Annotated in this window: 58 protein-coding genes and 1 pseudogene (1 of these 59 running past the window's edge); 41 read left to right on the forward strand and 18 right to left on the reverse strand. The window is 71.9% G+C overall.

All coding sequences use genetic code 11. The features are described from left to right. Positions 1 to 8: 8 nt before the first annotated feature. The 3 genes from ABZ783_RS12540 to ABZ783_RS12550 form a co-directional block, all read right to left on the reverse strand. Entirely contained in the window at positions 9 to 737 is a 729-nt protein-coding gene (locus ABZ783_RS12540; protein ID WP_357436716.1) for an RICIN domain-containing protein, read from the reverse strand. Positions 738 to 794: 57 nt separating this feature from the next. Then, on the reverse strand, positions 795 to 1,079 hold the full coding sequence (locus tag ABZ783_RS12545) for a DUF427 domain-containing protein (protein WP_357436717.1): 285 nt from the start codon (positions 1,077 to 1,079) through the stop codon (positions 795 to 797). Between the two features lie 89 nt (positions 1,080 to 1,168). Further along, positions 1,169 to 1,639: a YbaK/EbsC family protein gene (locus ABZ783_RS12550; protein WP_357436719.1), complete on the reverse strand. Its 471-nt coding sequence runs from the start codon at positions 1,637 to 1,639 to the stop codon at positions 1,169 to 1,171. Between the two features lie 93 nt (positions 1,640 to 1,732). On the opposite strand from ABZ783_RS12550, the gene ABZ783_RS12555 reads away from it, so the two are divergent. The 6 genes from ABZ783_RS12555 to ABZ783_RS12580 all read left to right on the forward strand — a co-directional run bounded on the left by ABZ783_RS12555 (position 1,733) and on the right by ABZ783_RS12580 (position 7,569). Further along, positions 1,733 to 3,133, forward strand: a complete 1,401-nt coding sequence (locus tag ABZ783_RS12555; RefSeq protein WP_357436721.1) for an FAD-binding oxidoreductase — start codon at positions 1,733 to 1,735, stop codon at positions 3,131 to 3,133. Then, positions 3,130 to 4,473, forward strand: a complete 1,344-nt coding sequence (locus ABZ783_RS12560; RefSeq protein ID WP_357436723.1) for a class I SAM-dependent methyltransferase — start codon at positions 3,130 to 3,132, stop codon at positions 4,471 to 4,473. The genes ABZ783_RS12555 and ABZ783_RS12560 overlap by 4 nt, the downstream gene beginning before the upstream one ends. A gap of 134 nt (positions 4,474 to 4,607) precedes the next feature. Further along, positions 4,608 to 5,129 (forward strand): SigE family RNA polymerase sigma factor, encoded by a 522-nt coding sequence (locus ABZ783_RS12565; protein WP_357436726.1) that lies wholly within the window; start codon positions 4,608 to 4,610, stop codon positions 5,127 to 5,129. Next, positions 5,126 to 6,076, forward strand: coding sequence for a hypothetical protein (locus tag ABZ783_RS12570; protein WP_357436728.1), 951 nt, complete (start codon positions 5,126 to 5,128; stop codon positions 6,074 to 6,076). Before ABZ783_RS12565 ends, ABZ783_RS12570 begins: the two co-directional genes overlap by 4 nt. Positions 6,077 to 6,155: 79 nt before the next feature. Then, positions 6,156 to 6,716 carry a helix-turn-helix domain-containing protein gene (locus ABZ783_RS12575; protein WP_357436731.1) on the forward strand — a complete coding sequence of 187 codons (561 nt, stop codon included), beginning with the start codon at positions 6,156 to 6,158 and terminating at the stop codon, positions 6,714 to 6,716. Continuing rightward, positions 6,709 to 7,569 carry an SRPBCC family protein gene (locus tag ABZ783_RS12580; protein ID WP_357436734.1) on the forward strand — a complete coding sequence of 287 codons (861 nt, stop codon included), beginning with the start codon at positions 6,709 to 6,711 and terminating at the stop codon, positions 7,567 to 7,569. Before ABZ783_RS12575 ends, ABZ783_RS12580 begins: the two co-directional genes overlap by 8 nt. A 69-nt stretch (positions 7,570 to 7,638) precedes the next feature. Here ABZ783_RS12580 and ABZ783_RS12585 read toward each other — a convergent pair whose 3' ends face one another. From ABZ783_RS12585 to ABZ783_RS12595, 3 genes are all read right to left on the reverse strand, one after another. Continuing rightward, the gene (locus ABZ783_RS12585; protein WP_357436736.1) at positions 7,639 to 9,033 is read right to left on the reverse strand and encodes a hypothetical protein; all 1,395 of its coding nucleotides are present in this window, start codon (positions 9,031 to 9,033) and stop codon (positions 7,639 to 7,641) included. A gap of 156 nt (positions 9,034 to 9,189) precedes the next feature. Beyond that, on the reverse strand, positions 9,190 to 9,849 hold the full coding sequence (locus ABZ783_RS12590; protein ID WP_357436739.1) for a response regulator transcription factor: 660 nt from the start codon (positions 9,847 to 9,849) through the stop codon (positions 9,190 to 9,192). A gap of 10 nt (positions 9,850 to 9,859) precedes the next feature. Further along, entirely contained in the window at positions 9,860 to 11,008 is a 1,149-nt protein-coding gene (locus ABZ783_RS12595) for a histidine kinase (RefSeq protein ID WP_357436742.1), read from the reverse strand. Positions 11,009 to 11,226: 218 nt separating this feature from the next. Between ABZ783_RS12595 and ABZ783_RS12600 the strand changes: the two genes are divergently transcribed. The 4 genes from ABZ783_RS12600 (at position 11,227) to ABZ783_RS12615 (ending at position 14,889) form a co-directional block, all read left to right on the forward strand. Further along, complete coding sequence (locus tag ABZ783_RS12600) at positions 11,227 to 11,931, forward strand: hypothetical protein (RefSeq protein ID WP_357436744.1); 705 nt, start codon at positions 11,227 to 11,229, stop codon at positions 11,929 to 11,931. Positions 11,932 to 12,120: 189 nt separating this feature from the next. Further along, complete coding sequence (locus ABZ783_RS12605; RefSeq protein ID WP_357436747.1) at positions 12,121 to 13,326, forward strand: esterase-like activity of phytase family protein; 1,206 nt, start codon at positions 12,121 to 12,123, stop codon at positions 13,324 to 13,326. A gap of 181 nt (positions 13,327 to 13,507) precedes the next feature. Next, positions 13,508 to 13,918 (forward strand): hypothetical protein, encoded by a 411-nt coding sequence (locus ABZ783_RS12610; protein ID WP_357436750.1) that lies wholly within the window; start codon positions 13,508 to 13,510, stop codon positions 13,916 to 13,918. Continuing rightward, positions 13,915 to 14,889 carry a trypsin-like peptidase domain-containing protein gene (locus ABZ783_RS12615; RefSeq protein ID WP_357436753.1) on the forward strand — a complete coding sequence of 325 codons (975 nt, stop codon included), beginning with the start codon at positions 13,915 to 13,917 and terminating at the stop codon, positions 14,887 to 14,889. Before ABZ783_RS12610 ends, ABZ783_RS12615 begins: the two co-directional genes overlap by 4 nt. Positions 14,890 to 14,984: 95 nt before the next feature. Here the strand turns inward: ABZ783_RS12615 and ABZ783_RS12620 are convergent, their stop codons facing one another. The 3 genes from ABZ783_RS12620 to ABZ783_RS12630 form a co-directional block, all read right to left on the reverse strand. Then, entirely contained in the window at positions 14,985 to 15,134 is a 150-nt protein-coding gene (locus tag ABZ783_RS12620; RefSeq protein ID WP_357436756.1) for a hypothetical protein, read from the reverse strand. Between the two features lie 108 nt (positions 15,135 to 15,242). Then, positions 15,243 to 16,445 carry a sigma-70 family RNA polymerase sigma factor gene (locus ABZ783_RS12625; RefSeq protein WP_357436759.1) on the reverse strand — a complete coding sequence of 401 codons (1,203 nt, stop codon included), beginning with the start codon at positions 16,443 to 16,445 and terminating at the stop codon, positions 15,243 to 15,245. Positions 16,446 to 16,450: 5 nt separating this feature from the next. Further along, positions 16,451 to 16,777, reverse strand: coding sequence for a YciI family protein (locus ABZ783_RS12630; protein ID WP_357436762.1), 327 nt, complete (start codon positions 16,775 to 16,777; stop codon positions 16,451 to 16,453). 377 nt (positions 16,778 to 17,154) lie between these two features. On the opposite strand from ABZ783_RS12630, the gene ABZ783_RS12635 reads away from it, so the two are divergent. The 6 genes from ABZ783_RS12635 to ABZ783_RS12660 all read left to right on the forward strand — a co-directional run bounded on the left by ABZ783_RS12635 (position 17,155) and on the right by ABZ783_RS12660 (position 23,199). Beyond that, a complete protein-coding gene (locus ABZ783_RS12635) occupies positions 17,155 to 18,576 on the forward strand; it encodes an MFS transporter (RefSeq protein WP_357436765.1) in 1,422 nt (473 codons plus the stop codon). Positions 18,577 to 18,673: 97 nt separating this feature from the next. Beyond that, entirely contained in the window at positions 18,674 to 19,168 is a 495-nt protein-coding gene (locus ABZ783_RS12640) for a SigE family RNA polymerase sigma factor (RefSeq protein ID WP_357436768.1), read from the forward strand. After that, a complete protein-coding gene (locus tag ABZ783_RS12645) occupies positions 19,161 to 19,874 on the forward strand; it encodes a hypothetical protein (protein ID WP_357436770.1) in 714 nt (237 codons plus the stop codon). The genes ABZ783_RS12640 and ABZ783_RS12645 overlap by 8 nt, the downstream gene beginning before the upstream one ends. Positions 19,875 to 19,901: 27 nt before the next feature. Continuing rightward, positions 19,902 to 20,987 carry a hypothetical protein gene (locus ABZ783_RS12650; protein WP_357436773.1) on the forward strand — a complete coding sequence of 362 codons (1,086 nt, stop codon included), beginning with the start codon at positions 19,902 to 19,904 and terminating at the stop codon, positions 20,985 to 20,987. 46 nt (positions 20,988 to 21,033) lie between these two features. Beyond that, entirely contained in the window at positions 21,034 to 22,545 is a 1,512-nt protein-coding gene (locus ABZ783_RS12655) for a hypothetical protein (protein WP_357436776.1), read from the forward strand. A 93-nt stretch (positions 22,546 to 22,638) separates the two neighbouring features. Then, positions 22,639 to 23,199 (forward strand): class I SAM-dependent methyltransferase, encoded by a 561-nt coding sequence (locus ABZ783_RS12660; protein WP_357436779.1) that lies wholly within the window; start codon positions 22,639 to 22,641, stop codon positions 23,197 to 23,199. A gap of 123 nt (positions 23,200 to 23,322) precedes the next feature. On the opposite strand, the gene ABZ783_RS12665 is transcribed toward ABZ783_RS12660, so the two are convergent. Then, positions 23,323 to 25,206 (reverse strand): multicopper oxidase family protein, encoded by a 1,884-nt coding sequence (locus ABZ783_RS12665; RefSeq protein ID WP_357436781.1) that lies wholly within the window; start codon positions 25,204 to 25,206, stop codon positions 23,323 to 23,325. After that, positions 25,203 to 25,661: a DUF6220 domain-containing protein gene (locus ABZ783_RS12670; protein ID WP_357436784.1), complete on the reverse strand. Its 459-nt coding sequence runs from the start codon at positions 25,659 to 25,661 to the stop codon at positions 25,203 to 25,205. Before ABZ783_RS12670 ends, ABZ783_RS12665 begins: the two co-directional genes overlap by 4 nt. Positions 25,662 to 26,072: 411 nt before the next feature. Here ABZ783_RS12670 and ABZ783_RS12675 point away from each other — a divergent pair, with 411 nt between their 5' ends. Then, entirely contained in the window at positions 26,073 to 26,609 is a 537-nt protein-coding gene (locus ABZ783_RS12675; RefSeq protein WP_357436787.1) for a hypothetical protein, read from the forward strand. A 2-nt stretch (positions 26,610 to 26,611) separates the two neighbouring features. On the opposite strand, the gene ABZ783_RS12680 is transcribed toward ABZ783_RS12675, so the two are convergent. Then, positions 26,612 to 27,532, reverse strand: a complete 921-nt coding sequence (locus ABZ783_RS12680; RefSeq protein ID WP_357436790.1) for a TIGR03621 family F420-dependent LLM class oxidoreductase — start codon at positions 27,530 to 27,532, stop codon at positions 26,612 to 26,614. Between the two features lie 67 nt (positions 27,533 to 27,599). Here ABZ783_RS12680 and ABZ783_RS12685 point away from each other — a divergent pair. Continuing rightward, positions 27,600 to 27,692: pseudogene (locus tag ABZ783_RS12685) on the forward strand (DNA-binding response regulator); the annotation flags it as partial. 384 nt (positions 27,693 to 28,076) lie between these two features. On the opposite strand, the gene sigJ reads toward ABZ783_RS12685, so the two are convergent. Further along, positions 28,077 to 29,012, reverse strand: coding sequence for an RNA polymerase sigma factor SigJ (gene sigJ / locus ABZ783_RS12690; protein WP_357436792.1), 936 nt, complete (start codon positions 29,010 to 29,012; stop codon positions 28,077 to 28,079). A 522-nt stretch (positions 29,013 to 29,534) separates the two neighbouring features. Between sigJ and ABZ783_RS12695 the strand changes: the two genes are divergently transcribed. From ABZ783_RS12695 to ABZ783_RS12730, 8 genes are all read left to right on the forward strand, one after another. After that, positions 29,535 to 29,912 carry a DoxX family protein gene (locus tag ABZ783_RS12695; RefSeq protein ID WP_357436795.1) on the forward strand — a complete coding sequence of 126 codons (378 nt, stop codon included), beginning with the start codon at positions 29,535 to 29,537 and terminating at the stop codon, positions 29,910 to 29,912. Positions 29,913 to 30,039: 127 nt separating this feature from the next. After that, entirely contained in the window at positions 30,040 to 30,258 is a 219-nt protein-coding gene (locus ABZ783_RS12700) for a hypothetical protein (RefSeq protein WP_357436798.1), read from the forward strand. Between the two features lie 160 nt (positions 30,259 to 30,418). After that, positions 30,419 to 30,547: a hypothetical protein gene (locus ABZ783_RS12705; protein WP_357436801.1), complete on the forward strand. Its 129-nt coding sequence runs from the start codon at positions 30,419 to 30,421 to the stop codon at positions 30,545 to 30,547. 146 nt (positions 30,548 to 30,693) lie between these two features. Continuing rightward, positions 30,694 to 32,973, forward strand: a complete 2,280-nt coding sequence (locus ABZ783_RS12710; protein ID WP_357436803.1) for an EAL domain-containing protein — start codon at positions 30,694 to 30,696, stop codon at positions 32,971 to 32,973. 63 nt (positions 32,974 to 33,036) lie between these two features. After that, positions 33,037 to 33,543, forward strand: a complete 507-nt coding sequence (locus ABZ783_RS12715) for a hypothetical protein (RefSeq protein ID WP_357436806.1) — start codon at positions 33,037 to 33,039, stop codon at positions 33,541 to 33,543. Positions 33,544 to 33,666: 123 nt separating this feature from the next. Beyond that, positions 33,667 to 34,305: a hypothetical protein gene (locus tag ABZ783_RS12720; protein WP_357436808.1), complete on the forward strand. Its 639-nt coding sequence runs from the start codon at positions 33,667 to 33,669 to the stop codon at positions 34,303 to 34,305. A gap of 145 nt (positions 34,306 to 34,450) precedes the next feature. Then, positions 34,451 to 35,209 carry a MerR family transcriptional regulator gene (locus tag ABZ783_RS12725; RefSeq protein ID WP_357436810.1) on the forward strand — a complete coding sequence of 253 codons (759 nt, stop codon included), beginning with the start codon at positions 34,451 to 34,453 and terminating at the stop codon, positions 35,207 to 35,209. Positions 35,210 to 35,227: 18 nt separating this feature from the next. Next, a complete protein-coding gene (locus tag ABZ783_RS12730) occupies positions 35,228 to 35,545 on the forward strand; it encodes an antibiotic biosynthesis monooxygenase family protein (RefSeq protein ID WP_357436813.1) in 318 nt (105 codons plus the stop codon). A 379-nt stretch (positions 35,546 to 35,924) separates the two neighbouring features. Here ABZ783_RS12730 and ABZ783_RS12735 read toward each other — a convergent pair whose 3' ends face one another. Next, positions 35,925 to 37,466, reverse strand: a complete 1,542-nt coding sequence (locus ABZ783_RS12735) for a gluconokinase (RefSeq protein WP_357436816.1) — start codon at positions 37,464 to 37,466, stop codon at positions 35,925 to 35,927. Between the two features lie 240 nt (positions 37,467 to 37,706). Between ABZ783_RS12735 and ABZ783_RS12740 the strand changes: the two genes are divergently transcribed. Next, on the forward strand, positions 37,707 to 38,867 hold the full coding sequence (locus ABZ783_RS12740; protein WP_357437170.1) for a hypothetical protein: 1,161 nt from the start codon (positions 37,707 to 37,709) through the stop codon (positions 38,865 to 38,867). Positions 38,868 to 38,871: 4 nt separating this feature from the next. Here ABZ783_RS12740 and ABZ783_RS12745 read toward each other — a convergent pair whose 3' ends face one another. After that, positions 38,872 to 39,300, reverse strand: coding sequence for a VOC family protein (locus ABZ783_RS12745; protein ID WP_357436817.1), 429 nt, complete (start codon positions 39,298 to 39,300; stop codon positions 38,872 to 38,874). A gap of 179 nt (positions 39,301 to 39,479) precedes the next feature. Here ABZ783_RS12745 and ABZ783_RS12750 point away from each other — a divergent pair, with 179 nt between their 5' ends. Next, positions 39,480 to 40,766 (forward strand): hypothetical protein, encoded by a 1,287-nt coding sequence (locus ABZ783_RS12750; RefSeq protein ID WP_357436819.1) that lies wholly within the window; start codon positions 39,480 to 39,482, stop codon positions 40,764 to 40,766. Here the strand turns inward: ABZ783_RS12750 and ABZ783_RS12755 are convergent. Beyond that, on the reverse strand, positions 40,757 to 41,341 hold the full coding sequence (locus ABZ783_RS12755) for a hypothetical protein (protein WP_357436822.1): 585 nt from the start codon (positions 41,339 to 41,341) through the stop codon (positions 40,757 to 40,759). The two genes, ABZ783_RS12750 and ABZ783_RS12755, sit on opposite strands and share 10 nt — an antisense overlap. A gap of 130 nt (positions 41,342 to 41,471) precedes the next feature. On the opposite strand from ABZ783_RS12755, the gene ABZ783_RS12760 reads away from it, so the two are divergent. The 5 genes from ABZ783_RS12760 (at position 41,472) to yidD (ending at position 46,965) form a co-directional block, all read left to right on the forward strand. Further along, positions 41,472 to 42,650 (forward strand): phosphotransferase, encoded by a 1,179-nt coding sequence (locus ABZ783_RS12760; protein ID WP_357436825.1) that lies wholly within the window; start codon positions 41,472 to 41,474, stop codon positions 42,648 to 42,650. A gap of 449 nt (positions 42,651 to 43,099) precedes the next feature. Continuing rightward, complete coding sequence (rox, locus tag ABZ783_RS12765) at positions 43,100 to 44,527, forward strand: rifampin monooxygenase (RefSeq protein ID WP_357436827.1); 1,428 nt, start codon at positions 43,100 to 43,102, stop codon at positions 44,525 to 44,527. 540 nt (positions 44,528 to 45,067) lie between these two features. Then, positions 45,068 to 45,685: a helix-turn-helix domain-containing protein gene (locus ABZ783_RS12770; protein WP_357436829.1), complete on the forward strand. Its 618-nt coding sequence runs from the start codon at positions 45,068 to 45,070 to the stop codon at positions 45,683 to 45,685. Between the two features lie 35 nt (positions 45,686 to 45,720). Further along, positions 45,721 to 46,497 (forward strand): hypothetical protein, encoded by a 777-nt coding sequence (locus ABZ783_RS12775; protein WP_357436831.1) that lies wholly within the window; start codon positions 45,721 to 45,723, stop codon positions 46,495 to 46,497. A 99-nt stretch (positions 46,498 to 46,596) separates the two neighbouring features. After that, positions 46,597 to 46,965 (forward strand): membrane protein insertion efficiency factor YidD, encoded by a 369-nt coding sequence (yidD, locus tag ABZ783_RS12780; RefSeq protein WP_357436832.1) that lies wholly within the window; start codon positions 46,597 to 46,599, stop codon positions 46,963 to 46,965. A 17-nt stretch (positions 46,966 to 46,982) separates the two neighbouring features. Here the strand turns inward: yidD and ABZ783_RS12785 are convergent, their stop codons facing one another. Then, entirely contained in the window at positions 46,983 to 47,348 is a 366-nt protein-coding gene (locus ABZ783_RS12785) for a VOC family protein (protein ID WP_357436834.1), read from the reverse strand. Positions 47,349 to 47,481: 133 nt separating this feature from the next. Here ABZ783_RS12785 and ABZ783_RS12790 point away from each other — a divergent pair, with 133 nt between their 5' ends. From ABZ783_RS12790 to ABZ783_RS12815, 6 genes are all read left to right on the forward strand, one after another. Next, positions 47,482 to 47,949: a hypothetical protein gene (locus ABZ783_RS12790; protein ID WP_357436836.1), complete on the forward strand. Its 468-nt coding sequence runs from the start codon at positions 47,482 to 47,484 to the stop codon at positions 47,947 to 47,949. Then, positions 47,942 to 48,856, forward strand: coding sequence for an alpha/beta hydrolase (locus tag ABZ783_RS12795; RefSeq protein ID WP_357436838.1), 915 nt, complete (start codon positions 47,942 to 47,944; stop codon positions 48,854 to 48,856). The genes ABZ783_RS12790 and ABZ783_RS12795 overlap by 8 nt, the downstream gene beginning before the upstream one ends. Before the next feature lie 119 nt (positions 48,857 to 48,975). Further along, a complete protein-coding gene (locus tag ABZ783_RS12800; RefSeq protein WP_357436840.1) occupies positions 48,976 to 50,232 on the forward strand; it encodes an RNA polymerase sigma factor in 1,257 nt (418 codons plus the stop codon). Positions 50,233 to 50,301: 69 nt separating this feature from the next. Further along, complete coding sequence (locus ABZ783_RS12805; protein WP_357436844.1) at positions 50,302 to 50,961, forward strand: DUF998 domain-containing protein; 660 nt, start codon at positions 50,302 to 50,304, stop codon at positions 50,959 to 50,961. Positions 50,962 to 50,975: 14 nt separating this feature from the next. Beyond that, on the forward strand, positions 50,976 to 51,350 hold the full coding sequence (locus tag ABZ783_RS12810) for a YciI family protein (RefSeq protein ID WP_357436846.1): 375 nt from the start codon (positions 50,976 to 50,978) through the stop codon (positions 51,348 to 51,350). A 100-nt stretch (positions 51,351 to 51,450) separates the two neighbouring features. Continuing rightward, positions 51,451 to 52,287, forward strand: coding sequence for a PPOX class F420-dependent oxidoreductase (locus ABZ783_RS12815; protein ID WP_357436849.1), 837 nt, complete (start codon positions 51,451 to 51,453; stop codon positions 52,285 to 52,287). 81 nt (positions 52,288 to 52,368) lie between these two features. Here ABZ783_RS12815 and ABZ783_RS12820 read toward each other — a convergent pair whose 3' ends face one another. Then, positions 52,369 to 52,977, reverse strand: a complete 609-nt coding sequence (locus ABZ783_RS12820) for a TMEM175 family protein (protein WP_357436851.1) — start codon at positions 52,975 to 52,977, stop codon at positions 52,369 to 52,371. Between the two features lie 882 nt (positions 52,978 to 53,859). Here ABZ783_RS12820 and ABZ783_RS12825 point away from each other — a divergent pair. Beyond that, a complete protein-coding gene (locus ABZ783_RS12825) occupies positions 53,860 to 54,057 on the forward strand; it encodes a hypothetical protein (RefSeq protein WP_357436854.1) in 198 nt (65 codons plus the stop codon). Positions 54,058 to 54,631: 574 nt separating this feature from the next. Beyond that, positions 54,632 to 54,936 carry the start of a DNA sulfur modification protein DndB gene (locus ABZ783_RS12830; protein ID WP_357436855.1) on the forward strand. It continues 934 nt past the right edge of the window, so the window shows 305 of its 1,239 coding nt (coding positions 1-305); its start codon is at positions 54,632 to 54,634; the stop codon falls past the right edge of the window.

Consider the following 54,936-nt stretch of genomic DNA (forward strand, 5'->3'; position numbering starts at 1 on the left):
CCCCGGGGCTACCCGATCGCCCACTGCTGCTCGGGCGCGCCGCCGCACGGGGCCTGTTCCAGCGCGTTGCCCGCGTCGCTACCGGCGTCGTGGACCTGCGCGCACTTGGCGCTGTGCACGGCTACCAGCAGCACGGCGCCGCCGGCGGCCGGGGCGAGTCGCCACTGCTGGTTGGCCTGCCCGTTGCAGGACCACTGCACCACCTTCGCGCCGTCGTCGGCGCTCTGCCCGTAGACGTCCAGACACTTGCCGCTCGCCGCGTTGACCAGGGTGAACACGTCGGCGGCGACCGGGGTCGCCACCCACTGCTGCTCCGGGCCGCCGGTGCAGTCGGCCAGCGCCGCCTGCGCGCCCTCCGGTTCGTCACCGGTCACCCCGACGCAGCGCCCGGAGGGGACGCCACGGAACACCTTCGGTCCGGCCGCGGGGGCCGGGGGCGCCGGCGCGGCCGTCGGCGACGGCGGGGCGGCCGTGGTGGGCGCGGCCGTGGTGGGCGTGGCCTCCGTGGTGGGCGCGGCCGGGCTCGACTCGCTCGCCGTGGGGGTCGGCACGGCCGCCGTGGACACCGGCTGGTCGCCGCCGCCGAGCACCCCGGTGGCGAGGAACGCCCCCAGGAGTACGCCGACCACGGCGACGCCCAGCGCGATCCGCATCAGCGGGTCCTGCGGCAGGCGGAGACGGGCCAGGCGGCGGGCGCCGTAGACGGTGCCGGGCGGGTCGGTGCGGGGCGCGGACATGGGGGCATCCTGACCCACGGCGACCGTCGATGGCGAGCCGCCTGGTGCGGGCGTGACTCAGTCGACGACCTGGACGTCCTTCCAGAACGCGACCCGGTCGCGCACCATCTCCGCCTCCGGCTTCGGGTCGGGGTAGTACCAGACGGCGTCCGCGCTGGTCCGGCCCGCGTGTTCGAGGGTGTAGTACGACGCGGTGCCCTTCCACGGGCAGAACGTGTGGGTGGCCGAGTCGCGGATCAGGTCCTCGCGCAGCGCGGCGCGGGGGAAGTAGTGGTTTCCTTCGACCACCACCGTGTCGTCGCTCTCCGCAATGACCAGGTCGTTCCAGACAGCTTTCGGCATGCTGTCCACGGTAGGCCGTCGGGCGGACCTTGACGACTTCGAGGCAGGCGAAGTCGGGGCGGCTGGCCGGCGGGCCCTGACGCTGCCGGTCAGCGGGCCGGTTCCGGGTCGGTCACGTCGGCGACCGTCGCGTCGAGCGTGGCGAGGGCCGCGTCGGCGTCGACGGCCACGGCCACCCCGTGCTCGCCCGCGCCGAGGGTGATCTCCCGGCCGCGCAGCCGCTCGTCGGCGACCACCGGCCAGGCGGTGGTCGAGCCGAACGGCGTGATGGTGCCGCGCTCGTAGCCGGTGGCCGCCCGGGCCGCCTCGGCGTCAGGCATGGACATCCGGCTCACCCCGAGCAGGGCGCGCAGCTTGGGCCAGGAGACGACCCGGTCGCCGGGGGTGAGCACGAACAGATGGTCGTCCTCGCCCCGGCGTACCACGATGGTCTTGACCACGTCGGGGACCGCGACGCCGCGCGCCCGGGCGGCCTCGGCGAGGCTGCGGACCGGGCCGTGCCGGATCACCCGGTACGGCAGTCCGGCGGCGTCGAGGGCGGCGATCGCGGGGGACGGCATGCCCGCCACGGTAACCCGCCCGCCGACCGGTGGATACGAAAAGGCCATGGTGGACAGCCCGCCAAGCTGGCGGAGCAGGCGTAATGTGATCTCATGCGTGCTCAGCGTGTGGATCATCCCGTTGACCATGAGCAAGCGGTGGACACGCTGCGGCGGTCGTACGCCGCGGTGCCCCCCGGCGAGACCGTGCGGCTGGCCAAACGCACCTCGAACCTGTTCCGGCCGAGATCGGCGCCCGGCGCTCCGGGCCTGGACGTGAGCGGCCTGACCGGGGTGATCGCCGTCGACCCGACCGCCCGGACGGCCGACGTGCAGGGCATGTGCACCTATGAGGACCTGGTCGACGCCACCCTGCCTTACCGGCTGATGCCGCTGGTGGTGCCGCAGTTGCGCACCATCACCCTGGGCGGGGCGGTGACCGGGCTGGGCATCGAGTCCACCTCGTTCCGCAACGGGCTGCCGCACGAGTCGGTGTACGAGATGGACATCCTCACCGGCGCGGGCGACATCGTCACCGCCCGGCCCGAGGGGGAGCACGCCGAGTTGTTCCGGGCCTTTCCCAACTCGCTGGGCAGCCTCGGCTACGCCACCCGGCTGCGCATCGAGCTGCAGCCGGTACGCCGGTGGGTGGCCCTGCGCAACATCCGGTTCACCCGGCTGGAGGAGTTGACCGACGCGATCGGCGAGGTGATCGCCAAGGGATCCTGGGAGGGCGACCCCGTCGACGGGATGGACGCGGTGATGTTCAGCCCCGGCGAGGCGTACCTGATGCTCGCCACGTTCACCGACGAGCCGGGGGGACGGCCCAGCGACTACACCGGCCAGGAGATCTACTACCGGTCGTTGCAGCGGCGCACCCGGGACGTGCTGACCACGTACGACTACCTGTGGCGCTGGGACACCGACTGGTTCTGGTGTTCGGCGGCGTTCGGGGTGCAGCATCCGGTGGTCCGTCGGCTGTGGCCGCAGCGTTACCGCCGCAGTGACTTCTATCACCGGATCGTGCGGTTGGAGCACCGGTACCAGGTGGCCACCCGGGTCGACCGCTGGCGGGGCAACCCGGCCCGGGAGCGGGTGGTGCAGGACGTGGAGATCCCGCTCGACCGCACCGCCGACTTCCTGCGCTGGTTCGCCCGGACGGTCAGGATGACGCCGGTCTGGCTCTGCCCGCTGCGGCTGCGCGAGCCGGCCGGCCCCGGCTCCGCCCGGGCCTGGCCGCTGTATCCCCTGCAACCGGGCGAGACCTACGTGAACATCGGCTTCTGGGGCAGCGTGCCGATCGCCGAGGGCGCGGCCGACGGCGACGTCAACCGGGAGATCGAGCGCAAGGTGTCGGAGGTGGGCGGGCACAAGTCGCTCTACTCCGACGCGTACTACGACCGGGAGGCGTTCCACCGGCTCTACGGCGGGGAGACCTGGCGCGCCGCGAAGGACCGCTACGACCCGGAACACCGGCTGACCGGACTGTACGAGAAGGCGGTAGCGAGACAATGAGCCTGACCGACCGTGAACAGGGGGCGGCGAGCACCCCGGGCAACCCGCCGGCGGGTGGCCGCCGCGGCGAACCGACCGTGGCGGACGTGATCCGCACGGTCACCACCGGCGACCTGCCGATCCGCATCACCGGCTACGACGGCAGCGCCGTCGGCCCGGCCGATGCCGGGATCACCGTGACGATCCGCACCCCGCGCGGGTTGTCCTACCTGCTCACCGCACCCGGCGACCTGGGCATGGCCCGGGCGTACGTGAGCGGTGACCTGGGGCTGGAGGGTGTGCACCCGGGCGACCCGTACGAGGCGTTCAAGGTGCTCAAGGACGAGGTGCGCCTGCGGTTGCCGGCGGTGGGCGAGGGGCTGGCCCTGGTGAAGGGGCTGGGCTGGGAGCGGCTGATGCCGCCGCCGCCCCCGCCGCAGGAGGCCGCGCCGCGTTGGAAGCGGGTGATGTCCGGGCTGCGGCACTCGCGCGGCCGGGACAGCGAGGCGATCTCGCACCACTACGACGTCTCGAACGCCTTCTATGAGAAGGTGCTCGGTCCGTCGATGACGTACACCTGCGCGGTCTTCCGCAGCCCGGGCGACACGCTGGAGGAGGCGCAGCGCGCCAAGTATGACCTGGTCGCCGGGAAGCTGGCGCTCAAGCCGGGGATGCGGCTGCTCGACGTCGGGTGCGGCTGGGGCGGCATGGTCCGGCACGCGGCCCGGGAGTACGGCGTCAAGGCGCTCGGGGTGACCCTGTCGAGGGCCCAGGCGGAGTGGGCGCAGGCGGCGATCGAGCGGGAGGGGCTGGGTGAGCTGGCCGAGGTGCGGCACCTGGACTACCGGGACGCGCCGCGTGAGCAGTTCGACGCCGTCTCCTCGATCGGGCTGACCGAGCACATCGGGGTGCGCAACTACCCGGCGTACTTCGGGGCGCTCAAGGAGCGGTTGAAGCCGGGGGGCCGGCTGCTCAACCACTGCATCACCCGCGCGGACAACCGCGCCCCGCACCGCTCCGGCGCCTTCATCGACCGGTACGTCTTCCCGGACGGTGAGCTGGCCGGGCCCGGTCGGCTGGTCAGCGAGATTCACGACGCCGGGCTGGAGGTGCACCACGAGGAGAACCTGCGGCAGCACTACGCGCTGACGCTGGCCGGCTGGTGCCGCAATCTGGTCGAGCACTGGGACTTCTGCGTCGGGGAGGTTGGCCTGGGCACCGCCCGGGTGTGGGGGTTGTACATGGCCGGCTCCCGGCTGGCCTTCGAGCGGAACGACATCCAGTTGCACCAGGTGCTGGCCACCCACAACGGCCCGCAGGGCGTGAACGGTTACCCGCTGCGCCCCGACTGGACGCCCTGACCTCATCGGTTCAGCGAAAGGCCGCGCGGTTCGCGCGGCCTTTCGTCGTCTGGGCCGTTCCGGAGATTGCTCGGGTCGGCCAATCAACCTTCGGGCCCCACCCGTCGTCCTTGGTGGCGACGAAAGGAGAGCCGGTGCGGCGGAAGAAACGCTTCGAGGGGCTGGACGTCCTCGTCGCCGAACGCGGCAGTGCCCTACTCGCGACGGCGGTGCTGCTGACCGGTAGCCGGGCCGCCGGGGAGGACCTGGTGCAGGCGGCGCTGGAGCGGCTGATGCGGAACTGGAGCCGGGTGCACAGCGACAAGGAGGGATACCTGCGTCGCACGCTGTACCACCTCGCGGTCGACCGGTGGCGGTTGCGCCGGCGCCGGCCGGAGGTGCTGACCGAGATCGAGCCGCCGGGCCAGGCCGACGGTACCGAGACCCTGCACCTCCGGCATGCACTCATCCAGGCGTTGGCCCTGCTGCCGCCCCGGCAGCGGGCCGTGCTGGTGCTCCGTTACTGGGAGCAGCTCAGCGAAGCAGAAGCCGCCGAGGTGCTCGGCTGCTCGGTCGGCACCGTCAAGTCGACCGCCTCCCGGGGGCTGGCCCGGCTACGTGAGCTCACGGCCCACTGGGTTCTCGAAGACGCAGGATTGAACGGAGCAGGCAGATGACCACTGATGTTGAAGATCGGTTGATCGACGGCATGCGGGACGAGGTCGCCGGGCTGGCGTTTACCCGTGACGTGCTGGGGGACGCGACCCGCCGCCACCGGCGGCGCATCGCCCTGCACCGCACCGCGTACGCGGCCGGGCTGGTCGGGGTGACCGGGGCGGTTGCCGTGGCCCTGACCGTCGGCGCCGGTGCTCCCGGCGGCCTGGGAGGCTCGCCCGGGCCGGTCGCCGAGCGGCCCACGGCGGCGGCGAGCCCGAAGTCGCCGCAGTTGCGGCTGGCCGCCGCCGCGGCGGCCAGCGAGAACATCAGTTACCGGGTGAAGTTCACCACCACCAGCAGGGACAAGGTCCCGCCGAGGGGCGAGTTGCCCGAGCCGGTGGCCAGGACCTGGGTGACGAAGGGCGCGTTCGATCCGGCGACCGCCACCGGCTACCTGGAGTCGCCGAGCACCGGGCTGCGGCCGCCCATGTCGATCGGCTGGCTGCAGGAGCGCCTGGTCGATGGCGTCCGATACGTCGGCGGCCTGGACGGCGCCGACCCCGACAGCGGAAAGATCGTGTGGGCTCGGTATCCGGAGGGCAGGCAGACGAGCTTGAACTATGACGACGCGCTGGGCGGCGGGCTGGGCACCTCGGCGGATCCGCAGCAGCTGTTCCGGATGCTGCGGCAGGCCGACGCCAAGGTGTCCCAGAATCCCGGCGGTGGCTACCACTTCGAGGTCACGACGCAGGATTCGACCCAGGGGATCGCCGCCGACAGGATGGTCGGTGACGTGACGATCGACGCGGACGGCCGGATCAAGACGGTGGCGTACGACCGCGCGGTGCGGTGGAACGCCCGGGGCCCGGAACACACCTACCACCTGCACGTGCTGGTGGAGTTCTCCGACTACGGCCTGCCGGTGAAGGTCGAGGCGCCAGCCGACGCCCTGGTCATGGGCAAGTAGCGACGAAGGCCGCGCGGACCGCGCGGCCTTCGTCGAACCTATTGACAAAGAAGTTTTGTACGTACAAACTGATTTTGCCATGAGAGACGTCCTGTACCTGGAAGAGCGTGAGCAGGCCGAAGCCCTGCTCAAGCCGCAGCGCATCGAAGTGCTGCGGCACCTCGCCGAGCCCCGCACCTGCACCGAGGTCGCCGGTCTGCTGGGCCAGACGCCGCAGCGCGTCTACTACCACGTCAAGCAGCTGGTCGCGGCCGGGCTGGCCGAGCAGGTGTCCGAGCGCCGGGTGCGCGGCATCACCGAGGGCATCTACCAGGCCGTCGCCCGGTCGTACTGGCTGTCACCCCGCCTCGTCGGACGGATCGGTGGGACGCGCCGGGCACAGGACGAGCTGAGCCTGGGCTACCTGCTCGACCTGATGGAAGAGGTCCAGGCCGACATCGCCGCCCTCGACCGCACCGCGCCCGAGCTGCCGTCCATCGGCGTCTCCGGCGAGATCCGGGTGCCGGCCGAGCGGCGCCAGGAATTCCTGCACGACCTGCAGTCGACGCTGCAGGACCTGTTCACCCGTTACGGCGGCACCGAGGGAGACGCCTTCAAGCTCGCCGTGGCCTGCTACCCGAAGGGCGACAACAATGACTGATCTGCTGACCATCCGAGTCCGGCTCGCCGCACCGGCCGACCGCGTGTGGCGCGCGCTGACCGACCCCGCCGAGCTGCGCGTCTGGTTCGCCGAGCACGCCGAGGTCGAGCTGCCGCAGCGGTACGCGTTCTGGGGCCGATTCACGCCGGAAGGCGACGCCCCGCAGCAGCGACTGCTGCACGCCGACGACCACACCCTGCGCTTCGCCTGGCTGCTCGGCGGCGTGGAGACCACCAGCGAGATCGAGCTGGCGCCGCAGGGCGAGCACACCGAGCTGACCCTGCGGCAGAGCCACTTCGTCTTCAGCGAGGCGCTCGACGGCAGCACCATCCGGGGCGTGCTGCAAACCTGGTGGAGCCTGGCGCTGGCCAACCTCAACGCCCACCTGGAGGGGCGCCCACTGCTGCCCCGCACCGACTTCACCTCGGCCGACCTGCGCGGCGAACTGGTGATCGACGCCCCGATGGACCGGGTGTGGACCTCGTTGACCGATTCCGAGCAGGCCAGCGCCTGGTTCGGGTTCCCGATCGGCATCGAGCCCTGGGTCGGCGGCCGCTACGCCATGGGCGGCTTCGAGGCCGGGTACGCGGCCAAGGTGGTCGACCTGACGCCGGGCCGCAAGATGTCCGTCGACTGGGGACCGACCGGCGTCAGCACCTGGGAGCTGGCCGAGTCCGGCGGGAAGACGAAGCTGACCTTCGTGCAGAGCGGCTTCGACGAGAGCAACCCCCCGTACGCGGCGTGGAGCGGGTCGGTGTCCGGGCTGTCGGAGCTGCGCCGCTTCCACGAGGTGCCGGACTGGCAGCCGATCTGGCTCGGCGAGGAACAGCCGGCGGGCAGCGCGGCCAGCTGACCACCGGCCAGCTCCGGAAAACGCGGGGACCCGGGCAGCGGACGTCTGCCCGGGTCCCTGGTGCGGTTACTACCGGACCGGCTGGCCCGGAGCCACGTTCAGGACCAACAGCTGGCCCTTCTCGACCAGCTCCGGGTCCGCGGACTTGGTGTGGTTCTGCACGTCCAGCAGGTACTTGCCCGCACCGAGGAACGGAGCCGGGATGATGCCCGACGACTCCTCGTCCGTGGTGTCGAAGTACGCGCCGCCGGGCAGGAAGCGCTCCGGGTCCTCGTCGATGATCCGGCGCACCGCGCCCGAGGCGATGTCGTACTGGTAGACGCCGGCCAGGTAGCCCTGGTTGCCCGGGTCCTCCTGCATGAGCACCTGCCCGCGGTCGTTGATGGTGATGTTGTCCATCATCTTCGGGCCGCTGGCCTGGTCCGCCGGGCCCTCGAACACCATGGTGAGGGTGCCGCCCTTGGCCGGGTCGGTCACGTCGTCGAACGACAGCCGCCACAGCCGGCTGTGCTTGGTCATGCTGGCCGTGGTGGCGAAGTAGAAGTCGTTCGGATTGTTCGGGTCCCAGGCGCCGTCCTCGGGCCGGTCGAACGACGTGCCGCCGGTGGACGACAGCGTGAAGGGCAGGGAACCCTTGGTCCACGCCGTGGTGCTGTCCTCCACCGCCATGCCCGGCACGGAGATGGTGTAGCTCTTGCCTCCGGTGAGGCCGGCCTTCTCCACCGGGTTCCCGACGGACTTCTTGTCACCCACGTAGAGCGTGACCTCGCCCGCCCCGCCGTCGCTCGTGCCCATCGCCACGGTCTTGTCGCCGCTGGCCGGGTTGGCGACGATGTTCTCCCAGCTCCCGGTGCCGAAGGCGGGCAGCTCGTAGGAGTCGCCGGTCTCGACGACGTGGCCGAAGGCGCGGCCGCCGGTCGACTCCTCGCCGTTGGTGAAGATCCGGCCGTCGTAACCCTTGCCGGTGCTCGGGTTGAAGAACGCGGTCCGGGCGGCGAGGTCGGCCGAGCAGAGCCGGTTGAACACCGCGCCCGGCGTGTCGACGTACTGCCCGTTGCGGGACAGGAAGACCTTGCGGATCAGGTCGCTGCCCGACAGCACCCGCAGGGTCTTCTTGTCGATCACCCACTTGGAGACGAAAGCGCCCTTGCCGCCGTGCGCCCGGGCGACCCCGACGGTGTTGGCGAGCTCGTGGTTCATCAGGACGGTGAAGGTGCCGTCACCGTTGTCGTACGCGCCGAGGCCGTCGGGGATGCCGGCCATCCGGTAGCCGCCGACCGAGTCGCCGGTGGTGAGCAGCGACGTCAGCGTGACGCCCGGCGTGTGCCGGACCAGGTACGGCGCGTCGCTGCTGCTCGGGCCGGTCGACCCGCCCGGCGCCGCCGACGCTGCGCTGCCGACGGCCATGACGGCCGCTCCGGCGATGGCGACGGCCGACAGCCGGCGCTTGGAAAAGATGTGCATCGTTGCGTTCCTCCCAGCGGAGTGTCCGCAATCCGCGGACGCGTCGGCGACGCTACGAGCAGGAGGTGAAGCGATCGGCGGTCAATGTTGACGTGCGGGTGAACAACGCGGATGCCGTGCCCGAACAGGGGGCGGCTTGCTGGCTGTTTGTCCAGTTCACCGCCCTCCCGGTCGGACCAGGCCATGCTGGTACGCGTAGACCACGGCCTGCACCCGGGTGCGCAGGTTGAGCTTCATGAGCACCCGCGAGAGGTGGGTCTTGACGGTGGCCTCGCCGAGGAACAGCCGACCCCCGATCTCGGCGTTGGTGAGCCCCTCCGCGACGAGGCGGAGCACGTCGACCTCGCGCACGGTGAGCTGGTCGAGCTCGCGGGAACGGGGGACCGGTTCCGGCTGCGCGGCGAAGCCGCGGATCACCCGCAGGGTGACCGCCGGATCGAGCAGCCCGCGCCCGGCCGCCACCAACCGGACCGCGTCGACGAGCTGCTCCGGCGGCGAGATCTTGAGCAGGAATCCACTCACGCCCGCCCGGAGCGCCGCCGCCACGTGCTCGTCCTCGTCGAAGGTGGTCAGGATGATGATCTTCGTGTCCGGTGCCGCCGCGAGCAGTCGGCGCGAGGCTTCCAGACCATCCACGCGCTGCATCCGGATGTCCATCAGCACCACGTCCGGCCGCGTACGGGTGACCAGGTCGACCGCCTGGTCGCCGTCGGACGCCTCGCCCACCACCGTGATGTCGGGCTCGCCGCTGAGCACCATCCGCAGGCCGACCCGGACCATCGCCTCATCGTCGACCAGCACCACTGAAACACTCATGATCGACCCCCTACCGGCCCGGCATCGCGAAGTGGGCCCGCACCGCGTACCCGCCGTCCGGCAGCGGCCCCGCGTCGAACGACCCGCCGAACAGCGCCACCCGCTCGCGCATCCCCACCAGGCCGTGCCCGCCCCGGCCACGGGAAGCGGGAACCGGCCGAACCTCACCGCGCTCGTTGACGACGGCCACGGAGACCCCGTCCCGGGCGTACGAGATCGTCACCACCGTCGGTACGGAACCGGCGTGGCGCAGCACGTTCGTCATCGCCTCCTGCAGCACCCGGTAGGCCGAGGTGTCGAGGGTGCGGGGCAGGGGCACCGTCTCGCCCTCCACCCGCAGCCGCACCGGCAGGCCCGCCCGCGTCACCTCGGCCAGCAGGGCGTCGGCCCGCTCCAGCGTGGGCTGCGGGGCGGCGGCCCCGGCCGTACCGCTCTCGCGCAGGATGCCCACCAACCCGCGCATCTCCTCCACGGACTGCCGGCCGAGGCGTTCGAGCCCCAACACGATCTCCTGCTGTTCCGGGCGATCCGCGAGCTGCCGGCGTAGCCCACCCAACTGCAACGTCATCACGCTGACCGAGTGGGCGACCGCGTCGTGGACCTCCCGCGCGATGCGCGCCCGCTCCTGTACCACCGCCGCCTGCGCGTTCGCCTCGCGTTCGGCCTCCAACGCCGCGGCCAACTCCGCGAGCTGGGCCGCGCGGGCGGCGTTGGCGCGGGCGAGCAGCCCCAGAAACCAGCCCGGCAGCAGGATCGCCGGGACGAACAGCAGCTCCCACGACGGTTTGCCGGTGACCACCGAGGTGAGGGCGAGCGCGACGGCCCCGGTGCCGAGGGCGAGTGGCGACCGTCGTGGCGGCTCCCGCCAACCGACCCAGCCGACCACACCGATCAGCCCGATCATGGCCGCACCGCCCGGGCCCTTCGCGCCGAGCAGCGCTCCAACCGGGTAGCATCCGGCGGCGAGCAGCGTGCCGGTGAGCGGGAACCACCGCGCCAGGACGATCCCGCCGCCGAGCAGCACGCCCGACACCCAGGTGGCGACCGCGGCGTCCCCGAAGAACGGATCCAGGGTGGTCTCCACGACCGCGAGCACGCCGATCAGCGGCCCCAGGACGAACGGGATGAGGCCGGGATCGCGCAGCTGGGCGAGCGTCATGGTGGCACTGTAGGTCGCCGATCCGCCGCTGCCGTCCGCCGTGCGGAGGACCCCGACCGGCTCCAGGTCCACCGTTCGGTGTGTGCCGTGCGGGCGTACCTCCGCTGGTGAGCGGCCCCGATCAGTGCGCCGCGACGGACGCGCCTGACCACCGCTGCCCGGCATCGTCATCACCCGACACGGCCCGCCACGAGGGCGGCCCGCGACAGGGAGTGACGATGATCAGCAACATCGACAGCGCCGGCCCGACCACCGACCCGACGGACACCCGCGCCGATGCCCGCGGCCGGACGACACTGCGCCGCCTCGGCGCGGGCGCGCTCATCGGCGGCCCGGTCCTCTTCCTCGCCGGAATGCTCACCTGCCCGCCGCAGGCCAGCGAATCGACCGCCGACTACGTGACCTCACTCGCCCGCGACAGCGGGCAGACCCAACTCTCCGCGATCCTGCTGCACTACGGCACGCTGATCAGCGCGCTGGGCCTGCTCGCGGTGCCCGGACTGGTCCGCGGCGCGCGAGGACGGGCAATCACCCTGGTCGGCACGCTGCTCGCCGCCGTCAGCCTGCTCAACATCTCCGGCGCCGTGAAGGACGACTGGTGGCGGATGGAGATCGGCCAGCGCCTGCCGCTGGAGGTCGCCGTCCGGATCTCCGACGCCGTCGACGGCGCCAGCCTCATGCCGCTGTGGCGCGGAACGAGCATGTTCGCCCAACTCGGGCTGCTGCTGATCTGCGTCGGCCTGGCCCGCGCCGGCGTGGTGGGCTGGTGGTTGACGTTCGCGTTCGTGGGCACGTTCGCGGCCGTCATGTTCATCCCGGTGCACCTGACCCTCGTCCTGGGTGCGGTGTTCTCCCTGCTGTTGCTGCCCCTGGTAGTCGCCGGCGTCCGCATCGCCGGACGCGAACGGGGGAGCGTCGCCTGATCGCGGGCCCGGCGCACGTCGGCGGCGAGCCGTAGCGGGCGCCGGACGGCCGGCAAGCCGGAAAAGCGGAAGGCCCCGAGCAGACGCCACGAGTGGCTCGTCTGCCCGGGGCCCGGCGCATTCGCGGATTGGTCTGACGCTGGTCCCGGGTTCAACCCCGGTTCAACCATGGGGCCTAGCGTCCCGCCCATGACACCCCTCGTACGACGCGCCGCCATCGGCCTGACCGCCAGCGCGCTCGCGGTCACGGTCGTGGCGCCCTCGTCCACCGTGGCCAGTGCCGCTCCCCGCGACCAGTTCGGCCGGGCGACCCTCACCGGGTTCGCCGCCCTGCCCGCCGAGACGTTCGTGCCGGCCAGCGAGCCGTCCGGCTCGCTGCTCGGTACCGCACCGATCAACGGCGTCACCCCGCCCTTCGCCGACCAGCCGGTGCAGGGATTCAGCGGAATCCTGCGCAACGCGGACGGAACGTTCGACGCGCTGTCCGACAACGGCTACGGCAACAAGGCCAACAGCGGCGACTTCGTCCTGCGGATCCACCGCATCGTGCCCGACATTTCTACCGGCAAGGTCGACGTGGTCGGCGGGATCAACCTCACCGACCCGAACGCCCTGGTCCCGTTCCCGCTGACCCGCGCCGACCGGGTACTCACCGGCGCCGACTTCGATATCGAGTCGATGGTGCGGGTCGCCGACGGGTCCTACTGGATCGGCGACGAGTTCGGGCCGTACCTGCTGCACGTGGATCGGGTAGGCCGGCTGCTGCAGGCACCGATCCCGCTGCCCGGCGTGCGGGCCCCGGAAAACCCCGCCGGCTCGCCCAACCTCGGCAGCAGCAAGGGCTTCGAGGGCATGGCCCTGTCGCCCGATGGCAGGACGCTGTTCCCGCTGCTCGAGGGAACGGTGGCCGGTGACCCGGCGGGTGCGCTGCGGCTCAACGAGTTCGACCTGGCGGCCGGTGCCTACACCGGCCGGCGGTGGATCTACCAGCTCGACGCGCCCAGCCACGCCATCGGCGACGCGATCAGCGTCGACCAGAACCGGCTGCTCGTCATCGAGCGGGACGGCGCGGAGGGCGACGCGGCCAAGGTCAAGAAGATCTACCTGGCCGACAAGCGCGACCGCGACCGCGACGGACGGCTGGACAAGACCCTCGTGGCCGACCTGCTCGACATCGCCGACCCGCGCCGGCTGGGCGGCTCCGGTGAGACGTTCCGGTTCCCGTTCACGACCATCGAGGACGTGGTGATCCTCGACGACCGGACGCTCGCCGTCCTCAACGACAACAACTTCCCGTTCTCGTCCGGCCGGAACCCCGGCCGGCCCGACAACAACGAGTTCATCACCATCCGCCTCACCGACCGCCTGCACGCCGACCCGCGGGTAGTCCGGTAACCACACGCTCGCGAGAAGGGTGGGCGGTTCGCTGCCCACCCTTTCTGCTCATCCGGGACGGGCGGAAGCGACCGCAGCGGTTCGCCCCCGGCCACGGCACACCGGATTTCCACAGGAAGGGCACAAGTCGGCTTCAGATCTCCGAGCGACGGTGGGTGCATCACCGAGCCGAGGAGAAGTCATGCACCGCGCCGCCCCCACCGTCGCCGTCCTCGGCGACCCCACCCAGGTCACCGGGCTCGCCCGTCAACTGCCGACCGCCTGGCGGGTGCTGCCCGCCCCCAGCATCGACTGCGTGCGGCCCGGCGACCTGGTGCTGCTGATCTGCCCGCAGGTGGACACCATCGGGCCAACCCACCGCCGGTTGCCGGCCGGGTGCACCCTCGCGGTCCTCGTCGACCACGACGCCGCCGCGTCGGCCATCGCCGACATCCTCCAGGCCGGGGCCGACGTCTGCGTACGGGCCGGGTCGACCGCCATCCTGGCCGGCCACCTCGTCGCCTGTCACCGCCGAGCGAGCCGGCCGCCGTCACCGGCGGTCGAGCGGACCGCCGTCCTCGCCGGCACCGAGCGGCTGGCGGTGACCCGATGACCGACACGTTGAACCGCACCGGCGTCGCGCCCACCGCTCCCGCTCCGGCCGGCACGCCGGCACCGGCAACCGCCACCCCGCCTGCCCCGGTCGATCTGCCGACGCCCGCGACAGCCACCCGGCCCAGCTCGGACGGCGGCCCCGGCTCCGGATGGCCGCCCACCGAGCCACCGCGGTCCCCCGGAACCCCGGCCCCACCACCGCACACCACGCCCACGGGCACCCGCCCGTACCGGCGGCGTGGTCGGGTCGTGGCGGCCGGCGTCGCGCTCGTGCTGATGCTGGGCGGCGGCGCGTCCGGCGCGCTGGTCACCGACCGGCTGCTGGCCGACGGCACGACCGCCACCGCGATACGCGTGACCCCGGCCGGCGCCGCGATCGACTCCCTCGCCGGGGTGGTCGCCAGGGTGTCGCCGAGCATCGTCACCGTCACCGCCGCCGCGAACACCGGCACCAGCCTCGGCTCCGGTGTCATCCTCGACGCGGACGGGCTGATTCTGACGAACGCCCACGTGATCGCCTCCGGCGGTCAGCTGAGCGTTCAGCTGTCCGACGGACGTACCGCCCCGGCTGTCCTCGTCGGCCAGGACACCAGCGCGGACATCGCGCTGCTGCGGGCCGACGGCCTCAGCGGGCTGACTGCGGCGACACTCGGCAGCGACTCCGCGCTGACCGTCGGCGACCCGGTGCTGGCCTTCGGCAGCCCGCTCGGCCTGCAGAACACGGTGACCTCGGGGATCGTCTCCGCGCTGAACCGGTCGGTGGACGACCTGAGCGGCCTCATTCAGACCGACGCGGCGATCAACCACGGCAACTCCGGCGGCGCGCTGGTCGACACCGCCGGGCGGGTCGTCGGCATCAACGTCGCCATCGCCACCACCGGCCAGGACGCCGGCAGCATCGGGCTCGGCTTCGCCATCCCGATCGACATCGTCCGCACAGTGGTCGATCGGCTCACGGCCGGGCACTGACCCGTCCAGTACCCGCCAGCCCCATCTGATCTGTCCCTACAAGGCCGACAGTGCGTTCGGCAGCGGCTCAAGCCCGGCCCGGGCCGGCAGCGGGCTCATACTCGCCTGCGAACCCAGCCGACGATGGCGGTCGCGACGAACAGGATCACCCCGACCACGAACAGCCAGAACAGGCCCTTCACCGCGAGCCCGACGACCACCAGAACCAACCACACCAGCAACAGGGCAACGAGCAGTGCGATCATGGGGCGCTGCGTACCCACGTGTGACCTGTGCAAACCGGGTAGTAAACGGGTGCCGCGAAATCGCCCACCGCCTGGCGTACCCGGTTCGGCGGCACCCGTCGAGGTTTCTCAGCGGCTCACGTCGGCCGCGCGCCGCAGCAGCGCCCGCTGTTCCGGCTCGGAGCGCACCGCGTCGGCTGCCGCTCGGAACAGCGCCGCGGCGCGGTCCCGGTCGCCGTGCCGGGCGGTCAGCTCGGCCTCGGCGGCCAGCGCCGGCGGGTAGTTGTCCAGCACCCCGCCGGCGCGGGCCTCGGCGAGCAGCGCCAGCCCGGCCGTCGGACCGTACGCGTAGCCGTGGGCGACCGCCCGGTTGAGCCGGACCACCGGGGTGGGGCCCAGCCGGACCAGGTGGTCGTACCAGCTGGCGATGGCGGGCCAGTCGGTGTCGGCGGCGGTGCGGGCGGTGGCGTGGCAGGCGGCGATCCGGGCCTGCAGGGCGTACGGTCCGTGACCGGCGCTGTCCAGCAGCGCCACGCCCTCGGCGATGGCGTCCTGGTCCCACCGGGACCGGTCCTGCTCGTCGAGGGTGAGCAGGTCGCCGGCCGGGTCGCGGCGGGCGGCGCGGCGGGAGTGGTGCAGCAGGAACAGTGCGAGCAGCCCGGCCACCTCAGGCTCCTCCGGCAGCAACTCGTGCAGCAGCCGGGCCAGCCGGATGGCCTCAGCCGCGAAGGCCGGCTCGCCGTCGGCGTCGTACCCCCGGGTGAACAGCAGGTAGAGCACGGCCAGCACGCCGGGCAGCCGCTCGACCAGCGCGGGCCCGGTCGGTACCCGGTACGGGACGCCGGCCGTCGCGATTCGGGTCTTGGCCCGGGTGAGCCGGCGGGCCATGGCGGACTCGCTGACCAGGAAGGCGCGGGCGATGTGGGCGGTGGGCACTCCGGCGATCGTGCGCAGGGTCAGCGCGACCCGGTCCGGCAGGGCCAGCGCCGGGTGGCAGCAGGTGAAGATGAGCCGCAACCGGTCGTCCACCACGTCCCCTTCCGGTGGCGTCGGCTCGGGGTCGGTGAGCAGCGCCAGCTCGCGCAGCTTGCGGCGTTCCACGGCGGCCCGGCGCAGCACGTCCACGGCCCGGTTCCGGGCGGTGGTCATCAGCCAGCCGCCCGGATTTCCGGGTACGCCGTCGCGCGGCCACCGTTCCAGCGCCGCGGCGAGCGCCTCCTGGGCGCAGTCCTCGGCGAGGGTCCAGTCGCCGGTTACGCGGATCAGGGCGGCCACGATCCGCGGGTACGCCTCGGCACCCGCTGCGGCGACCGCCCCGGCCGCGTCGGTCACCGGCGTCAGTCCACGAGGGGGCGCAGCTCGATCCGGCCGGCGTACGCCATCGGGTGGGCGCGGGCCACCTCGACCGCCTCGTCCAGGTCGGCGCACTCCAGCAGGTCGAAGCCGACGATCACCTCCTTGGTCTCGGCGAACGGGCCGTCGGTGAGCAGCAGTTCCCCGTCGCGGACCCGGACGGTGGTGGCCGCCGACGGCGGCGCGAAGCGGCTGCCCGTCACGCGCTGGCCGTTGGCGTCCCGCTCGGCCACCCACTGCTCGATGTCGGGCGCGGCGCTGGGGTCCTTGTCCGGCTCGGTGTCGGTGCAGACGAGCATCATGTACTTCATCGTTTCTCTCCTCCGGTCGTGCTTCCATCCAGCCTGACGAACGCGGGCCGCGCATCCGGACAGCCGCGGGCGAAGAAATTCGTGGGTGATTTCCGGGCCGAGCCGGGGTACTGTTGGGCGATGTTCTTCATCTTCGGGCCCCAGGCCAGAGTTGACCGGTCCGGCGTTGTCGAGGACGGCTGCCACATTGTCACCCGCCAGCCGTGCACGCTCGGCCGCCGGCACCGGCGTCGCAGCCGGCCGCTCGCCGGTGCCCGGTCGCCCCGCTCGCCCGGGAACCGCGCCTCCGGCCGCTGAGCTGTGATCTTCCACCCCGTCGCGGATCTGTTTCCACGTGCGCGAATACGCTGGGACGGTCGTCCGAACGGGGAGAATCCTTGCGCCATCATCCGGCTGTCGTGCTGGTGGCCGTCCTGCTGTCCACCCTCGCGCTACCGGTCTCGCTGACCGGCGCGTCCGTCGCGCTGCCCGACATCGGCCGGGATTTGGACGCCGGGCTGGCCGGCGTGCAGTGGGTGGTGAACGGCTACAACGCCACGTTTGCCAGCTTCATGCTCGCCACCGGTGCGCTCGCCGACCTGTTCGGCCGCCGCCGGGTCTACGCCATCGGCGTCGCGGCCTTTGCCGCCGGCGGGCTGCTCGCCTCGGTCGCCGACAGCATCCTGCTGCTCGACGTCGCCCGCGCCCTCGCAGGGGTCGGCGCGGCGGCCGCCGCGACCAGCGCGTCCGCCCTGCTCGCCGGGACGTTCCAGGGCCGGGCCCAGGCCCGCGCCTTCGGCGTGTTCGGTACGACCATCGGCGTCGGCCTCGCCTTCGGCCCGTCGATCGCCGGGCTGCTCATCGAGGGTTTCGGCTGGCGGGCCGTCTTCGCCGCGCCGGCCCTGGCCGCCTGCGCGGTGCTCGCCCTGGTGCCGCTGCTGCCGGAGTCCCGCCAGCCGCACCCCGGGCGGGTCGACTGGCCCGGCACCGTGTCGTTCACCGCCGCGCTGCTGCTGCTCATCTTCGGTTTCGTGCAGGGCCCCGAGTACGGCTGGGCCGCCCCGGTCATCCTCGCGGCGTTCGCCGCCGCGGCGGCGCTGCTGGTGGCCTTCGTCCGGGTGGAACGCCGCCGCACCGATCCGATGTTCGATCTGGCGTTGCTGGCCAGCCCCCGGTTCCTCGGCATCTGTCTGGCGGCGGCCACCATCGTGGCGGTGCTGGTGCCGCTGCTGGTCTACCTGCCGTCGTACCTGACCACGGTGGTCGGGCTCAGCGCCGGCGCGGCCGGCGCCACGCTGATCCTGCTCACCGCCCCCACCCTGGTGCTGCCGCTGCTCAGCGGCGCGCTGACCCGGCTGGTCCCGGCCACCGCGGTCACCGTCGTCTCGGTGGCCGTGGTCGCCGTCGGCGCGGCCTGGGCCACCGTCCTCGGCCCGCACGCGGACACCGCGACGCTGGCCGGCCCGCTGCTGACCATCGGGGTCGGGGTGGGCCTGTCCATCGGGCTGCTCGACGCCATCGCCATCGGCAGCGTCGCGCCGGGGCGTGCGGCGACCGGCGCCGGGATGATCAACACGGCCCGGCTGACCAGCGAGACCGTGGCCATCGCCGTGGTCGGCGCGGTGCTGGCCAGCACCACCGCCGGGCGGCTCGCCGACCCGGGTTTCACCGGCGGGCTGCGGGTGGTGCTGTGGTCGATGGCCGGGCTGGCGGCGGCCGCCGCGGTGACCGTCGCCGTGCTGGTCCGCCGGGGCGCGGCCCGCGTCGGCCCGGCCGAGACGGTGACCGAAGCGGAGCCGGTCACCGGGCCGGCCGTCTAGCGCCGGTGGTGGCCCCGGCCGCCGGGGCGGTGCAACCAACCGCACCACTCGTGCGCCTGAGCTTCGACGTCCGAGCATGGACGGGACTGGAGCGGAGATGGCGGTAGGGACGGAGGTCGCCGAGCCGGTGTCGCTGGGCGAGGACGGGTTCAGGACCGTGTACGGGGAGCAGTTTCCGCTGCTCGTCAGGTTCGCGTACCTGACGACGGGGAGCGCGGCGGCGGCGGAGGACCTGGTGCAGGAGACCTTCGTGGAGCTCTACCGGCACCGTGACCGGGTCCGCGCCCCGGTGCCGTGGCTGCGGCGTGCGGTCGCGAACCGGTGCACCTCCTGGGTACGACGGCGGGTGCTGGAACGCCGCCACGCGTTCCGCGACCCGGACCCGCCGTACGCCCCGGCGTCGGCGGACGGTCCGGCGGTGCGGGCGGCCCTGCGCCGGGTACGCCCCCGCCAGCGTGCCGCCCTCTTCCTCCGTTACTACCTGGATCTGCCGGAGCGGGAGATCGCGGAGGCGCTCGGCTGCGCCCCCGGCACCGTCAAGGCGCTCCTGCACCGTGGACTCGCGACCCTGAAGGGGCAGCTCGATGTCTGACCGCGAACAGTGGACCCGGTCGGTGCTGGACCGGGCGCTCGCCGACCGGACCTTCCCGACCCCGCCCGTCGGCGTCGTCCTGGCACGTGCTGAGCGGCGGCCGGCACGTAGCGGCTGGCCGGTGCTGGCCGCCGCGCTGGCGGCGGCGTGCGCGCTGGTCGCCGGCTCCCTCGTCGGGCCGGTGAGCCGGTTGCTGTTCGGCGAGCTGGGGCCGGGGCGGCCGCTGTCCGGGATGCCCGCCGCCGAGCGAGCCGAGGTGGCCGCCCAGTGCCCGGTGTCCGGTCACGGCGACCGGCTGCTCAACTCGGTTTCATGGCCGGACGGTCGCCGGGCGGCGGCCGCGGTGAACGGCATGCAGTACTCCTACTGCGTCTCCGATCGCTCAGGAAAGCTGCGCCGTCTCATCGAGGGGCAGGTGGATCCCGGCCAGGATCCGCTGGACTGCGCGCCTCGTTCCTGCCGGTACGGCAGTCTGACCGGGCGGCTCTCCGCCCTGCCGGTCGGGGCGTGGGTCATCGCGCTGGGCCCTGCCCCGGCAAACGCGGTGCGGGTGCGCGGGCGCACCGACGCCGGTGACCTGGTCGAGGCGCCGGTGGTGAACCGCACCTGGATCCTGCGCGCCGACACCCAGACCCGGTCGAGCATCGACGTGCGGAGCGTGGACCTGATCGCCGCCGACGGCACGACCCTGTTCACCGTGCGCTGATTCGAGGGGCGGCTATCGTGGCCTGTCGTGACGGACACCGCGCAGCGCCTGGCCGAGATCCGGGGCGGTGTGCCGCCCCGACGGCACAACGCCCGCACCATCGCCGCGTTGACCGGTAACCCGGGCTGCACCCGGCGGGCGGTGCTGGACAGCGCCGGGGTGGACAAGCCGAAGCTGGCCGAGCGGATCGGCTTCCCGGCCCGGTTCGGCCAGTCCCGCTTCGCCATCACCCGGGGCAACGCGTTCGAGGCCCAGGTGAAGGCGGATGGTGGTGCGGAGTTGCTGCGGCTGGTCGCGGAGCGGCTGGGCGTACCGGTGCCGGCGGGCGCGACCTGGACGGACCTGGGTGGGGCCGAGGACCTGCCGGACCGGCACGAGCGGTCCCGGGCGGCGCTGACCGGCGGCGGCGAGCCGGCGTTGTTCGACCATCCGCTGCTCGGGCTGGACGTGGCCGGCCGGCGGGTGCACCTGGAACCGGACCTGGTCGCGGCCCGGCTCGGTGGCCGCTTCCACGTGGTGGAGATCAAGTCCTTCCCGGTGATCGACGGTCAGGCCGACCCGGCGAAGGTCTCCGCCGCCGCCATCCAGTCCGCCGTCTACGTGCTGGCGCTGCGCGAGCTGCTGGCCGCCGCCGGGCACGACCCGGACCTCGTGTCGCACGAGGTGGTGCTGGTCTGCCCGCGCGACTTCGCCAACCGGCCGGTGGCCAGCCTGCTCGACGTCCGTAAACAGCTGCTGGTGCTGCGTCGCCAACTCGACCGGATGGACCGGATCGAGGACCTGCTCGTCGACGTGCCGGCCGGCTTCACCGCCGACCTGACCGCCGACCCGGCGGCCCTGACCGCCGCGCTGTCCGGGGTGCCCGCCCGTTACGCGCCCGAGTGCCTGGCCGCCTGTGAGCTGGCGTACTTCTGCCGGCACGAGGCGCGCGGCCACACCACCGCGCTGGGGCGGCCGGTGCGGGAGGCGCTGGGCGGCATCGCCGACGTCGGGGAGGTGCTGGCGCTGGCCGACGGCGTGCGCGCCCCGGATCCGGAGCAGGCGGAGGCCGCCGCCCTGCTGCGCGCCGCCGCGCGCCTGCGCGCCGACGCCCTCGCCGGAGGCGCCGCATGAGTACGCTGCGCCGGCCCGCCCGGCCCGTCCCGCCCTGGAGGTCCCGGTGAGCACGCTGCGCGCCCTCGCCAAGGCGCAGGCGGTCGCCGCCGGGCTGGCCCAGCCGGTGGCCACCGTCCGGCACCTGCACCTGTCGGACCGCCCGCTCGTGGTGGTGCCCCTCGCCATGGCGGGCGAGGCCAACGCCCCGCTCGCCGCCATGGTCGGCACCACCCCCGACGAGGCGCGGCTGCTGGTGGTGCCGCAGCCCCGCAACCGCGACCAGCGGTTCGCGTTCGCCGCCGAGCTGGCCGCCATCGTGCTGCCGTACCTGGACTCGTTCCGGGAGGTCAGCGAGGCGGTGCCGGTCGATCGGGGCAAGGATGTGCGGTACCGGTACGTCGACGCGCCGCAGGTGCTGGTGCCCAACCCGGCCGGGATCACCTTCCTGCGGCTGTTCGGCCGCTCCACCCGGTTCCGCCGGCCGGACGGCGACTACCCGGTGCACCCGTCGGTGCCGCTGCTCGGGCGCTGGCTGACCTTCTTCGCCGAACGCGCCGAGCATCCCGGCTCGGCGGCGTTGGTGGCGATGACCGAGGCGTTGACCCTGCACTGGGCGACCGGGCAGAGCGCGGTGGAGGACCTGCACCTGCCGGCGCTGCTCGGCTGGCTCGACCCGCCGCCCGGCTCGACCGGCGCCGAGGCGGCCGCCGGGGCCGAGGATCCGGAGCTGTGTCCGCCCGCCGGCCCGGCGACCGACCCGGACTTCGACAACCGGCGGCTCGCCCCGGCGATGGCCGCGTACGCCGAGGCCGACGGCGACCCGGCCGCCCGGTCGGCGGCGTACGCGGAGCTGGAGCGGCTGCTGCGCGATCAGCTCACGCCCACCTGGGAGCTGATGTGGCGCGGCGTCGGGTTGCTGCGCGCGCTGCCGCCCGGCGCCCGGGTGGCCGGCCGGTGGGACGGCGACAAGGACGCCTTCACCGGGTACGCCGAGTACGTCGACGACGGCGGCGGGCCGCAGCCGCGCCGGGACGGGGCGGTGGCCGCGGCGGTGCGGCTGCACCGGCTGGAGCGGGCCCTCACCTCCTACGCGGTGCAGCGCGCCTACGACGACCCGCTCGTGATGGCCGAGCACCGGCTGACCGGGGAGGCGTTCGTCGGTGACGTGACCCTGGCCGACCCGAAGCGGGTGGACGACACCGGCAAGCGGCCGGTGCTGCGCCCCCGCATCCAGGTGGTCACCACCGAGCCGGTGCTGGTGCCGGTCGGGGCGACCCTCTACTCGCCGGCCCGGCCGGGTCAGAAGGCGAAGGTGGTCTTCCTGACCCCGGGCGCGGACGGGAAGACCGAGGTGGTGCTGGAACTGTCCGGTGGGATGGGTCGCGGGCTGACCGCGCCGCCGGGCACGGTGCCGGAGGTGGGGGAGCGGCTCTGCTTCACCACCCTGTCGGATGCGTTCCTGCCGGCCGGGAACTTCCCGGCCACGGAGGAGACGCCGTGGACCCACGGCGGCCCGCCGACCGTCGGGCCGGTGCCCGAGAGCGGCGACGGGGACCCGGCGGAGGAGTGGACCTGAATTCCAGGATGGCGCGATGAGCGGCGATCACGACCGGGTGCGGCGCAGCTACGACACGGTCGCGGCGAGTACCGGCAGCGGCTGGCCGAGGAGTTGGCGGGCAAGCCCCTGGACCGGGCGTTGCTGGCCGCCCTGGTCGAGCTGGCCGGGCCGGGGGCGCCGGTGGCGGACCTCGGCTGCGGGCCGGGGCATGTGACGCACTGGCTGGCCGGGCGGGGCGTGCCGGCGGTGGGCATCGACCTGTCGCCGGGCATGGTGGCGCAGGCACGCCGCGCGTATCCGGGGGTGGAGTTCCGTGTGGGTGACCTGCTGCGGCTGCCCGCCGCGGACGGCGAGTTCGGCGCGGCGGTGGCCCTGTACTCGGTCATCCACCTCGCCCCCGACGAGCTGCGGCCGGCTCTCGCCGAGGCCCGTCGGGTGCTGCGGCCGGGTGCGCCGCTGCTGGTCGCGGTGCACCTGGGCAGCGAGGTGCGGCACCTGGACGAGTGGTGGGGGCACCGGGTGGACGTCGACTTCCACTTCCTCACCGCGGAGACGCTGCTCGGTGCCCTGCAGGACGCCGGGTTCACGATCGAGGCGCGTCTGGAGCGGGCGAGTTACCCGCACGAGGTGGAGACCCGGCGGCTGTACGTGCTGGCCCGTCGCCGTCCATAGCAGGAGCTGCTGTGTCTGGCGGAACGCGCGGGCCTGCATGAACTGTAGGCGATGCAGCGGCTGCTACGACTGGCGATGCGAGACGCTGACGCCGTCCGCGATGCGCCCGCAGGCCCACCGGCACTACGGTTTGACTCCTTCGTACGCCAGATGCAGCATCATGCCCTGGTCAGCATGGCTGAGGTTGTGGCAGTGGTTCATCCAGATGCCAGGGTTGGTGGCGTGGAATGCCACATCCCAGACCTCGCCCGGGCGTACGTCGAACGTGTCCAGCCACAGTGCACTACCAGTTGGCGCACGGCCGTCGCGGGCCAGCACGAGGACCCGGTGGCCATGCAGGTGCCAGGGATGGGTGTCGCGACTTCGGTTGACGACGGTCAGCCGGACGAGGTCCCCTTGGCGGACGACCTCGGTCGGGATGGACGGGAACGCGTGGCCGTTGACGGTGTACGCGTACTGCGGCCGGGCGCCGGACAGCGCGAACCCCCGGTCGAGTACCAGGGTGAAATGCCGGTCAAAGCGGCTGTGCCCGTCAAACGGGGTGGCGGCGGGGGCGCCGTACCGGGTCAGGTCGAGTTCGGGCCAGCCGGCGGTGTCGTCGGCCACCGCCGGTCCGCCGTCGGGCTCCGGCGCCAGCCGCAGGCCGCCGGCGCGGTCGTTGTCGACCAGCAGCGCCACCGGATGGTCCGGCGCCCGGTACGCCAGGTCGTAGCGGCCGCCTGCGGGCAGCCGCAGCCCGACCCGAGTCAGGTCACCGGGCCCGTTCAGCTCACTGCCGTCGGCGGCGACCACCCGGTACGGGGTGCCGGCCAGGGTGAACCGGTGCGGGGTGTTGTCGGTGTTGACCAGCCGCAGCCGTACCGGCGTGCCGGGCGCCACGCGATGTTCCATGGGCCGGTCGTGGCTGCCGAGGACGGTGGTGCCGGCGAAGGTGTGCACGGGCACGGTCATGTCCAGTCCCGGAGCCGGCGCCTCGCGCGGGGTCACGACGAGCGTCCCGTACAGCCCCATCCTGACGCCCCGGTCGGAGACCTCGTGGGTGTGGTACCAGTAGGTGCCGGCCTGGTTGGCGACGAAGCGGTACACGAACTCCTGTCCTGGCAGCACCGGATCCTGGGTCAGGCCGGGTACCCCGTCCTCACCAGCGGGCACGTCGTAGCCGTGCCAGTGCAGGGTCACCCCAGCGCGGATGTCCACGTTGCCGAGCCTGACCTCGATGAGGTCGCCCTCGGTCGCGGTGATCGGTGGCCCGGGGATTTGCCCATTGAAGGTCCAGGCGGCGACCTTGCGACCAGACGACAGGGTGACGGTGGCGGTTTGGGCGGTCAGCGTGAATCGACGCACCGTGCCGTCAACGGGCGGCGCAGCGGGGCCGCGCAGCATGGCCAGGGTAACCGCGTGCCCGTGGTGGTGGCCGCCGGTCGCAGCGCCGTCGGCGTCACCGGGCCGCACTGCCAGTCCCACTCCGACCAGCCCGACCGCGAGCGTCGCCGCCACGCCCGCGCGCATGCCCGGTAACGGTCCCCCTGGTGCCGCCACCCGCCAGGTCACCAGCGCCGCGGCACCGACCAGGGCCACCGTGACCAGCGCGACGCTCCAGGTCGCCGGGTAACCGATTAATACCGTGACGAGCAGGCCGGCGGCCGCGGCGTACCCGGCCGTCAACAGCGGGACGACGACGGTGGTGGGGTGCCCGGCCGGATCCTCCTGGCGGCGACGGCCGGCCGCCCGTATCAGGTGCGGGCCGGCCAGCACCGCGGCGGTCACTGCGGCGGCGCCGAGCAGTGGCAGGGCCAGCGTCACTTTCTCCTGCACGAACCACCAGCCGCTACCGGCGAGAGTGGCCACCAGGCCGACCCGGACGAGCGTGGCCAGCACCGCCACCACGCACAGGGCCAGCGCCGGGCGCGGCCGGCGGGCCGCGGCCGTCACGCCCGCACCCAGCCACGCGGCCGCGACCACCGCACCGGCCACCAGGTCCAGTACGAGCAGAAGCGCGGTGGTCACGCCGACGGTGCAGCGGCAGATCGGGCCGCGCCGGCCGGTTCAATTGTCCGTGCGGCGGCGGCCAGCAGCCGGGCCCGACGGAACACGACGCCCGCGACGGCCATGATGGCCAGCCCGTTGATCGCGTGCAGGCCGAGGATGGCCAACCCCGCCGGCGTGGTGGTGTCCTCGCCGCCGCTGACCGCACGGCCGAGGGTGACGATCAGAACCTGGACGAGCACCAGGCCGAGCGGCAGGATCGTCAATCCGACCACCTTGCCCGGTGCCCGGGCCACCGCGGCGGCGATGGTCGCCAGCAGCGACAGCAACGGGATGACCATCATGCCGGTGGCGTCGTGCAGGGCGAACGAGTCATCGTGCTGCGGTCTGGCGAAGGCGCCCACCGCGGCGAAGTAGAACTGAGCGAGGACGGCGAGCAGCAACAGAGCGCTGAGCCCGACGTACACCTTGCGCATGACGCACTCCCTTTGTCCTGGTCGTAGTTCCGGTCGACCCCACGGTAGGCAGCCCTCGGCGGGACGCACGTCCGCCTTCGAACGTATTGGCGGATACGTCAGATCGATTACGTCACCGCGGGGACATACGCCCGGCGGCGACGCCGAAGGTTGGTTTCCGATCAGGTCGTGAGGCCGTGGCTGCGGTACGTGTTTGGTGGAGCGGCCCGGGACTTCGGCCCCGGACGGGCTACGCATGGCCGGGTAGGCGGGCCGCCGCGACTACGTAGGCTGACGTACACCGGATTCAGCTCGCGAGCGGACGACCGGACGCCGCATCGCCCGCAAAATTTGGGCGGTCATGGACGGTTACCACGAGATGGCGAACCACAGCATGCAGCCATCCGTCGATCAGAATGCTGGTTCCTCACGATGAGCGTTTCACGAGACGACGCGCGGCTGCCCAGGCTGGGCGCGCGAACCCGCAAAGGCGTCTTGGTGGTCCACATCGCATCCGCCGGTGCGTGGCTCGGTGTCGACGTCGCGATGGCTGTGGTCATCTTCACGGCGGTGTTCAAACACGACACCGGTACCCGGGCCCTGTGTTACCAGGCGCTCCAGCTCTTCGCGGTCTGGCCGCTGTTCACCGCGGGCACCATCTGCCTCGCCAGCGGAGTCGTGCTCGGACTCGGCAGCAAGTACGGCCTGGTGCGGTACTGGTGGGTCGCCACGAAGCTGGCGTTGAACGTTCTGCTCACCGGGCTCGTTCCGCTGGCATTGCGGCCGGGCCTGTCGGGGTTGAACGAGCTGGGCCGGCAACTTGCGGCCGGGCATCTCGCAACAACTTCGGTGGGCAACATGATCTATCCACCGATCGTCTCACCGGCCGCCCTGCTCGTTGCTTTGGTGTTGGCCGTGTTCAAGCCGTGGGGCCGGATTCGCAGCGTCCCTCCCCGCGCCGGGCAGTGAGGTCAGGTACCGGCGAGCTGTTCCACCAACGGCGCGAGCTGTTCGAGGAACATCGCGCTCACGGTGATGTAGGAGATCCCGAGCGTGTCCCGACGTCGACGCAGGGTGTCGGCGACCTGCGCGGGCTTACCGACGAGAAAGGCCGTCCCGCCGAGCACTGCCATAACGCGAGGATCACCGCCGACCTGACGGGCGAGCCAGCCGTTGCCGGGCAGGTCCTCAAGCTCGCCAGCGACCGCCGCCACGTTGAGGGCCAGCTCGACGTCGTCGAAGCGGGCTCCGGCAAGGTCGGACAGCTCGTCGACCTTCGCCGCAAGCTGCTCCTCTGAGGTCTGTGGCGGTAAACCCAGCGCGACGATGTCCGCCTGCTGAGCGGCCAGTCGCAGCACCTGCGTCCCGTGCCCGGCGACCAGGATCGGCGGATGCGGCTGCTGAACCGGCCGCACGGGTCCGCCGTCGCTCGGTCGGCCGCACAGCTCCTCTACCGCGCGGATGGTGTCGGCGAGGCGCTGTACCCGCTCCCCCGGGGTGCCGAACCGCACACCCAGCCGAGCAGCGTCGTGCTGTGCGGCGGGTCGCCCCGCACCAAGGCCCAGCTCGAAGCGGCCGCCAGAGAGCAGGTCAAGGCTGGCCGACTCCCAGGCCACCGCAGCGGGCGTCCGGTTGGGCGCGCTCAGGACGTACGTGCCGACCCGCAGTGAACTCGTCGCGGTCGCCGCCGCCGCAAGCGCCGGAAACGGGGAGAGCGTCGCCTGGGTGTCGGGGATCAAAAAGGTGGCGTACCCGAGACTCTCGGCACGGCGGGCCATCGCCGCCCACGCCTGCGCGGTCGGTGCGAAGCCGGCGACGACGCCGAAGCGGAACAGACGATCGGACATGACGGATACTCCTTGCGGTGGCGCGGTTTTCGGCTGTTTCAGCAATGCTGTGGTGTGTCAGCCGCGCCGGCATCCTCCGAGAAGCGACCAATCACCTACGCCCGCCTGCGTAGAAACGGTGACGGGCGAGGAGGTTGCCGCGCGTCTGGTGATCAGCCCGGCGACCGCCCGTACCCACGTCAGCCGGGCCATGGTCAAACTCGGGGTGCCGATGCTCCTAGCAGGCCATTTGCCCGGACAGGAGACAGGCAATACCGAGACTGTCGTACGCGCCGGCGCGGGTCGACCGATCCGCGGTCAGCGGCAGCTCAAGGCGCAGATCGAGCACCTACGATCCGGCCGAGCCATGGTTGAGCGGCCGCAGCGGTGTACGCAGTGGTTGCGGGTGCCGACAATCAAGTCTGCTAGGGCGTGACCCCCTTGCGGAACGACCACGTCGGGACACCGGCCGTTGTGACGCCAGATCCGGTCCTCCGCAGGTGCAGTCCTCGTCGCTGATCTGCGTCGGCACGTAGTCACGCCCGCGAAGGCCCCAGGAGCTACCGCCAACCAGCGCCACCGCGCCAGCCTCCCACGCTACATACCCGCGTCAGCCCGTCGTCCAAGGCCGGAGCTTCTCGGGGTTCAGTACCGCCCAGATGTGCCTGATCCGGTCGCCTGTGACGTCGAATGCGAACACCGCCACGGTGACGCCATCTTGCTGAGCGACCAGACCGCACTGGCCGTTGACCGTACGCTCCAGCAATGTCATGGTGGTTGCCCTGTCGGCGAGGCCGACGAAGAAGTGCGCGACCTTCTCGCCGCCTTCGACCGGGTTGAGCAGGGCGCTGACGAGGCCGCCGCCGTCGCCCGTCGCCGTGGCGTCGGGGTCGAGCAGGCCGATGAGGGCGTCGATGTCCTTGGCTTCCCATGCCTGCTTGAAGTCTCTGACAATGCCGGCCCGCCGGGCTGTCGTAGTCGCAGGAGCCTGCGACGCGTGAATGCGACGGCGGGCCGAGGAAGCCAGCTGGCGGCATGCCGCCGGGGTGCGGCCGACGATGTCGGCTACTTCGGCGAAGGGATAGCGGAAGACATCATGCAGGATGAACACGACGCGTTCGGCCGGGGTCATCGACTCGAGTACAACGAGGAAGGCCATGTTGATTGACTCGTCGAGAGTGACCCGGTCGGCCGGGTCGGCCGTGGTGTCGCCCGGCCGCCCGTTGGCCCACTCGTTGCGTTCGGGCAGCGGCTCGGGGATCCATTGGCCCACGTAGCGCTCTCGCCGGGCCCGTGCCGAGCCGAGCAGGTCGAGGCAGATCCGGCTGGCGACGGTCGTCAGCCAGGCGCCGGGGAATTCGATGGCGTTCTGCTGTTGCCGGGACAGGGCGTACCAGCGGACGTAGGTCTCCTGTACCGCGTCCTCGGCCTCGGCGAGGGAGCCCAGCAGCCGGTACGCCAGATTGATCAGCTGACGCCGCTCGCCCGTGATCGCGCTCAGGCTCGGATCGGAACGACCGGGTTCTGGCTCGGACCGCGTGGTCATGGTCTCGGCTACTCCCCTTGTCGCATTTCCCTCATCAGTTCGACGAGACAGCACACCGAACTGTGAGGTGGGCGCGTCGCCTCACATTCCGAGGGGCTGTGTCGTCGTACTGCTGAGACGAACACCATCCAGTGAACAGGAAGTTAAGCGACATCATGAGCGGCTCATCCGCCCAGCGATCGCGCCTGGCCGGCACCCGACCACTCCTGGCGGCACCGACTGCACCGCCAGCGTGCACGCTTCCTGCAGCACCCTCCAACAGCCGCCTGGTGCCGTCGTACGCGCTGCCGCTGAGGCGGACGTCGTCGAGAGCAATCTATTCGCCCGCGCCGAAGGCATGCCGCTCCAGCTCCGTGCGATCGCACGGCACCCCGTCGCCCCGTCGGGACACCGTGGGCACCACCAGGCTGGCTCACCAGATCAGTTTCCCCCCTCGTCCCCGACTGGCCATCCGCTGTGGGATCGCTGATCGCCACCTGCGACATCGAGCCGAAGTCGCTCAAAACCTAAGGAGCACCCTTTATGAACATCGCTCTGTGGATCATTGCGGGAATGCTGGCCGTGGCTTTCCTGGCCAGCGGCGCGGTGAAGCTGATCCAGCCGAAGGAGAAGCTGCCCTCCAGCTGGGGATGGGTCGAGGACTTCAGCGCCGGCGGCATCAAGGCCATCGGCGCCCTCGAGGTTCTGGCTGCAGTGGGCCTGACCCTGCCCGCCGTGCTCGACATCACGCCGGTTCTGGTGCCGCTGGCGGCCGTCGGTTTGGTGGTGCTGATGGTCGGCGCGTTCATCGCGCACGTCCGCCGTCGCGAGGCTCAGGGAGCGGTGCTGACCCTGGTGCTGCTCGCCCTGGCCGTCTTCGTGGCGTGGGGCCGCTTCGGCCCCCTGTCCTTCACCGGTTGACCCAGCGCGGCGTTCGGCTGCACCCGACTCCGGCGGCATCCGCCCGCACCACCGGAAAGAACCGGAAAGGAAGCAAGCCGATCATGGAACCCGTAAACGCCGCCGCAATCATTTCCTACAGCTCCACATGCACCGTGCACGCCCTGGCACGGGCCGTCGCCGAGGGCGCGGAAAGGCCGGCGGACAGGTCGTCGTCGAGGCGGCCGTCACCTCGGTGAACCCGTTCGATGTGATGCTGAGCTCGGGCACGTTCGTGGGCAAGTCTGCCTCTCCGTGCGTGGCCGGCGCCGACGGCACCAGTTGCCGCCACGGCGGCGCCCGTCGCAAGACGCTCATCCGGATCTGATAAGGATGTCCGCCATGGTGCGCCGATCACCTCGATAACGCCGGAGGGACGGCACGACGTTAGCGCGGGCCGGTACTGGAGTCGATCGATTGTTCGGCTGAAATGTCGGCGATGTGTGCCCGGCGAGGCGAAGGCCAGTGGCTGGAGTGTCCCGCTCGTCTTGGTCGTCTATTGGCGGGCCATCCTCGACGACCTCGTCGGCGACACCGAGGAAGCCGCCCCGGACCAGGCCCGCTACGGGGTCCTGGTTGCCCTCTACCGCCGCCACGACACGCCGTCACCGACCTGATCCAGCATGGTGACCGACGCCGATCGGCTCTGGCGGCGGTACCGAGCGGTAGTTAGGCTGGCGGCGTTCGCCGTCCGCAACCGGTCCTCAACGTCGAGGGTGCGCGCACAGAGAGCCGGAGCGCAGTCGTTGTACCTCAGCAGGCCATGAGCCTCGCCGCCCCGGGCGTGGCCCGTCCCTCGATCTCCGGCCGCGTCGGGCTCGTCGCGGCCGCGTTCGTCGTACTCACCGAAGCCCTCTGGCTGGTGGCCGGGCTGCCCGGCGCGGCCCTGGCCAGCGACCTCGGCGCGATCGCGGTGGCGAGCTGGGCGGCGGTGGCCTGCGCCGGGGTGGCCCGGCGACACCCCGAGCCGCTGCAACGATTCTGGACGCTGCTGGCCGTCACCATGGCCCTCGCCGCGACCGGCCGGATCGTGTGGACGGTCGAACGGCTCGCCGGGCAGGACCTGCCGCACACCGCGCTCGTCGGCGGGCTCTTCACCGCCGGCATCGTCACCGGCACCGCCGCGCTGCTCTGCTCGCTGGCCGCCCCACGCAGCCTCGTCGGGCAGGCCCGCACCCTGCTGGACGGGGTGATCGTCGGGCTGGCCCTCATCCCGATCGCCTGGCTGGTGGTCTTCCGCGACATCGCCGCCGCCGACCTGGCCGACCCGCTGCGCACCTTCGGGCTGCTCTACCCGATGTTCGACCTGATGCAGCTCACCATCCTGGTGGCGGTCGCCGGCCCGGCCCGTCCGATGTGGCGGGCGCACACACTGATCGGCGTCAGCCTCGCCGCCCGGGCCATCGCCGACACCGTCTACGTCTCCCTCGTCGCACACGGCACCTACGCCCCCGGCCACGTGATCGACCTCTGCTGGCCGCTGAGCTACCTGCTGATCGGCGCCGCCACCCGGTGCCCCCCGCCGGCCGGCGACGACGGCGACGACGACGGCACCGAGTCGCCGCTGCCCCCGTGGTGGCGGGTCGCCCTGCCGTACCTGCCGGTGGGTGGGGCGATCGTCGCCGTGGTGCTCGGCCGGCGGCCCACCGGGCAGAGCCCACACCTGATCTTCGTGGCCATGATGGCGCTGCTCGGGGTGCTGGCGCTGCGGCAGGGGCTGGCCGCCAACGAAAATCTGCGGCTGGTCGGCTGGCTGCGCCGGCTCGCGTACTCCGACCAGCTCACCGGCCTGCCCAACCGGCTGACCTTCACCCGGCGGCTGCGCCGGGCCCTGCGCGACGGCGGCCCGGTCGCCGTGCTGCTCCTCGACCTGGACGGGTTCAAGCAGGTCAACGACCGCTTCGGGCACGCCGCCGGGGACCGGCTGCTGACCACCATCGCGGACCGGATGCGCGACGCCGTCGGCGCCGACGGGATGATCGCCCGGCTCGGCGGCGACGAGTTCGCGGTGCTGGTCGACCGGGACCGGCCGGTGTCGCCCGAGCGGCTCGCCGAGCGGCTGCTCGCCGCCCTCGAGCCGCTGCCCGGCGAGGAGGACCTCGGCGTGCACCCGTCGGCCAGCATCGGCATCGCCGAGTACGGCCCGCAGCACACCTCCCACACCGACCTGCTCCGCGACGCCGACATCGCCATGTACGCGGCGAAAGCGGCCGGCAAGTCCGCGTACCGGACCTGCACGCCGGAACTGCGCGAGTCGGCGGTGACCCGGGCCGAGCTGATCGCCGACCTGCGCCGCGCGGTCGACGAGGGGCAACTGCTCATGGAGTTCCAGCCGATCGTCGACCTGGCCACCGGGACGGTCCGCAGCGCCGAGGCGCTGGTCCGCTGGCGGCACCCCCGGCTCGGGGTGCTCCCACCGGCGAAGTTCCTGCCGCTGGCCGAGGAGACCGGGCTGATCCTGGCGATCGACCGGTGGGTGATCCACCAGGCGTGCCGGGCCGCCGCGACCTGGCGGGAAGAAGCGCCCGAGGTCACCGTGGCGGTCAACATCGCCGCCGCCCACCTGCGCCACCCCGACCTGATCGCCACGGTCGCCGCCGCCACCGCCGGAGCCGGCCTGCCGCCCCGCGCGCTCACCCTCGAACTGACCGAATCGGCGCTCATCGAGGGCAGCGAGACCGTGCTGGAGCGGCTGCGTCAGCTCCGCGACCTCGGCATCCGCATCGCCATCGACGACTTCGGCACCGGCTACTCCTCGCTCAGCTACCTGCACCGGATCCCGGCCACCGAGCTGAAGATCGACCGGTCCTTCGTGTCCCGACTGGATGCCGAGGACACCCGGGCGTACGCCACCGTCGAGATGGTCAACCGGCTGGCCGACGCGTTCGACCTGGCCGTGGTGGCCGAGGGGGTCGAGACCGGCACCCAGCACGCGGCGGTGACCGCGATCGGCTGCCTGCACGGCCAGGGCTGGCGGTACGGGCGGCCGGCCACCCTGGCCGAGCTGCGCACCATGCTCACCCCGATCGACGCCACCCGCTGATCGTCACCGACCCGTTACAGCCCCGGGTGGGGACGTTGACCCGGTGCCGGGACAGTGGACCCCATGGCCATCCGCCGCGCCGTCGCCGCGTCCGCCGCCGCGCTGCTCACCGTTCCCGCTCTGACGGCCTGCACCCCCGAAATCAAGGCGGCCACCGGGATCAGCGTGGACGAGTCCGGGCAGCCGGTGGCGATGGTGGCCTGGTGCGCCGCGCGCCCGCCCGACGTCGTGCTGCTCTTCGACGCCACGGCCGACGACCGGCACCCTCGGCACACCGAGTGGGACTGGCCCGGGCGCGAATACCGCGTACCGGACGAGGCGACCTCCCCGGCGACGGTGCCGCTGACCGGCTTCCCGCCGGCAAAGCTTCCGGTTGGCGTGGTCGACTTCGCGATGTACGCCGTCGCCGACGACAGCTCCTTCACCTCGCAGCGGGTGGGCTTCCGACTCGCCGACCTGGCGGGGCTGAAGCCCGGTTCGGTCCTGGTCACCGACTACCAGGACAAGGCCGAGTCCCTGCATGAACTCACCCTTGAGGAGTTCGCCCGGCGAGGCGCCGAGGAATGTTGACCCGCTGACGGTAGGTCGAAGGTCCCGGGTGGAACAGGGGGTTCGGCCCTGCTTCAGAGGCTGGGCCGGCGGTGACGATGAGACGGACATCGAGAAGCCGTCACCAGCCACACAGGAGCGGTCATGAAGCGCCGGACCTTGGATCTGCTGTTCAGCATCGGCGGGCTGGGCCTCGCGGTCCTGCTGCTCGTCGTGGGCATCGTCCTGACGACGAACGCCAAGTTTGCCAACACCTACGTGCACGACCAGCTCGCCGCGCAGCACATCAGCTTTAAGCCGGCCGATCAGCTGACCGGCGAGGAGAAGAAGTCGGACTGCCTGCGCGAGTACGCCGGCCAGCAGCTCACCACCGGCAAGCAGGCCGAGTGCTACGCCAACGAGTTCATCGGCCTGCACCTCAAGTCGATTTCCGGCGGCCAGACATACGCGGACCTGGGCAAGCCGGAGGCCGCGCTGAAGCAGCAGGTGACCCAGGCCGAGCAGACCAACGCCGCCAACCTGGCCGACCTGCAGAAGCAGCTCGCCGAGGTCACCGCCCAGCGGGAGACCGTCTTCAAGGGGGAGAGCCTGCGCGGCATGCTGCTGACCTCGTACGGGTTCAGCGAGTTCGGCCGCAAGGCCGAGCAGGGCGCCCTGGCCATGTACCTGGGTGCGGCGCTGCTCCTGCTGCTGTCGATCGCCGGCCTGGTGCACGCGTTCCGCACTCCGGCCAGCGAGACGTTCGCCGCGCCGCAGCGGGCCAAGGAGCCCGTCACCGCCTGATCCCCGACGTGATCGCCCCCGGTCTCCCTGATGAGGCCGGGGGTGATCAGCTTTTCCGGCACGCTGGGGTGAGGTGGGACGCAGAATCTGGCTTGACCCTCACGTAACGGTAGGCGGGAGCCTTGGCCGTGGAAGGGAGGGAACCATGGCTTACACGGTGGGTCAGGTGGCGCGGGCGGCCCGGGTCACGGTCCGTACGCTGCACCACTACGACGAGATCGGGCTGCTGTCGCCGAGCGGGCGCACCCCGGCCGGCTACCGCCGCTACTCAGAGGCGGACCTGGAGCGGTTGCAGGTCATCCGGGCCTACCGCGAGCTGGGGTTCCCGTTGGAGGAGATCGCCGAGATCCTCGACGACCCGGGCGGAGACCCGCTGCCGCACCTGCGCCGGCAGCACGAGCTGCTCACCGGGCGGATCGGGAAACTGCGGGAGATGGTCGCGGCGATCGAGCTCGCGATGGAGGCGAGAGCATTGAGGATCCAGCTGACGCCGGAGGAGCGGTTCGAGGTCTTCGGGGACTTCGACCCGGACGCGCACGCCGAGGAGACGGAGCGGCGCTGGGGCGGCACGGAAGCGTACCGGCAGTCGAGCGAGCGGGTCAGCCGGTACGCGAAGGAGGACTGGCTGCGGAACAAGGCCGAGAACGCGGACTGGGGGCGGCGGCTCGCAGACCTCATGGCCTCGGGTGCCCCGGCCGACAGCCCGGAGGCGATGGCGCTGGCCGAGGAACACCGGCAGCTCATCACCCGCTGGTTCTACGACTGCACCTACGAAATCCACACCGGGCTGGCGGACATGTACGTCAGCGACCCGCGGTTCACCGCGTACTTCGAGAAGATCCGGCCGGGAATGGCCGCGTACCTGAACGAGGCCATTCACGCGAATGCGATCAACCGGGCCTGACCCGGCCCGGGTGCCAGGATGGGCCGGACGGCTCACCCACGGGAGGTCCTGTTGATCATCGTCGCCGGAACCCTCTACGTCGATCCCGCCGAGCGGGACGCCTACCTGGCCTCCTGCGTGGCGGCCGTCCAGGCGGCCCGCTCGGCGCCCGGCTGCATCGACTTCGCGGTCAGCGCCGACCTCGTCGAGCCGGGCCGGATCAACGTGTACGAGCGGTGGGAGTCCGACGAGCAACTGCTCGCCTTCCGGGGGTCCGGCCCGGCCGAGGAGCAGGTGGCGGCGATCCGGGGCGCCGAGGTGCACAAGTTCCGCATCGCGGGGGTCGAGGCGCCCTGAGCCGGGCGCGCACGGCACGGCGGTGACGTAGTGCCGGCGAGCCTTCGCCCGGCGGGCTGGCACGGGAAAGCAACTACTAGTCGCTGCTCCTCCTACGGGGCTACGGCGGGCCGTTTCCGCCGGACGAACGGATCCTGTCCCTCTACTGGGTGGTCTGGTCGCTGATGGCATTGACGGTGGAGTGCGGCGCGGGAGGTGACTGGGTCGCCGGCTACGTCTCGACGGTGCGACGCGAACTTGCCTTTCTGCGACAGCTCGTGGTCAGGGAGGCCACACGTGATCCCAGCGCCGCCAGGATTCGGCGTTCGTGAGTGGTGCCGGTGCGGCGAGCAGCGCGACCACGGCTATCACGGCCTTCGGTAGTCGTCCGTGCCCCGGCTCAGCTTGGAAGTGCGGCGGGTGGTGGTTCCGGTGGCAGGCTCGGGGCCAGTCGCCGCAGCGACGAGAATGTCGGCACCAGCGCGTCGTACAGCTCGGAGAAGAGCGGCAGGAGGGTGGCGTAGGTGGCGGCGGCGGTCGGTTCGGGGTGTACGGTTTCTTGGATCTTGACCAGGTCGGCGGCGACGTCGATCGATTCGATGAGGCCGAGTGCCTGCATGCCGAGCAGCGCGGCGCCGAAGCTGGATCCCTGGTGGCCGGCGGGGAAGCGTACCGGCATGCCGAGGGCGTCGGCGAGGATCTGCCGCCACAGCGGGCTGCGGGCGAAGCCGCCGCTGGCGCGGACCTCGCGTACCTCGTTGCCGGCGGCCCGGACCGAGGTGAGGACCAGGGCGAGTTGCTGGCAGACCCCTTCCAGCGCGGCTCGGACGAGGTGTTCGCGCCGGTGGCCGTGGGTGAGCCCGACGTACGTGCCGCGGGGCACCGCGCTCCAGTGCGGTGCGCGTTCGCTGAGCAGGTACGGCAGCATGATCAGCCCGCCGGAGCCGACCGGTGCCTGGGCGGCCAGTTCCAGCAGTTTTTCCTCGGCGTGTTCGCCGAGTTCGGGGGCGAGTGCTTCGCCGGCCCACTGCAGGACGATGCCGCCGTTGTTGATGGCGCCGCCGACCACCCAGCGGTTCTCGGTGAGGGCGTAGCAGAAGACGCCGCCGAGGGGGTCGACGCCGGGGCGTTCGACCATCACCCGCATGGCGCCGCTGGTGCCGATGGAGCAGGCCACCTCGCCGGGGTGGACCGCGCCGAGGCCCAGGTTGGCCAGTGGTCCGTCGCCGGCGCCCACCACGATCGGGGTGTCGGCGGGCAGGCCGGTGGCGGCGGCCGCCTCGGCGGTCAGTCCGGGCAGCACGTGGGTGGTCGGTACGAGTTGGGGGAGTTGCTCCTCGGTGATGCCGGCGATGCCGAGCGCTTCGGCGTCCCAGGCCAGCTGTTGGATGTCCATCAGGCCGGTGGCGGAGGCGAGCGAGTGGTCGGTGACCAGTGCCTCGGCCAGCCACCGCAGCACGAAGTCCTTGATGCCGACCCAGTGTGCGACCTGTTCGAACAGTTTCGGTTCCTGCTCGGCGAACCAGACCAGCTTCGGCAGCGGTGCCATCGGGTGGATCGGTGTGCCGGTGCGCCGGTGGATGGTCAGGCCGGAGGGTACGGCGCGTAGCCGTTCGGCCTGGCTGCTGGCTCGGGAGTCGGCCCAGGTGATCGACGGGGTGAGCGGGGTGCCGTCGGGGTCCAGCCCGATCAGGCTGTGCATCGCGCTGCTGAAGGACAGCCCGGCGACCGGTCCGGGCAGTTCGGCGACCACGGCCCGGATCGACTGCACCACCGCGTCGAAGATCACCTGTGGGTCCTGCTCGGCGTAGCCGGGGTGCGGCTCGTTGAGGTGGTAGCTGTGGGAGTGGGCGACGAGTTGCCGTCCGCCGGTGTCGTAGGCGACCGCCTTGGTGCTGGTGGTGCCGATGTCCACGGCCACCACGACGGTCGGTTCGCCCACCGGTTCACCTCCTCGCCGTCGCCTCACGGCCCGTTGCGGCTGACGTTACCGACGGTGCGATCCCCTCGTAGGGCGAAGCGGGGCAGCCGAGACCGGGGGGAGCCGACGGTGGAGCTTCGGCCTAACGTGCTGGTCAATCACCCGATCGGCTGGATTTGCAACTTGCGCGTGTCTTGATGCCCCTCTGCGGCAGTTGACATGAGTGACACCCCGGTGGGCTCGCGCGGCGGAGGAGTCGGCGTGGCGATGACTAATTCGACGGGTTCCACGTGGCGGTACCGGTGGGCGCACCGGCAGAACGAACGGCGGCTGCGGCTCTTTCACGCGGCCGACGAGGCGTGGCGACGGCGCGACGAGGAGTTGCGCCGGCTGCGTAGCCTCGCCGCGTCCTTCCACGGCTCCGCCGACGCGGGCACCGGTCTGCCCATGGAGCTGGCCCCCGGTGAGGTGGTCTTCTGGACGCTGCCGGCCGCGCAACTGGTCGAGGTACGGCACACCGCCGTGCTGCCGGCCCCCGAGCTGACCGTCGAGCCCGACCCGCCCGAGCTGCGTCCCCGCCGCCCCGAGGGGGTCCGGGCCGTCGACGCCGGGCTCGCCGTGCTGACCAACCGACGGCTGGTGCTGCTCGGCGGGCGCGGCCGGCGCGACTGGGCGTACGGGAGGATGACGGGGCTGTCCCACGATCCGGGCGCGCCGGTGACGCTGATCCAGGTCCTGGACCGGCGGCGCACCTCCGGCCTGATGCTGCCCACCGGCGCGGTGCCCGACTTCCGGTTCAAGCTGACCCTGGCCTTCGCCGACGCGATCGAGCAGCGGGCCGCCGTTGTCGCCCAACTCGACGAACTGATCGGAGAACATGCGGCGGCCCGGCCGGTCCGGCCCGCCATCGCCACGCCCGGGCAGGCCCGGATCGCCGCGCTGGTCGGCCCGCGTGCCGTCGCGGTCGGCGTGGCCGTCGCGCTGATCGTGCCGGCGATGCTGTTCAGGTCCAACCCGCCGGGACGTGCCGGCACGGAGATGGCCTCCGCGGCCACCTCGGCGGCCACCCCCACACCCACACCCATGCCCCCGGTGATCGCACCCGCGGTGCGGATCTCGCCGACCGCCGCGCCGGAACCCCGCCACAGCCGCACCAAACCCACACCGACACCGTCGCGGGTGCCGAAGCCGGCCGAGCGGCGCTGCGGCGCCCCGGTCAACCCCTTCGGGTACGACTTCTGCGGCGGCTCCCGGATCCGCAAGCCGGCCCGGGGCGTCTGCGACTGGTTCGACTGTGTCCCCCGTTTCTGGTCCGGAACGGGCTGGCTGGTGCAGTGCCGCGACGGCACGGTCAGCCTGTCCGGCGGGCAGCGGAACGCGTGCGCCGGCCATCTGGGCTTCCGCCGGACCGTCTGGAGCTGACCGCTCAGCCGAAGTCGGGCACGGTCAGCGAACCGTCCGGGCCGAGTGCGAACCCCGGATTCCAGGCGATCTCCCACGCGTGGCCGTCGGGGTCGGTGAAGTAGCCCGCGTACCCTCCGTAGAACGTCTCCCGAGCCGGGCGGGTGACCGTCGCCCCCGCCTCGGCTGCCTGGTGCAGGATCTCGTCGACCTCCGCGCGGCTGCGCACGTTCTGCGCCAGACCCAGCCCGCCGAAGCCGTCCGCGCCCCGGTCGGTCAGCCCCGCGTCCTCGGCCAGCTTGTCGCGCCCCCACAGCACCACCACCAGCGCGCCGGCCTGGAAGAAGACGGTCTCCTGCACCTCCTGGCCGCGCCAGCCGAGCCGTTCGTAGAACGTGCGGGCCCGGGCCAGGTCGGCCACGCCGAGGGTGACGATGTTGACGCGTTGCTCCATTCCCGGACCGTACCGTCGCTGCCGCCGGCGGGGTGGCACCTGGTTCGATGTCGCATCCACCGATCGGCCATCCGGAACGAGCCGAAACCCCTCGATGTCTGAGCGTGTCCATCACGGACACGCGCGGTTGTATCGGGTGGACACGGAAGCCCTTCACGATGAGAGGCGATCCGGTGACGGTGAGCGGGGACGAGGCCGCCCACGGCTGGCGGCCCCGGTGGGTCGGCCGGGAGAACGAGCGGCGACGCACGGCATACGACGCCGCGCTGCAGGCCTGGCGCCGGCGCGACGAGGAACTGCGCCAGCTCTACCGCGCGGCCGAGGAGCCCGTCCGGCCGGCGGAAACGCCGGCGGGGCTGCCCGTGCGCCTCGACGACGACGAGGTCGTGCTGGCGGTGCAGCCCGCGGCGGAAATCGTCGAGGCGACGGCGCGGCACACCCCGGATCTACCTACCCCAGAGCTGGCAGTCGTGCCCGTCGAGGACACCCGGCGGTCGCGCCGGCGGTCGAGGTGCGCCAGGGTGGTCGACGCCGGCATGGCGGTGGTGACCGACCGGCGGCTGATCGTCGTGGGCCGCGACGAGCAGCAGGAGTGGCCGTACGCGCGGCTCGCCGGTGTGGCGCACCACCCCGGGGAGCCGTTCACCCTGCTGCACCCGTACGGCCCGGGCAGGATCCGGGGGGTACGGGTGCCCCGGGCCGCCGCGTCCGCCTTCCGACTGCTCCTCACCGTCGCGTACGCCGACGCGACGGGGGCGCGAGCGGCGCTGCTGGACCGGCTCGACGACGCGGTGATGGCGCACTGGCATGACCGGCCACCGATCCCATCGCCGGCCACGCCCGCCGATGCCCCGCTGACCGCCCGGCTCGTCCGGCCGACGCTGGTCGCCGCCGTAGCGGTGGCGCTGGCCATCGCCGCGGTCGTGAGCGTGGTCCACGGATCCATGCCGGACCGACCGGTGATCGGGATGGACCTGGACCGGGGAGCCCGAGTGGACCCGACCGACCCGAGTCTCCCGTCCCCGTCCACCGGTCTCGGCACACCGGCCCGCTCCGCCGCTCCCCGCACCACCGGCACGACGCCCGATCGGCTCCCAGGTGCCGCACCCGTCACCACCGCGGCCACCTCCGCGACTGCGACCCCGACCGCCGACCCGTCACCCGTCCCAGCCTCACCGCAGCCCACCGGGACCACCAGCTCCCCGCCGGCGCCGTCCACCTCGCCCAGCCCGACCGAGGTGGACCGCTGCGGCGCGCCGGCCAACCCATATGGCTACAACTACTGCGGCGGCTCCTACATCTACGATCCCGCCCCGGACGTGTGCGCCTGGTTCGACTGTGTCGAGAACCTCTGGTCCGGCAAGGGCTACCTGGTGCAGTGCGAGGACGGGTTGATCAGTAGGACCGGCATGCAGCGAGGGCCGTGCTCGGGCCACGACGGCACTCGCCGCCCCGTCTACGCCTGACCACTGCGCCCGGACCGGACGGCGGGCTTCCCGAGCGGCAACAGCCCACCGAAGACCAGCGCGGCACCGACCGGCAGCAGGTCCAGGTTAACCGCGATCGCGACGAAGCCGGCCAGCACCAGCACCGGTCCCGAGGCCGGCAGCAGCCGCAGCACGGCGGCCCGGACCAGCAGCACCAGCAGGCCCAGCTCGAACAGCGCCGGCCCGCCGAGCAGCACCACCTCCGGCGTGGCCACCGCGTCGGCGAAGCGCGGGAACAGGTCGCCGAGGATCACCCACACGAAGCCGGCCGCACCGACCAGGCCGGCCAGCGCGGCCACGTCGTCCACCGTCCGCAGCCGGGACGAGGCGGTACGCAGCCGCCCGTGCAGCCCGACGATCACCGCCCCGAACGCGACGATGCCCAGCAGGAACAGGGTGTGCCCGGCCATCCACGGCCATGCCGACTTGTCGCGGTGCCCGTCCAAGCCGTCGACCAGGCGCAGGATGCCGTAGCCGAGCAGCAGCAGCGGCGCGGCCACCGCCACCGGCCGCAACCAGGGGTACGAGGAGACCCGGGAATTGGTCGTCGTCATTGCCCCAGCGTGTCAGGGGCCTGGGTCGGGGACATCGGGGTCGGACCCGTATCCGCCCCGGAACCGGCCCCGGGTCGGTCTCCGGGTTAACCGGTCGCGCCCGCGCCTGGCCGGGCATTACCGTCCGCACGTGTCCCGCACAGTGACCCTCGTGCTCGTCGACCAGGCCGGCCGGCCACTCGGCGCCCTCCCCGCGTACGACGTGCCGGAGCCGTGGTGGCAGCAGGTCGGCGCGATCGTCGACGAGGCCCGCCGCCGCTACGGCATCGACGTGGCCGTGCTGCGGCTGCTCGCCGCCGACCGCCCCGAACCGCCCGGCGGCCACCTCACCTACCTCGGCCAGGTCACCACGCCCCCGGCGGTGCCGCTCGACCCGGTGGCGGTGGATCTGTCGCCGCACCCGCTGCGCGCCCCCTGGGCCGAACCCGGCGGCCCGGCCCGCAGCCTCGCCTGGGCCACCGCCGAACTGCACCGCCTCGGCCGGCCGGTGACCGCGGTCGAACAGCACCGCACCTGGAACCTGTCCGCGATCTGGCGGCTCGACGGCGACCACGGCAGCGCCTGGCTCAAGCAGGTGCCCGCCTTCTTCCGGCACGAGGCCGCCGTGCTGCGCTGGCTCGCCGCCGCCGCGCCCGGCACCGCCCCCACCCTGCTCGCCGCCGACGACACCGGCCGCATCCTGCTCGACCACGCGCCCGGCGAGGACCGCTACGCCGCCGACGACACCGAACGCGCCACGATCGCCGCCGACCACCACACCGTCCAACTCCGCGCCGCCGGCGACGTCGACGCGCTGCTCGCCGCCGGCGTACCCGATCTGCGGGGGCCGGCGCTGGCCGCCTGGATTCGCGACCGACTCGCCCCGCACGACCTGCCCGTCGCCGCCGACCTGCTCGCCGACCTCGACGACCGGCTCGATGAGGTACGCCGCTGCGGGCTGCCCGACACGCTCGTCCACGGCGACCTGCACCCCGGCAACGTGCGCGGCGACGGCGTGCGGCGGGTGATGATCGACTGGGGCGACGCGTTCGTCGGGCACCCCGCCTTCGACATCCTGCGCCTCACCGAAACCCTCGACCCGGCCGCCGCCGCGCCGCTGCTCAGCGCTTGGGCCGCCCGCTGGCGGGCCGACGTGCCCGGCAGCGACCCGCACCGGGCCGTCGACCTGCTCCGCCCGGTCGCCCCGCTGCGGATGGCCGCCGTGTACGCGATGTTCCTTGCCGGCATCGAACCGAGCGAACATCTGTACCACGCGGGTGATGTGCCGGCCTGCCTGAAACGGGCCGCCGCCGAGGCCGCCCGGGACTGACGGCGCGGGCCGGGGTCAGACCCGCCGCGTCGGTCGCCGAACCGTCCGCCGCCACCGGCACCTGCGAAATCTCCGTCCTGCGGCTGAATCCGCGAGCCCGTGGGAGGTCCTGCTGGACCACAAACGCGGCGCGTCACTGCCGTGGGAGGAGCTTGTCCGTCCACCGCGGACAAAAAAGGGCAAGGAGCGACTCCCTGCCACTCTCAACATATATCGCACTGGGGGTCTTGCGGCAAGACCCGGGTCGTGCCGCAGAATCTCCCGTCGAAGCCAGAACCTGCGGAAATCAGGGATTCGCGAAGTACGCGCGCTTTTGTTGACCTATCGGTCTCGCGGGCTCGTCGAACCGCCGGTGAGCTCGCGGGGTGGTTGCGGGCATCCGACGCGGAGGTGCAGGTGGGCGTGCCGACGGACCGCGCGCGGCAGCTGGCCGAAACATTGGGGGGTTCATGTTTGACGTGATCGTTGCCGGCGGCGGACCGACCGGCTTGATGCTGGCCAGCGAGCTGCGGCTGCACGGCGTGCACGTGCTCGTGCTGGAGAAGGAGGCGGAGCCGACCAGGGTGGTCCGGGCGCTCGGCCTGCACGTGCGCAGCATCGAGGTGATGGACCAGCGCGGTCTGCTGGAGCGGTTCCTCCCACTCGGCCAGCAGTTCACGGTCGGTGGCTTCTTCGCCGGCATCGGCAAATCCTGGCCCGACCGGCTGGACACCGCACATTCGTATGTCCTGGGCATCCCGCAGACCATCACCGACCGCCTGCTGGCCGAGCGCGCCACCGAACTCGGCGCCGAGATCCGGCGCGGTTGCGAACTGGTCGGGCTCAGCCAGGACGAACACGGGGTGACCGCCGAGCTGGCCGACGGCACGCAGCTGCGCTCGCGCTACCTCGTCGGCTGCGACGGCGGTCGCAGCACCGTGCGCAAGCTGCTCGGCGTCGGCTTCCCCGGCGAACCCAGCAGGGTCGAGACGCTGTTGGGCGAGATGGAGGTGGCCGTGCCGCCGGAGGCCCTCGCCGAGGTGGTGGCCGAGGTCCGCAAGACCCAGGTGCGGTTCGGCGCCGTACCGCTCGGAGACGGGGTCTACCGCGTCGTCGTGCCCGCCGAGGGGGTGGCCGAGGACCGTACGGTCCCGCCGACCCTTGAAGAGGTCAAGCAGCAGCTGCGGGTGTTCGCCGGCACCGACTTCGGCGTGCACTCACCCCGCTGGCTGTCCCGCTTCGGCGACGCCACTCGCCTGGCCGAGCGCTACCGGACCGGCCGGGCGCTGCTCGCCGGCGACGCGGCGCACATCCACCCGCCGACCGGCGGGCAGGGCCTCAACCTCGGCATCCAGGACGCGTTCAACCTCGGCTGGAAACTGGCCGCCGAGGTCAACGGCTGGGCCCCGCCGGGGCTGCTGGACAGCTACCACACCGAACGGCGCCCGGTGGCCGCCGACGTGCTCGACAACACCCGCGCGCAGATGGAGCTGATGTCCCTCGAGCCGGGTGCCCAGGCAGTGCGCCGGCTGCTGGCGGAACTGGCGGAGTTCGAGGAAGTGAACCGGTACCTGATCGAGAAGATCACCGCGGTCGGGGTCCGCTACGACTTCGGCGAGGGGCATGACCTGCTCGGCCGCCGGATGCGGGACGTGGAGCTGAAGCGGGGGCGCCTCTACGAGCGGATGCACGGCGGACGCGGGCTGCTGCTCGACCAGACCGGCCGGCTCTCGGTGGCGGGCTGGGCAGATCGGGTCGACCACGTCGTCGACGTCAGCGAGGAACTGGACGTGCCCGCCGTACTGCTGCGGCCGGACGGGCACGTGGCGTGGGTCGGTGAAGATCAGCAGGATCTGCTCAGCCAGCTGCCCAGGTGGTTCGGCGCCGCGGCCAGCTGAGCGCGCAGTTGCGACTCGGATGGGTCGGGCCTGCCTTCGGCCGAGTTCGGCGCGGCCGGTGCTACCCCACCGGCCGCGTCACCGGCCGGACCCGGCCCTGCACATGGCCGCCGTGTTATAAGTATTATCTGAGGAGGTCGGAAAATGCTTATATCGGCGGCGGCGTGGGGGGCTCTGGTTGATGCCGGAGTCTCGGTCGTACCGCTCGACGCCGATCACGTCGAGCTGTGGAGTGGCCCTCACCGGGGGGTCCTGAGAGTCGTGACCTCGCCAGCTGTGCTCAATCCCAGCGACATCGCCCACCTGAAGAGTCGACATCGGGATCAGGTCCTGCTCGTCGTGCCGTCAGCCACGTCCGGTGTCCGATCCGCGGTCGAGGCGGCCGGCTGGTCCTGGTTGGTCGACAACAGGAGGCAGGTCACAGGCCTCCTTCAGCTGGCGGGCCAGCGGGTGTCCGTCGAGACGAGGGACGTCGAGACCCCGCCCTCACGGACCCGGCCGGGTCGCGTCCCCTGGGGCACCTTCACCCTGGTACGGCGGTTGGCCGAGCGGCCCTGGGCCGGGCAGCAGCAGTTGGCGGCGGTCACCGGAGTGTCCCAGCCTCGCGTCTCACAGGCGCTCGCCGCATTGGCCGAACAAGGTCTCGCGCACCGGACGCCGGCCGGCTGGGACGTCGCCGACATCGATGCGGTCTTCGACTGGTGGCTGAACTCGTACCCGGGACCGGGCGGCCTGAGAACCCTCTGGTACGGCCTGGAACCGCCGGTGCAGCAGGCAGAGGCCGCCGTCAGCCTGCTGACGAGCGGCGACTCCGGACGGATGGCGATCTCCGGTGATGTCGCAGCCGACCGCGTCGCCCCATGGCGAGCCCCGCGTCGGGTAGTGGTCTACGCCCAAACCGGCGTGGACCTGACCAGTGCTGGCCTCACACCCGCCGACGAAGGGGACGCGACGGTGGAACTCATCGTGCCCAAGGATCCCGGAGTCTGGCCGCGCCCGACGGCTGACGAGGCATCGGGGAGCGTGCCACTGGCGGACCCGTTGCAGATCCTGTGGGACGTGGCGCGCGCCCCAGGTCCCGACACCGATGAGGCAGTGCGGCACCTGCGACGAACGCTGCGGGACCGCCGCCGAGCAAGTGGGAGTTGGGCAGCGTGACCCGACCCGTATCACCTGGTGCGACTCCGTCCGACGTGCTGACGCTGATCTCCACCAGCCGGGCGGCCGATGCCGGCTTCCGGACACTCGCCGACCTTTCGGCGATCGCCGCGGCACTGGAGTTGGATCACCGGATCGTCGGCGGGCACATGGTCACCCTCCTCACCGCAGTCCACGGCGTCGCCGGCCAGGTACCGATGCGGGAGACCCTTGACGCCGACTTCGCCGCACTGCCCGCGGTCGTCGCAGATCCTCGACTCCCTCGGGCCCTGGCCGAGCGCGGCTATCGACGCGGGGAGGCGGCCAACCGGTTCGTCCGCCGCTATCAGGACAACCACGGGCCACTGGATCTCGTCGTTGACATCCTTGCCCCGTCGTTCGAGAGCAAACTGGTGCCGAACCAACGCCACGGTGATCTCATCGTGGATGAGGTGCCAGGACTGATTCTCGCGCTCCACCGCCCCGCCCGCTTGCTTCAGCTGGAAGTCCGCCTGACGAGTGCCGACAAGCTGGCGCTACAGGTCGCTCTGCCTGACGTGTCCTCGGCGCTCTGCCTGAAGGCGCTCGCATACCGGGGCCGCTTCGCCGCCAAGGACGCGGTCGACCTCTGGCGCCTTCTCCACGCCGCCTACGCCATAGGGCTGACGGCGGAAACCTGGCCGACCAGCGCCACGGGCCGGGCAGCCGCCCAGATACTGCACCGCTTCTTCGGGGCACCCGGCGCGACCGGCCTTGCTCAGGTGTCCGTGACGCGGGCCGACCGGACACGCATGCAGGCGCTGGTGAATCACGTCGTCGCCCGGCCCGAGTAAGTCTGGCGCAATAAGGATCCCAAGCGCGTCGTTGCCGCCTCCGACGCCGGGTGACGCTGACGTGAGGGCGTGGTGGCGCGGGTGGCGCATCATGGCGGCGTGATCAAGCTGAAGCGCAAGCGGCACCACAAGAAGGGGCGCGGTTCCGGCTGCGACACCTGCGACTGCGACGGCCCGGACTGCTGCGACTTCGGGCTGTTCTCGTTCCTGCTGACGCTCGGCTCGGTGGCCGCCACCGCCACCCGTACGCCCGCCGTGGACCGGGCCGGCCGGGCCGCCATCGTCGGCTACCGTCGCTGGCTGTCGCACCGCTGGCCCGGCCAGTGCCGTTACACGCCGACGTGCAGTGCGTACGGGCTCGCGGCGGTAGAGAAGTACGGTCTCGCGGTCGGCGGGCGGATGGCCGCCGACCGGGTACGCCGCTGCAAGCCGCACGTGCCGCGCGGCACCCACGACCCGTTGCGCTGACCGCCCGCCCCCGTCGTCTACTCGGGTCGGTGGCATACCGCCTCGACGTTGTTGCCGTCCGGGTCCCGGACGAACGCCCCGAAGTAGGTCGGGTGGTATTCCGGCCAGAGGCGGGGCGCGTGCAGCACTTCCGCGCCGGCCGCGACCGCGGCGTCGTGGAACGCCTGCACGGCGGCCCGGTCGGGGGCGGTGAAGGCGATGTGCGCTTCCAGCGGCGCGGTCCCGGCCGGTGCGGGCGCCAGCCAGAAGTCGGGGAAGTCGACGCCGTAGCCGATCGGGCCGGGCTCCAGGATCCGGCGACCGCCCAGCGGGGCCAGCACCGTGTCGTAGAACGCGGCGCTGGCCGGCAGGTCGCGCACCAGGACGGAGAGGTGGTCGAGCATCTTGTCTCCCTGCGATCCGTGATGACCACGCCAAGCTTATGGGGCGAATGCGACATTCCGGTGCCATTCGCAATCGCTTGACATCACTCGTCAAGTGCTTGACGATAGGCGTCAAGTAGCGAGGGGAGGCGGCATGCCACCGGGCGAAGAGGAACTGGTCGAGCAGCTCGTCAGGCTGATTGACATCCGGCTGCTCGACCCGCTCGAAATCCTGGTCGACGGCCACGACGCGATCGAGCCGCTGCGCACCGTTGTCCGGGAGCGCGCACGATCCTGGGCCACCACGATGGTCAGCGGCGACGACCGGGCGGCCTACGGGGTGATCATCCGAGCCATCTCCACGCTCTATCCCGGCGACGGTCCGTTCGACCCGCCCCTCGACTGGTGGCGAAGCCCGCTTGGCCAGATCGTCGCGCGGCGGGTGGGTCACCCCACCGCCGAGTCGGTGTCGTACGCGGTGGCCGGCGCCATGCTCGGCATCACCCGCCAGGGCGTCCACGACCTGGCCAGCCGCGGCAAGCTCGCCCGTCACCCCGCCGGCGGCGTGCTGTCCGCCGCCGTCCGTGACCGACTGCTCAAGGAGGGAACCCGACGTGCCTGACACCTTCATCGACTCCGGGGCCGTGCCGATCGCCTACCGCGACTTCGGCGGCTCCGGCCGCCCGCTGCTGCTCCTGCACGGCGCCGGCGGCAACCTCGCCCAGATGACCACGCTGGCCGAGCAGCTACGCCCCGCGCACCGGGTGGTCACCGTCGACCTGCGTGGACACGGACGGTCCGGGGAGGGCCCGTGGCGCTGGAACGACGTGCTGGCCGACCTGGCCGCGGTCGCCGACGGCCTCGGCCTCGACCGTCCCGCGGTGGTCGGTGTCTCCCTCGGCGGGATGCTGGCCGCGCTGTGGGCGCAGCGCCACCCGGAGTGCCCCGGCGTCGTCAGCCTGGACGGCAACCCGACGCTCGGCCGCCCGGAGCAGCTCGCCGGGATGGACCCGGAGCAGGCGGCGACGGCACTCGCCAAGCTGCGGGCCGCCTTCGACGGGATGGCCGCGATGCTGGCCGAGCCGCTCACCGCCGAACAGCTGGCCGCCGCGCTGGCTGGGCAGCGGGCGATGGCCGAGCGGTATGGCGCCGCGCCGGAAGTCTGGGTGGCGGCCTTCGAGCGCAACCTCGTGCTGTGCGACGACGGCCGTAGCCGGCTGCGCCCTGGCCCGGAGCTGACCGGGCAGCTACGGGAAGCGATGGAGTCCCTCGACCTGATCCCCACCTACCGGGACATCCGCTGCCCCACGCTGCTCGTCCTCGCCACCGAGGACCTGCCCGAGCAGCAGGCGTTCCACGAGGTGTACGTCGCCTACCGACGGGCCACCGCCGAGCGGCTCGCCGCGCTGGACAATCCGTCGCTGCGGGTGCTGCACCTGGCCGGCGCCAGCCACGCGATGGTCGCCGAACGCCCGCAGGAACTGGCGGCCCTCATCACCGACTTCCTCGGCACGGCAACCCACGACTGACCGAACCTGGGCGGGCGGCGGCAGGCGGTCGCTGCCCGCCCATCGGCTGCCAGTCCGCCACCCACCACCTGCTGTTCCGTGGCCTCTCGTTGCCCGCACGTTGCTAAGGTCAACAGCTCATGAAGGAGTCGGAGGCACGGCGCACCGTCGAGGCGGTGTGGCGGATTGAGGCCGGGCGGGTCGTCGCCGGCATCGCCGCGATCGTCCGCGACGTCGGCCAGGCCGAGGAACTGGGCCAGGACGCCCTCGTCGCCGCGCTCGAGCAGTGGCCGCGTGACGGCGTACCGGCCAACCCGGGCGCGTGGCTGATGACCGTCGGCAAGCGCCGGGCGCTCGACGCGTTGCGCCGCCGGCAGACCCAGCAGCGTACGCTCGCCGAGCTCGGCCGCGACCTCGACGAGCAGGTCACTCCGGACTTCGATGCCGCGGTCGAGGACCGCATCGAGGATGATCTGCTGCGGCTGATCTTCGTCTCCTGCCACCCGGTGCTGTCGCCGATCGCCCGGGCGGCGCTGACGCTGCGGCTGCTTGGTGGCCTGACCACCGGTGAGATCGCCCGCGCGTTCCTCACCACCGAGCCGACGGTCGGCCAGCGGATCACCCGTGCCAAGCAGACCCTCGCCGCCGCCCACGTGCCGTTCGAGGTGCCCGGCCCGGCCGAGCGGGCCGAGCGCCTCGACTCGGTGCTGGAGGTCGTCTACCTGATCTTCAACGAGGGGTACTCGGCCACCGCCGGGGACGACTGGATGCGGCCGGCCCTCTGTCAGGAGGCGCTGCGGCTGGCGCGGCTGCTGCAGGGGCTGATGCCCGACGAGTCCGAGGTGCACGGCCTGACCGCGCTGCTGGAGATGCAGGCGTCGCGTACCCACGCCCGTACCGGCCCCGACGGCCAGCCCATCCTGCTCAACGATCAGGATCGCAGCCGTTGGGACCAGTTGCTCATCCGCCGGGGTCTCGCCGCTCTCGACCGGGCCCGCACCGGCCAGGTCGGCCCGTACACCCTGCAGGCCGAGATCGCGGCCTGTCACGCGCGGGCGCGTACCCCCGAGGAGACCGACTGGGCGCGGATCGCCTCTCTCTACGCGGAGCTGGCGCGGCTGGTGCCGTCACCGGTGGTGGAGCTGAACCGGGCGGTCGCCGTCGCCTACGCCGACGGCCCGGCCGCCGGCCTGGAGCTGGCCCGGGCGCTGACGGACGAGCCGGCGCTGGCCGGCTACCACCTGCTGCCCAGCGTGCTCGGTGACCTGCTCGCCAAGCTGGGGCGGCACGACGAGGCCAGGCGGGAGTTCGAGCGGGCGGCGGCGCTGACGGGCAATGCCCGGGAGCGGGCGCTGCTGCTCGACCGGGCCGCCGCATGCGGCCCGAAAAAATCTTGAAACGGGATGTCGGATCCCGGTCGGCCGGATCGACGCGTCAGTGAGAGCCGATGACGAGGAGATCGAGAGATGACCAGTACGACGCTGAGGCAGGCCCGGGCGACCCGGGCGGTTCCGGCCGCCACCCTGCTCGCCGGGGGGATCGCCGTCGGGCCGCTGTTCGCGGTGGTGGCCGCCGCGCAGGTGCTCACCCGGGACGGCTTCGACCTGAGCCGGCAGCCGCTCAGCCTGCTCGCTCTCGGCGAGTACGGCTGGATCCAGATCGCCAACTTCGTGGTCTCCGGGCTGCTGGCCCTCGCCGGCGCGGCCGGGCTGCGCCGGGCGCTGCGGGGCGGCGCGGCCGGGACGTGGGGGCCGGTGCTGGTGGCCGTGTTCGGTGTCGGAATGATCGTCGCCGGGGTGCTGCGGGCCGACCCGAGCATGGGCTGGCCGGCCGGCGCGCCCGAGGGCAGCCCGGAGACGATGAGCTGGCACTCCGCCGGCCATGGTGTCGGGGCGATGCTGGCGTTCGGGTCGCTCACGGCCGCGTGTCTGGTGTTCGCCCGCCGCTTCCTGCGGCTCGGCGCGCGGGGCTGGGCGCTGTTCTCGGTGCTGTGCGCGCTGGCGACCGTGATCGTCATGGCCTGGCCCGACCAGGGCAGCATCAGCGTCCGGTTGGCCCTGGGCTCGGTCTTCATCTTCGGTTGGCTCACCGCCGTGTCCGCCCGTATCCGCGCGGACCTGTCCTGAGAGGAAACTCTGCAATGCGCTACATGTTGATGCACAAGCTGGACGAGAAGACTCCTGGCGCGTTCGACCCGAGCCCGGAGTTCATGATCCAGATGGGCGCCTTCATCGAGGAGGTGGCCAAGGCCGGGATCCTGCTCGCCGCCGAGGGGCTGTGCAAGAGCAGCAAGGAGGACGCGGCGCGGATCACCGCCACCAAGGGCAAGACGACCATCACCGATGGGCCGTTCACCGAGACCAAGGAGCTGATCGCCGGGTTCGCGCTGCTGGAGGTGCGGTCGAAGGAGGAGGCGGTGGAGTGGGGTAAGCGCTTCATCAATGTCTTCATCGACCACGGGATCGACGTCGAGGTCGACGTCCGCCGGGTCAACGAGGGCCCGGGTCAGGCCTGATCGGGGGGGCGGGCGGTACCGGCGGGTACCGCCCGCCCTTCCTGCGCGCACCCCGGGCGGCCGCCGGTCACATTGGTGGCCGCGGGCCCGTCCCACCAGCATGAGAGCACTGGTACGGGCGGTGGCCGCGCTGCTCGGCGCGGCGGCGGTGGTGGTCGGGGTGTGGGCGCTCACGCGTCCGGACTCGTTCAGCTCGGCGGTCGGGTTCCCGCCGCACCAGCACTTCGTCCACGACGTGGGGGCGTTCCAGCTCGGCATCGGCGCGACCCTGCTGCTGGCGCTGATCTGGTCCGACGCCCTGGCGGTCGCGCTGGCCGGATACGTCGTCGGCGGGGCGGCGCACACGCTGTCGCACGTGATCGACGCGCACATCGGCGGCAGCGCGGCGCAGACCTGGGTGGTCGGGGTGTCGGCCGTCCTGGCCCTGGCCGCGCTGGTCGCCCGGCTGCGGCAGCTCGGCTGGGTGGTCGGTTACGTCGACCCCGCCCCGGCCCCTGCCTGGGCGCCGCTGGTGCGGCAGAAGACGCTTGTGCTGACGACCTTCAAGCGGGACGGGACCGCCGTGCCGACGGCGCTGAGCGTGGCCGTGGTCGGGGAGCGGGCGTACGTGCGCAGCTTCGAGAAGGCGTGGAAGACCAGGCGGATCCGCAACAACCCGCGAGTGACCCTGGCGCCGTCGACGGCACTGGGCAAGCCGACCGGGGCGGCCGTGGAGGCAGTGGCGCGGCGGTTGACCGGGGCGGAGTACCGGGCGGCCAGCCGCGCGCTGGCACGGAAGCACCCGATGCTGCACGGGGTGCTGGTGCCGTTGATGCACCGGCTCGGGCGGGCGAAGACCGGCCGTACGGTGCATTTCGAGCTGAGCCCGGTGGTGACGACGTGTGCTGAAACGCCGCGGATTGCGTCGCTGGAGCGCAATCCTGCACAGCGGAGCTGAGCGAAGGGCGCAGCCGCGCCGTGGTGCGTGGCCGAACAGTTCCTGGGACGCGACGAGCGGCGACGATGGGGCTGGCGTCCCTCAGCCTGGGGACTCGGACTGGCGGATCACCCGGTCGATGCGGCGGTCGGGGACGACCCACATGATTGCTACGCCGACGAAGCAGGCCAGGGCGATCCCCACTCCGACCTGCCCCTCGATCAGCAGGGCGCTGAGGATCCCGGTGATGTAGAAGACCGGGGAGACCTTGCCCTTGAAGTCAGTGCCGATGGCCCGCCGCAGCGGCGATTCCGGTCCCTGCTGGCGGATGATCACCGTCTGGAGCACGAAGTATGCGATGGCCGCGCTGAACAGGTTCAAACCGTAGACGACGACCGGGGTTCGCTCGAACTTCGAGTCGTCCATCCAGGCCGTCGTGAACGGGAACAGCGAGAGGCAGAACAGCAACGCGAGGTTCGCCCACAGCACCCCGCCTCTGACCCGCTGCACCAGATGGAACATGTGGTGGTGGTTGTTCCAGTAGATGCCCACGTAGACGAAGCTGAGGAGATACGTCAGCAGCCCGGTGCCGGCCGTGTGGACGAGGTTGGAGAAGTCGTGGCCGTGCGGCACCTTCAGCTCCAGCACCATGATCGTGATGATGATGGCGAGCACGCCATCGCTGAACGCCTCCAGCCGGCTGGTCCTCACCGCGCCACCGCCCTTCTCCGTCAGGCACGCGGCCGTGTCCCGCACCCTGCTACGGGATAGCACACCAGACGCTGCGCCGAGCCGTACTCACGGCCGTACTATCGAAGGCGGCTGCCACCACCCCACGTCCTCCCAAACAAGGAGATCGGCTGGCTGCGTTCGTCACGTCTCGAGGGCAGTATGGATCCATCCGTGTGCTCGGAGCACCTTCACGGCACACCGAACGAGATCCTCGGGGTCTTCGTCTGGCTCAACGGCTCGAAAGCTGATCGGATCATCCAGACAGAGCACGGCCAGGACCACCACTTCTCCCGGTCCGTGAGCGCGCTCTCGATGAACTGTCCCAGCGGGTCCTCGCTCAGGTCAGCCAGTCGGAGACCATTGCTGGAGGTCGGATTGCTGGGTGAGCCACATCCAGGTAGGGCCGCTGTGGACTGGGCAACGCAGCGGCTCACGGCCTCCGGCATGTCGTCCTCGCCGTCGGTGTTGACGTTGGCGTTCTTGGCGTGCGCCCGCACTGACTCCGCTAGTCAGCCGGCCTGGCTAAGGTCCAGGCCCTACGCGGGCCACACGTCCCTCGCGCCTCCGCCCAACTCCTCGGGCGCCGCGCGGAGCAGGGCCCCGTTGCAGAATTCCTCTTCGACTGGACGTCCCAGTTCCAGCGATGGACAACCGAAAGTATTGGGAAGTACCGGTAAACGGCCCCGCAGAAGCTGAATCCACGTATCGGCGTGTCCCCTGGGAAGTGCCGGTCCCGGTCCGTAGCGTCAGTCCTCGGCACTGCTGCAACTGCACAGTCTTCCACCCGCCTGGCCCCCTGTTGCCGGAGCGAAACCGGCCGGTGCTCCGGACCGTCCGGGGACCGGGAAGTGGGAGGACACAGTGCAGGAGCAGGAGCAAGAGCCGGCGCGGCCGATCCCGTACCTGGTGCGGGTCTGGCGGTTCGCGGGGCCTGCGCTGGAGCTGACCGCCTTGATGGCGGCCCACCAACAGCGCGAGGGCCTCGCCGTGGCGGCGAAGGCCCTCGCAGTGCTAGGACAGTCCGCGACGGTCTGGTTCGCAGGCCGGGAACGTCGTTGACGTGTCCACCCGGGGCGGGGAGCTTCTGCTTCCCGCCCCTGGCATAAGTGCCATGTATGGCACGAGGACGACGTTACGACACGTTGCACATGCCCTGTGGGACGCACGCCGTTCTGGTCTACTTCTTCGTCGCGAAGTCGTGGACCTCAAGTTGACTACTTAACGGCTTTGAGCAGGTCAAACGACCCTGGAGCTTCGCATCCCGCCACGCCTTCACCCGCCCGTCGTCGTGTCGTAGCGTCCGGAAGTGGATGTCGACCGGCGGCTGACACGGGCGTTGCGCGCAGGGACTGAACCTGCGGCACGGGCGGGCGTATCCGGGCTACGGCGGTCGTCCGGGAGCGAGTGTTCGACGTCGGCCGGGGTCTACCGGCGCGGCAACCACCGCTTGCACGCCAACTACCTGGACGCCGCTGGCGCGTCGTGTTGGTCCGCCGGCACCCCGCAAGCGGAGGCGCGAATAAATTCTTATTCGTTCGGCCAACGCGCTATTGCGCTGAGTCTAGCTTGATGCCTATCATCAACATGTTGTTCCACAGTGTTTAGTTATTTCACCCCGAAGTAGGAGCTGTTTGTGATCAAGATCGACGCAGGCAAGATCAGTGGCCCGCAGCGCGAGAGCACCTTCATCGCGCAGCGCTCGACCCAGGGCGGGCGCGCCGTCTACACCATCCGGATTCCGCTGACGAGCCTCGACGTGATCCTCCCGCTGCCCGACCCCGACCAGCCCGACCCGGACAACCGCAAGGTCGACAGTCGACACGCCAAGCTGTTTGGCGACTACATCCACCTGCAGGAGTCCTGGGTGGCCCCCACCCTGCTGGCCCGCGACAACGGCGGATGCACCTTCGCCGAGATCCCGGGGACCGAGGGGAGCAT

This window comes from Micromonospora sp. NPDC047738 (assembly GCF_040642675.1).
In the GTDB taxonomy this organism is placed as follows: Bacteria; Actinomycetota; Actinomycetes; order Mycobacteriales; family Micromonosporaceae; genus Micromonospora.

What these genes read in the sequence shown, in the direction of transcription:
- ABZ783_RS12540 (WP_357436716.1), bottom strand. Translation starts at nt 737, where the DNA reads ATGTCCGCGCCCCGCACCGACCCGCCCGGCACCGTCTACGGCGCCCGC.
- ABZ783_RS12545 (WP_357436717.1), bottom strand. Translation starts at nt 1,079, where the DNA reads ATGCCGAAAGCTGTCTGGAACGACCTGGTCATTGCGGAGAGCGACGAC.
- ABZ783_RS12550 (WP_357436719.1), bottom strand. Translation starts at nt 1,639, where the DNA reads ATGCCGTCCCCCGCGATCGCCGCCCTCGACGCCGCCGGACTGCCGTAC.
- ABZ783_RS12555 (WP_357436721.1), top strand. Translation starts at nt 1,733, where the DNA reads ATGCGTGCTCAGCGTGTGGATCATCCCGTTGACCATGAGCAAGCGGTG.
- ABZ783_RS12560 (WP_357436723.1), top strand. Translation starts at nt 3,130, where the DNA reads ATGAGCCTGACCGACCGTGAACAGGGGGCGGCGAGCACCCCGGGCAAC.
- ABZ783_RS12570 (WP_357436728.1), top strand. Translation starts at nt 5,126, where the DNA reads ATGACCACTGATGTTGAAGATCGGTTGATCGACGGCATGCGGGACGAG.
- ABZ783_RS12575 (WP_357436731.1), top strand. Translation starts at nt 6,156, where the DNA reads ATGAGAGACGTCCTGTACCTGGAAGAGCGTGAGCAGGCCGAAGCCCTG.
- ABZ783_RS12580 (WP_357436734.1), top strand. Translation starts at nt 6,709, where the DNA reads ATGACTGATCTGCTGACCATCCGAGTCCGGCTCGCCGCACCGGCCGAC.
- ABZ783_RS12585 (WP_357436736.1), bottom strand. Translation starts at nt 9,033, where the DNA reads ATGCACATCTTTTCCAAGCGCCGGCTGTCGGCCGTCGCCATCGCCGGA.
- ABZ783_RS12590 (WP_357436739.1), bottom strand. Translation starts at nt 9,849, where the DNA reads ATGAGTGTTTCAGTGGTGCTGGTCGACGATGAGGCGATGGTCCGGGTC.
- ABZ783_RS12595 (WP_357436742.1), bottom strand. Translation starts at nt 11,008, where the DNA reads ATGACGCTCGCCCAGCTGCGCGATCCCGGCCTCATCCCGTTCGTCCTG.
- ABZ783_RS12600 (WP_357436744.1), top strand. Translation starts at nt 11,227, where the DNA reads ATGATCAGCAACATCGACAGCGCCGGCCCGACCACCGACCCGACGGAC.
- ABZ783_RS12605 (WP_357436747.1), top strand. Translation starts at nt 12,121, where the DNA reads ATGACACCCCTCGTACGACGCGCCGCCATCGGCCTGACCGCCAGCGCG.
- ABZ783_RS12610 (WP_357436750.1), top strand. Translation starts at nt 13,508, where the DNA reads ATGCACCGCGCCGCCCCCACCGTCGCCGTCCTCGGCGACCCCACCCAG.
- ABZ783_RS12615 (WP_357436753.1), top strand. Translation starts at nt 13,915, where the DNA reads ATGACCGACACGTTGAACCGCACCGGCGTCGCGCCCACCGCTCCCGCT.
- ABZ783_RS12620 (WP_357436756.1), bottom strand. Translation starts at nt 15,134, where the DNA reads ATGATCGCACTGCTCGTTGCCCTGTTGCTGGTGTGGTTGGTTCTGGTG.
- ABZ783_RS12630 (WP_357436762.1), bottom strand. Translation starts at nt 16,777, where the DNA reads ATGAAGTACATGATGCTCGTCTGCACCGACACCGAGCCGGACAAGGAC.
- ABZ783_RS12640 (WP_357436768.1), top strand. Translation starts at nt 18,674, where the DNA reads ATGGCGGTAGGGACGGAGGTCGCCGAGCCGGTGTCGCTGGGCGAGGAC.
- ABZ783_RS12645 (WP_357436770.1), top strand. Translation starts at nt 19,161, where the DNA reads ATGTCTGACCGCGAACAGTGGACCCGGTCGGTGCTGGACCGGGCGCTC.
- ABZ783_RS12670 (WP_357436784.1), bottom strand. Translation starts at nt 25,661, where the DNA reads ATGCGCAAGGTGTACGTCGGGCTCAGCGCTCTGTTGCTGCTCGCCGTC.
- ABZ783_RS12675 (WP_357436787.1), top strand. Translation starts at nt 26,073, where the DNA reads ATGAGCGTTTCACGAGACGACGCGCGGCTGCCCAGGCTGGGCGCGCGA.
- sigJ (WP_357436792.1), bottom strand. Translation starts at nt 29,012, where the DNA reads ATGACCACGCGGTCCGAGCCAGAACCCGGTCGTTCCGATCCGAGCCTG.
- ABZ783_RS12695 (WP_357436795.1), top strand. Translation starts at nt 29,535, where the DNA reads ATGAACATCGCTCTGTGGATCATTGCGGGAATGCTGGCCGTGGCTTTC.
- ABZ783_RS12700 (WP_357436798.1), top strand. Translation starts at nt 30,040, where the DNA reads ATGCACCGTGCACGCCCTGGCACGGGCCGTCGCCGAGGGCGCGGAAAG.
- ABZ783_RS12710 (WP_357436803.1), top strand. Translation starts at nt 30,694, where the DNA reads ATGAGCCTCGCCGCCCCGGGCGTGGCCCGTCCCTCGATCTCCGGCCGC.
- ABZ783_RS12715 (WP_357436806.1), top strand. Translation starts at nt 33,037, where the DNA reads ATGGCCATCCGCCGCGCCGTCGCCGCGTCCGCCGCCGCGCTGCTCACC.
- ABZ783_RS12720 (WP_357436808.1), top strand. Translation starts at nt 33,667, where the DNA reads ATGAAGCGCCGGACCTTGGATCTGCTGTTCAGCATCGGCGGGCTGGGC.
- ABZ783_RS12725 (WP_357436810.1), top strand. Translation starts at nt 34,451, where the DNA reads ATGGCTTACACGGTGGGTCAGGTGGCGCGGGCGGCCCGGGTCACGGTC.
- ABZ783_RS12730 (WP_357436813.1), top strand. Translation starts at nt 35,228, where the DNA reads ATGGGCCGGACGGCTCACCCACGGGAGGTCCTGTTGATCATCGTCGCC.
- ABZ783_RS12745 (WP_357436817.1), bottom strand. Translation starts at nt 39,300, where the DNA reads ATGGAGCAACGCGTCAACATCGTCACCCTCGGCGTGGCCGACCTGGCC.
- ABZ783_RS12755 (WP_357436822.1), bottom strand. Translation starts at nt 41,341, where the DNA reads ATGACGACGACCAATTCCCGGGTCTCCTCGTACCCCTGGTTGCGGCCG.
- rox (WP_357436827.1), top strand. Translation starts at nt 43,100, where the DNA reads ATGTTTGACGTGATCGTTGCCGGCGGCGGACCGACCGGCTTGATGCTG.
- ABZ783_RS12785 (WP_357436834.1), bottom strand. Translation starts at nt 47,348, where the DNA reads ATGCTCGACCACCTCTCCGTCCTGGTGCGCGACCTGCCGGCCAGCGCC.
- ABZ783_RS12790 (WP_357436836.1), top strand. Translation starts at nt 47,482, where the DNA reads ATGCCACCGGGCGAAGAGGAACTGGTCGAGCAGCTCGTCAGGCTGATT.
- ABZ783_RS12800 (WP_357436840.1), top strand. Translation starts at nt 48,976, where the DNA reads ATGAAGGAGTCGGAGGCACGGCGCACCGTCGAGGCGGTGTGGCGGATT.
- ABZ783_RS12805 (WP_357436844.1), top strand. Translation starts at nt 50,302, where the DNA reads ATGACCAGTACGACGCTGAGGCAGGCCCGGGCGACCCGGGCGGTTCCG.
- ABZ783_RS12810 (WP_357436846.1), top strand. Translation starts at nt 50,976, where the DNA reads ATGCGCTACATGTTGATGCACAAGCTGGACGAGAAGACTCCTGGCGCG.
- ABZ783_RS12815 (WP_357436849.1), top strand. Translation starts at nt 51,451, where the DNA reads ATGAGAGCACTGGTACGGGCGGTGGCCGCGCTGCTCGGCGCGGCGGCG.